Here is a 56,273-nt window from a genome sequence, read left to right as displayed (position 1 = left end):
GGCGGAGACCTCGGGCCGGGTCGCCGGGGTGAGCAGGCTGACCACGATGTAGACCACCAGCGAGGAGGCCAGGCCGTAGTAGATCGGCTCGTTGGCGTAGACGCCGCCGAACTTCTCCTCCGCGCCGATTTCCAGCACGATCATGGTCGTCAGGGTGACGATGGTTCCCGCCGCCATCGACAGTGCGGCCCCCACGCCGTTGCCGCGCTTCCACAGCAGCCCGCCGAGGATGGAGACCAGCAGGCCGCCGACCAGGATGTCGTAGGCGATGGTCAGGGCCGCGATGACGTCGTTGACCACGATCGCCAGCACGATGGCCACCACGCCCAGCCCCAGCACCCAGTAGCGGTTCGCCGCGACGTCGTGCTCGGGGTTGCGCCCCGAGTTGACCTCGATCTTCTTGCCGAACCAGCTCGCCACGAACGGCGTGACGTCGTTGCGGGCGACCGTCGCGGCGGCGATGAGCGCACCGGAAGCCGTGGACATCATCGCGGCGACGGCAGCGGCCAGCACGATGCCGCCGACCACCACGGGCAGCAGGTTCATGGCCACCTCCGCGTAGACGACGTCCTTGCCCAGGTTCTCGATGTCGATGCCGGGCAGTGCGACCCGGGCGGACATGCCGATGACGGCGCCGGCGATGCCGTAGAGGACGCAGTAGATGCCGGCGGTCGACCCGCCCCAGCGGGCGACCGTCGGGGTCTTGGCGGTGAAGACGCGCTGCCAGATGTCCTGGCCGATGAGCAGGCCCAGGGTGTAGACGACGAAGTAGGTGATGATCGTCTGCGCACCGATCCCGTCCCAGCTGAAGAACGCGTCGCGGGCCCGCTCGGGGATCCCTGCGGAGATGCCGCCGAAGCCACCGGCCGCCGAGAGGGCGAAGGGCAGCATCAGGGCGAACACGCCGATGGTCTTGATGACGAACTGGACCTGGTCGGCCAGGGTGATGGACCACATGCCGCCGATGGTCGAGTAGACCAGCACGATGATCCCGCCGACGGCGATGGCCAGCCAGCGTTCCCAGCCGAAGAGGACCACGAAGATCGTGGCGTAGGCGCCGGTCGAGGTGGCGCAGAGCATCAGCGTGTAGGCGAGCATGACGATCGCCGAGGCGTTGGTGGCGTTCTTCGAGCCGTAGCGCAGGGTGAGCATCTGGGAGACGGTGAAGATCTTCAGCCGCTGCAGGCGCGGGGCGAAGAGCAGGCTCAGCAGCAGCACGCCGATGCCGATGGCGATGACCAGCCAGGCGCCCGAGAGGCCGAACTTGTAGCCTAGGCCGACGCCGCCGACGGTGGAGGCGCCGCCGAGCACGACGGCGGCCATGGTCCCGGTGTAGAGGAAGGGGCCGAGGCGCCGCCCGGCGACCAGGTAGTCGCTGCTGTTCCGGGTGCGGGACTTGCCCCACCAGCCGAACGCGAGCATCGCGAGGAGGTACGCGATGACGATCACGATGTTGATGAATTCCATAAGGGGGCCTTATCGATGGGAAGGGAACGGTAGGTGCTTAGAAGTAAACACCTGTTGCACCCTAGGCTAAAGTGAGCTGGCTAACACGTCAATTGGCCTATGCTGTGTGACGGAGTCGTGGCCGGTTGGTTGACCGGCGCGCCACCTCCGCCCACCGCGCAAACCACGACACGGAGTATCCCACCCATGAAGGCGTTGCCCGTCGAGCCCAGCAACATCCCGCTGGCGATCGGTTCGAAGATCCGGGCCGCGCGCCACGCCCAGCGCATGACCATCGAGCAAGTCGCCGAGTCCACGGGCCTGACCAAGGGCTTCCTCTCCCGCGTCGAACGCGACCTCACCTCGCCCTCGGTCGCCTCGCTGGTCACGCTCTGCCAGGTGCTCTCGGTCTCGATCGGCGACTTGTTCGCGCAACCGGAAACGCACGTGGTCCGCCTGGACAGCGCACCGCGGATCTCGCTGGGCGGCCACGGCATCGTCGAGCGGCTGATGACCAGCCGGTCCGAGAAGCGGCTGCAGGTCATCCGGGCCGTCATCGAACCGCGCGGGGAGGGCGAAACCGAGCTGTACTCGGTCGACTGCGAGGTCGAGGTCCTGCACGTGGTCGCCGGGACGTTCATCATCATCTTCGCCAACGAGCGCTTCGAGCTCCGCGCCGGGGATTCGCTGACCTTCCCGGGCCGCGAGCCGCATTCGTGGATCAACCCCACCGACGAGGAGGCCATCGTGCTCTGGACGCTGGTTCCGGCGGCCTCACGCTGATCCGTCTGGCGGCGCCGCACCGGCTCAGCGTCGCAGGGCCGCCGGGCGGGGGAGGCCCAGTGCCTCCAGCAGGTCCCCGAGCAGCCGGTCCAGCTCGTAGCCGGCCTGCGTGGCCTTGTTGAGCCCGTAGCCGGCCAGCTGGGAGCCGGGCTGGTCGAAGGACAGTACGGTGGCCCCCTTCCGGTCGACGTGAAGCTCGATGCGCAGCGGTGCGTGCAGCGCCGTGCCGGGCTCGATGCGGAAGAGCCGGGCCGCCATGGCCAGGTTGCCGATGAGGTACGTGCGGCTGGGGGCGTCGTTGCCGGCCAGGTGCAGCAGGGCCGACGGATCGTGCGTCCAGAAGCGGCAGAGGTCGTAGGCCGCGCCGTATCCGGCCGACCGTTCGAGCTCGCCCCAGGTGGCACCCCGGCTGGCCTGCCGCTCGAGCGCCCCGAGGTCGAGCGCGGGGACCGTGGCCTCGAAATCCCGGCGCAGCGCCTCGAAGGGCCTCGCCGTCGTCACGGTGATCCGGCGCACCGCATGGTCGGTGGTGGTCTCGCTGGCTGGATGCGTCACCCCCTCAGCGTAGGCCAGGGCGGGCGGGCCGCCGTGGCCTCAGCCCACATGGATCCAGGGTCGTCGTTGCACAGTGGGTTCGGCCTCGCGCAGCACCTCCCGCGTCAGGGGTGCGATCTCGCCCTGGCCCAGCAGCAGGAAGGCCGCCAGGTTCCGCACCGGGGACCCCTCGGTCCAGCGGAAATACAGGTGCGGCATGGTGCCGAACTCATCGCGGATCCGCAGGCAGATCGCCGCCAGGGCCGTCGAGATCGACGGGGCGGTGGCCTCCAGGACCAGGTAGCCGTGGCGTGTTGTCCCGCGCACCAGCAGGTCCTGGGCGAAGTCCGAGTAGTCACCGAGCGTGATCTCGATGAACAGCGGCCGTGCCGTCTCGGGCAGGTGGCTGGCGATGCGGGCATGCTCGAGCTTGTGGCGGTAGCGTTCCGCGCTAAACCTGACCGGTTCGTGGGCGATCAGCGAGACCTGGCCGGCCGCGGCAGCCGCGGTGAGCAGGGCGTCGGCCGTGTCGTCGAACTTCACCGTGGTGGCCCGCAGTTCGGTGGAGCGGCGGAAGCGCGAGATGAAGGAGACGAACAGGATCGCGGCGATGAACAGGGCGGCGATGCGCAGGCCGTCGGGCCGCTCGACCACGTTGGCGATCGTTGTGTAGAGGAAGACCAGGACGACGGCGGAGAACGCCACCGTGCGCACGCGTTGGCGTCGGCGCCGGGCGGAGAGGGCGACGGCGACCGCCGCGGAGGTCATCAGCACCAGTACGCCGGTGGCGTAGGCGGCGCCCTGGGCGTCGACGCTGGCCCGGAAGTGCAGCGTCACCAGCACGGCGATCCCGACCAGGACCAGCACCAGCGGCCGGTTGGCGCGCGCCCACTCCGGGGCCATGCCGAACCGGGGCAGGTAGCGCGGGATGAGGTTCAGCAGCCCGGCCAGCGCCGAGGCCCCGGCGAACCAGAGAATGAGGATGGTCGAGAGGTCGTAGACGCTGCCGAATCCCTCGCCGAGCTGCTCGTGCGCCAGGTAGGCCAGGGCCCGCCCATTGGCCGCGCCTCCCGGTTGCAGCTCGGCGGACGGGACCAGCCAGGTGGTGACCACGCAGGAGATGACCAGCAGCACGCTCATGGTGACGGCCGCCGTCGTCAGCAAGCGCTTGGCACCGGCAATCCGCCCGGCCGGATCCGCCTCGGTGTCGGAGGCGCGGCCGCGGATTTGCGGCATGACCGCCACGCCGGTTTCGAACCCGGACAGGCCCAGGGCGAGCTTGGGGAAGACGAGCAGCGCCATGGCCACCATCAGCCAGGGGCTGCCGTGGCTGGTGGTCAACGTGGTCCACCAGTCGCCCACCGGCCCGGGGGCGGCCGCGATGCGCGCCAGGCTGGAGGCCAGCACGACGACGTTCAGGGCCAGGTAGGCTCCGACGATCACGACGGCCAGCGAGATGACCTCGGTGAATCCGCGCAGGAACAGCAGCGTGAGCAGGGCCAGCAGCACCAGGGTGATCGGCACGTTCTTGCCCTCGAACCAGGCCGGGGTGAACGGGTTCTCGATGATGTGGGCGGTGGCGTCGGCGGCGGAGAGCGTCATGGTGATCATGAAGTCCGTGGCCGCGAAACCGAGCAGTACCAGGACCAGGACCTTGCCCTTCCAGTGGGGCAGGAGCCGTTCGAGCATGGTGATCGAGCCCTGCCCGTGCGGGCTTTCGACGGCGACCCTGCGGTAGATCGGCAGCGCGGCGCCCAGGGTGACGATGACCAGGACGAGCGTGGCCAGCGGGGCGAGCACGCCGGCTGCCAGCACGGCGATGGCCGGCTGGTACCCCAGCGTGGAGAAGTAGTCCAGGCCGGAGAGGCACATGACCTTCCACCAGGCCTGTCCGGTGCCGTGGAGCGGAGGGGCCTGTCCCGGGGCGTCGGGACGCGCGATGCCGGCCTCCATGAGCCAGCTGCCCAGGCGGCGCCGGATGGGGTGCTGGTGGCCACGGCCCGGGGCGGGGCGCGGGCCCGCTGTTTTCTTCACGAGGTGGAACACTACGCCGACGGCGCGCGGGCGCAAGAGGACAAGGTCCGTTCCCGGCGTGATCTGCCGCACGCGCGGGCCGGCGGGCGGTCTTGACCCGATGGCGGGGCGGGGCAAGGCTGGGAGCCGCGGACCGCCGTCGTACTGCGCAGTCGTACTACCCGGTCGTACTGCGCCGTGGTCCTGCCGGGCAACACCGCGCTCCTTGACTGTGCCGCGGACCACAAATAGCATGAAGAGCAACAAATGTATCTTATTGGGCAACCGGGGTCGTCGGTCGGCCGGCGCCCGCCGCGAAGGAGAACCATGGAAGAGATCCGCATCGAGGCCAACGGGAACATCGGGCCCATCGATTCCTCCCGCATCCCGCGCTTCGCCGGGGCGGCCACCTACGCCCGGCTGCCGCGGCTGGACCAGGTCACCGGCGCCGGCATCAAGGTGGTCGGCGTGCCGTTCGACGCGGGGGTCTCCTACCGGCCCGGGGCCCGGTTCGGTTCCAACCACGTGCGTGAATCCTCCCGCCTGCTGCGCCCCTACAACCCGGCGATGGACATCTCCCCGTTCGAGAACGTCCAGGTCGCCGACGCCGGGGACATGGCGGTGAACCCGTTCAACATCAACGAGGCCATCGAGACCATCCAGCAGAACGCCCTGGACCTGACCGCCGACGGCTCCTCGCTGATGACCATCGGCGGGGACCACACCATCGCCCTGCCGCTGCTGCGTGCCGCCGCCGAACGCGCCGGCGAGCCGGTGGCCATGCTGCACTTCGATGCCCACCTGGACACCTGGGACACCTACTTCGGCGCCGAATACACCCACGGGACCCCGTTCCGCCGCGCGGTGGAGGAGGGCATCCTCGACACCGAGGCCATCTCCCACGTCGGCACCCGCGGCCCGCTGTATGGCAAGAAGGACCTCGAGGACGACAAGCGCTTCGGGTTCGGCATCGTCACCTCCTCCGACGTCTACTACCAGGGCGTCGCCGAGGTCGTCGCCAAGCTGCGCGACCGCATCGGCAACCGCCCGCTGTACATCTCGGTGGACATCGACGTGCTGGACCCGGCCCACGCACCCGGCACCGGAACCCCCGAGGCCGGCGGCCTCACCAGCCGCGAGCTGCTGGAGATCCTGCGCGGCATGCGCGGCATGAACCTCGTCGGCGCCGACCTGGTCGAGGTCGCCCCGGCCTACGACCACGCCGAGATGACCGGCGTCGCCGGCTCGCACGTCGCCTACGACCTGGTCTCGCTGATGGCCGACCGCCGCACCACGCAGGAGGCCTCCTAGATGTCCACCCCGGCAGAAACCACACCGGCGCCGGTGGCGCCGCGCAACGGCGGCGATCTGGTCATCGAGACCCTCTCCGCCCTCGGGGCGCGCACCGTGTTCGGCATTCCCGGCCAGCACGCCCTGGGCCTGTTCGACGCGCTCTCGCGCTCGGACCTGCACTTCGTCTCCTCCCGGGTGGAGAACAACTCTGCCTTCGCCGCCGACGGCTACTCCCGCGCCACCGGCGAGGTCGGGGTGCTGTTCCTGTCCACCGGCCCCGGGGCGCTGACCTCGCTGGCCGGGCTGCAGGAGGCCTACGCCACCGGCGTGCCGATGGTCGTGATCGCCAGCCAGATCCCGCTCTCCGGGCTGGGGGCCCGGCGCAAGGGCATGCTGCACCAGCTCGATGACCAGAAGGCCTCCGCGGCCAACGTCACCAAGTCCCAGCGCACCGTCCACCACGCCTCCGGCATCCCCTCGGCCATCCAGGACGCCTGGGCCGACGCGATCACCGTGCCGCAGGGCCCGGTCTGGGTCGAGGTGCCCCAGGACATCCTGCTCGCCGAGGTGTTCGTGCCGCCGGTGGTCGACGCCCTGGCAGAGGCGTACGAGCACCCCCCGCGCGTCGAGCTCATCGAGGAGGCCGTGCGCTGGCTGGGCCAGGCCCGCCGCCCGGCGATCGTCGCCGGCGGCGGCGTCCGCCGGGCCGGCGCCGAGGCCGAACTGCTGCGCGTGGCCGAACAACTGCGCGCCCCGGTGATCTGCTCGCCCGGCGGCAACGGCGCCTTCCCGTGGGAACACCCGTTGAGCCTGCAGTCGTGGATCGAGGACCGGCACACCACCGAAGTGCTCGAGGACGCCGACGTGCTGATCGTCATCGGCTCGGCGCTGGGCGAGGTCACCTCCAACTACTTCACGCTCACCCCGCGTGGACGCCTGATCCAGATCGACGCCGAACCCCGGGTCCTCGAATCGAACCAGCCGGCCCTGGGCATCCGCGCCGACGCGCGGGCGGCCCTGGCCTTCCTCTCCGATGCCCTCGAGGCGCACCCGGCCGCAGCCGACGCCGGTGCCCCCGACTGGCACGGGAAGCCACCCGAGCAGGTGGTCACCGAAACGCTGGCGAAGGTCGGCGCACGGCTCGACGCCCAGGACCTGTCCCTGGAGCGGCGGTTCATGGACGACATCCGTGCCGCCGTCCCGGACACGATGCAGACCTACTGGGACATGACGATCGCCGCCTACTGGGGATGGAGCTGCTGGGACGCCCGCGACGGCGAATTCCACTCCGCCCAGGGCGCCGGCGGACTGGGCTACGGCTTCCCGGCGGCCATCGGCGGGGCGGTCGGGCTGGCCGTCGCCGGCAAGACCGGGCCCGCGGGCCGCGTGCTCGCCGTCTCCGGCGACGGGTCCTCGATGTATTCGGTCGCCGAACTGGCCACCGCCAAGCAGCACCAAGCCGCGGTCACCTGGCTGATCGTCGACGACGGCGGCTACGGGATCCTGCGCGAATACATGGAAGGCGCGTTCGGCAAGGCCACGGCCACCGAGCTCGCACGGCCCGACTTCGTGGCGCTGGCCGAATCGTTCGGCATCCCGGCCCGTGCGGTCGCCCCGCAGGACATCACCTCCGCCCTCGAGGAGGCCTTCGCCGCCGAGGGGCCGAACGTGGTGGTCGTGCAGACGCTGTTGAAGATGTTCGCCCCCACCCACCTGGACTGACACTGGCCGTCCCCACTGACCCGGCGTCCCTCCCAGGCAAACCGCCACCGACGCCGGTCCGGGCCGTCCGCGCGCCAGTCCCGCGTGCGCCCTGGAGCATCCGGCCCTCGGCGGGGCGGCGGGCATCTGGGTAGGCCCTGTCCCCGAGCCGCGAGACCAGCCGGAAAACTCCCACGCCGTCGGACGGACAGGTGGTCTGGGATTTGCGGCCGGGTCTCGGGCCTCGACGTACCGGTCGTCGGCCGGCGGGCCGCCCGCGCGGCGCGCTACGGTGTTTCTCCACAGAGTGCGGCCCGTTGGTTCGTCGTGGCGGTCGTCGGTGCGACGATCGGTGGATGCACACCTTGGAGCGGCGCGGAGACGTCGACGATGCGGTCGGACAACTGGTCACCCGGGCCGTACTTGGCCGCCGTGGGATGGGGATGAACGCCATCAACGCCGCGTTGGCCGCCGGAACGCTGGTGCGCGTCAGGAAGGGCATCTACCTGCCCGGCGAGCTCGCCCGCAGCCTGAGCCGCTGGGACAAGGATCTGGTCGCCCTCCACGCGCACGCCAGAGCTGCACGGAACCCGCCCGTATTCGTCGGCGCCTCGGCGGCCCGCTTGTGGAATCTGGACGTCTGGCCCGCCGACCGGTCCATCCACCTGCTGGAACGCGGGACCAACCGGTCCAATACCCACGGCCCGCCGGTCACCTGCCACGACTTGACGATGCGATCCGGCGAGCTCACCGCCCTCCGCGGACTGCGGGTGACGACGCTGGAACGCACGGTCGTCGACTGCATCCGGACCTTCGAGATCGCCTCAGGGGTCATCCTGGCCGATTCAGCCCTTCGGCGCGGGGTCTCGAAGGAGGCCTTGGGCGCCGCGTTGGGCGACAGCACGGGGACCCGGGGGACCGTCCGGGCCGCGCAGGTCTTGGCCCTGGCGGACGGGCGGTCCGAATCGGTTGCGGAGGGGAGGCTGCGTGTGCTCATGCACGTCTGGGGCCTCCCTGCCCCGGTACTGCAATACGAGGTCGCGACGGCTCGTCACCGCTATCGCTTGGACATGGCATGGCCGGACATCGGGCGGGCCGTCGAGGTCCACGGCAACGGCAAGTATTTCCAGTACATGGAGACGTCGGAGAAGCTGCTGCGCGAACGAAAGCGCGAGGCCGAGTTGGCCGAGACCGGCATCACCGTGCTGAACGTCTGGTGGGAACAGCTGCGGCGGCCGGACCTGCGGACACGCCTGCTGAGGCATCTGGCGCCCCTGCTCGAGCAGCCGGGCTGACGGGACGCCCGGCCTAGCGCAGGACGACGGTGCGGTTCTCGAGCAGGAACACGCGGCCCTCGCAATGCCATTTCACCGCATTGGAGAGCGCCTTGCACTCGGTGTCGCGGCCGGCGGCGACCAGGTCGCCGGGGGAGTAGGTGTGGTCGACATCCTGGACCTGCTGCGAGATGATCGGCCCCTCGTCCAACTCGCTGTTGACGTAGTGCGCGGTGGCTCCGACCGTCTTCACGCCGCGGGCGAATGCCTGGTGGTATGGCTTGGCGCCCTTGAAGGAGGGCAGGAACGAGTGGTGGATGTTGATCGTCTTGCCGGTGAGCTTGCGGCTGAGCTCGTCGGAGAGGATCTGCATGTAGCGCGCCAGGACCACCAACTCGACGTCGTAGTCGTCGATGAGCTCCAGCAGCCGGGCCTCGGCGGCCGGCTTGGTGTCCTGGGTGACCGGGACGTGGTGGAAGTCGATGCCGTGCCATTCCACGAGCGACTGGTGGTCGGTGTGGTTGGAAACGACGGCGACGATGTCGATGGGCAGCTCGCCCATCCGGGAGCGGTAGAGCAGGTCGTTGAGGCAGTGGCCGAACTTGGAGACCATGACCAGCACGCGGCGCTTCTCGCTGAGCGGGCGCAGGCTCCAGTGCATCTCGTTCGCCTCGGCCAGCGGGGCGAAGGCCGTGCGCAGGCGCTCCAGCTCGGCGGCGGCGTCCGCGGCGACCTGCGGGAAGTTCTCGCCCGGGCGGCTGACGAAGTGGACGCGCATGAAGAAACGGCCCTCGTGGAAGTCGTCGAATTGGCGCAATTCGTGGATGTCGCCGCCATGGTCGAGCAGGAAACCGGAGACGGCATGGACGATCCCGGGGCGTTCCGGACAATCCAAGCTCAGGACGAATTCGTGCTCGTGGGTTTCGATGGCCGATGCCATGGTGTCCTGCTTTCTGAGGTGGTGACGGAAGCGCTGCACAGCGGGTGCGGTCCGGGGAATCGGATCGCACCCGCCAGGGTCAGCACTCGATAACGTTTACGGCGAGACCGCCGCGTGATGTTTCCTTGTACTTGTCCTGCATGTCGGCACCAGTCTGTCGCATGGTCTCGATGGCCTGGTCCAGTGTGACCCGGTGTTCACCGTCGCCATGGCGGGCGAGGCGCGCAGCATTGATGGCCTTCACCGAGGCGATCGCATTGCGTTCAATGCAGGGGATCTGCACGAGGCCACCCACCGGGTCGCATGTCAAGCCTAGGTTATGCTCGATCCCGATTTCGGCGGCGTTTTCGACCTGTGTCGGAGTGCCGCCCAGAACCGCGCAGATCCCGGCCGCGGCCATCGAACAGGCCGAACCCACTTCGCCCTGGCATCCGACTTCGGCGCCCGAGATCGAGGCGTTCTGCTTGAACAGGATCCCAATGGCCGCGGCCGTGAGCAGGAAGGTGACAATGCCGTCGTCGTCGGCCCCATCGACGAACCGTGCATAGAAGTGCAGGACCGCCGGGATGATGCCCGCGGCCCCGTTGGTGGGCGCCGTGACGATCCGTCCCCCGGAGGCGTTCTCCTCGTTCACGGCCAGCGCGTAGAGGTTCACCCATTCCATCGCCCACAGCGGGTCGGTGGGCTCGGTGCCACCGGCCCGACCCGCTGCTTCCTGTTCGCGCAGCTTCTGGCGCAGCTCCGGAGCTCGACGGCGGACCTTCAGACCGCCGGGCAGCACGGCTTCGGTGCGGGTACAGCCGTTCTCCACGCACTCCTCCATGACGGACCAGATGTGCAACAGCGACGCCCGGGTCTCGGCCTCGGGCCGCCAGGAGTTCTCGTTGGCCATCATGAGTTCGGCAATGGACAAGCCGGTGGTCCGGCAGGCCGCCAGCAGCTCGGATCCGGTGCTGAAGGGATGCGGCAGCGGGGTCTCGTCCGAGACGAGCTTGTCCGCCTCCGCGGTGGCATCGTCGACGACGAAGCCACCGCCCACCGAGTAGTACGTGCGCTCGCGGATGGTCTCGCCGTCGGCCCCGAAGGCATGGAAAACCATGCCGTTGGGGTGCGCCGGCAGTGACTTGCGCCGGTGGAGCACCACATCGCGTTCATCGCTGAAGTCGATCTCCGGCCCCCCGTCCAGCGGCAGCCGCCCCGCGCTGACGCAGGAGGCGACCAGCTCGGCGGCGGTCTCCGTGTCGACGGTTTCGGGGTCCTGCCCGGCCAGGCCGAGAATGACGGCCTGGTCGGAATGGTGTCCGATGCCCGTGGCCCCCAGCGATCCGAAGAGCTCCGCCTTGACCCGGGTGACCGAGCCGAGCAGGGCGTCCGCGGACAGCCCGGCGGTGAACCGCCGGGCCGCCCGCATGGGCCCCACCGTGTGGGATGAGGATGGACCGATCCCCACCGAGAACAGGTCCAGTGCACTCAGTGCCATCAGGCCACCTCGGCCGCCGCGAACTCGGCCATCGCATCGAGCAGCCAATGAGCCGTGTAGTCGGCGAAGGATGCCCGGGGCATGATCCGGTAGGTGTCCTCCGTCGTCTTCCACAGCAGTACCGGCACGGGCCCAAGGGCCGTCGAGACCGCGTGGCCGGGAGTGAACGCCGAGGGATGCAGGTCGTAGTGGCATCCCTTTTCCAGCACGGACCGGGCCGAGGGGCCCGAGAGCTCCAGGGTGGTCCGGTTCGCCGACAGGTCGATGACCGAGCCGGGCAACGCGTCCTCGCCGCGGCCCAGGACCGCGGCCAGTACCGTCGTGTCCACGCTGTCGGGGGGGCCGACGAGCAGGAACTCATCGGGCGACTGCCACAACAGGGACAACTGCTCGTTGCCGCTGACCTGGCCGACGCTGCGGGGCAGCTCGATGCCCAGAGCCGTCTCCAGGGCCCGCGCCGACGCGGAGCCCTGGGCGGCACGCAGTCCGATCTGGGTCAGGAACGGCAGCTCGCGCAGGGCGACGCCCCGTTCCCCGGAGACCGAGCCGGCAGCCATCTTTTCGGCGAGGTGGCCGACCGGGCTGGTGCGCAAAGCGGCGACCTCCTGGTTCACGGCGGGTGCTTGCAGGGTGTTCTCAGCCATCGCGACGGCTCCCTTCAGGGTCGTAGAGGATGGGGGATGTGATTTCGACATCGATGAGCTGGCCGTCCAGGGGTGACTGGACTATTTCGCCGATGCGGTTGCGGCCGTTTTCGACCAGGGCCAGACCGAAGGTCCGTCCCAGTGCCGGGCTGCGGTAGCTGGAGGTCACGTGGCCCTCCATGGGCACGGGGCCCTCCTGCGGGGTGATCGGGGTCCCGCTGTTCACCAGCTGGGCGCCCTCGGGCAGCAGGGTGGTCTTGTCCACCGGGAGGACCCCGACGAGGTGCTTGCGGTCCTCACGGGCCGTGTCGTCACGGGTGAAGGAACGGTTCCCGATGAAGTCCTTGAGCTTGGAAACCACCCAGTCCATGCCGGCGTCCTGCGGGGTCACCGTGCCGTCGGTGTCCTGGCCGACGATGATGAAGCCCTTCTCGGCGCGCAGCACGTGCATGGTCTCGGTGCCGTAGGGGGTGATGTTGAATTCGGCGCCGGCTTCGGCGACGTCTTCCCACACCTTGAGTCCGTACCAGGCGGCCACGTTGATCTCGAAGGCGAGCTCGCCGGAGAACGAGATGCGGCAGATGCGTGCCGGGATCCCGCTGGCCAGGGTGGTCTCGCGGAAGGCCATGAACTTGAACGCGTCGTTGGACAGGTCCAGGTCGGGGGCCAGCTTCTCCAGCACGGCACGGGACTTCGGCCCGACGACGGCGACCGTGGAGTACTGCTCGGTCACCGAAGTGCACACCACGTCCAGGTCCGGCCATTCGGTCTGCAGCCATTCCTCCAACCAGTCCAGGACCTTGGCGGCCCCGCCGGTGGTGGTGGTCATGAAGTAGCGGTCCTCTTCGAGACGCAGGGTCACGCCGTCGTCGTAGATCATCCCGTCCGGGGTGCACATGACGCCGTAGCGGCCCATGCCCGGCTTGAGCTTCTTGAAGCCGTTGGTGTAGACCCGGTTCAGGAATTCGCCGGCATCGCTCCCGCGGATCTCGATCTTGCCCAGCGTGGTGGCGTCCATGAAGCCGACCGAGTCACGGGTGGCCGCGCATTCGCGCTGCACCGCGGTGTCCATGTCCTCGCCTGCCAGCGGGAAGTACCAGGGGCGCTTCCACTGTCCGACGTCCTCGAACTCGGCGCCGTGGGCGACATGCCACGGGTGGATCGAGGTCAGGCGGGCCGGATCGAGCATCTGTCCGCGCTGGCGCCCGGCCAGTGCGGCGAAGGAGACCGGCGTGTAGGGGGCACGGAAGGTGGTCGTGCCGATCTCGCCGAGTTCGTCGACGCCGAGGATGGCGGCGATGACCCCGATGGCGGCGACGCCGCTGGTCTTGCCCTGGTCGTTGGCGGTGCTGATCGAGGTGTAGCGCTTGATGTGTTCCACCGAGCGCATGCCGGCGCCGGTGGAGCGGACGATGTCCGCCACTGTCTGGTCGCGCTGCAGGTCCACGAAATGGCTATGCCATTCGCCCTCGGCCTGCTCGGTGGCCCGCACCAGCCACAGCGGGCGGGGAGCGGAAAGCGGGGCCGTCGTCGCGCTCGGCGCGGAGACAGCGGCGGGGGAGCCGGTGGCTGCCACGGCGTCCGCGCCCGCGGAGTCGCCCTCGGCCAGGCAGGAGGCCAGGTCGTAGGAGCCGTTCAGGGCCCCTGCGGTGAGCAGGTTCCTCACCGGCTTGCCCGGGACGAAGGCCGCGAGCTCGCGGTTCCAGGCCACCTTGCCCTGGCGCTGGCTGAACAGGTGCACCACGGGGCTCCAGCCGTTGGACACGGCCAGCAGGTCGGCCTCGAGGGTTTCGACGTCGCCGGTCGCGTGGCCGTCGTCGTCGAGGGCCGAGATGTCCACGGCGCTGACCCGGCCGCTGCTGTCGGCTGCGGTGTCCACCACGGCGGAGCCGAGGATCGAGCGGACGCCCGTGTCGGCGAGGACCTTGCTTGCGGTCTCGGAGGCCTCGGTGCGGGAGTCGACGATGGCGGCGACTTCGATACCGGCCGCCGTCAGGTCCGCGACCGTCGCGTAGGCGGAGTCGTTGGTGGTCGCGACCACCACGCGTGAGCCTGCGGCGACGCCGTAGCGGTTCAGGTAGCTGCGCACTGCGGAGGCGAGCATGACCCCGGGGCGGTCGTTGTTGGCGAAGACCAGCGGACGCTCGTGGGCTCCGGTGGCGAGCACGACCTGCTTGGCGCGGATGTGCCAGATCCGTTCGCGCGATACCCCGGCGCCCGGATCGGTGTCGAGGTGGTCGGTGCGGCGCTGCACGGCGATGAGGTAGTTCTCGTCGTAGGCACCGAATGCGGTGGTGCGCGGCAGGTAGGTGAATTCCTGGGACTGCTCCAGTTCAGCGGCGGTCTCGGCTGCCCACTGCGCGGCGGCGGTGCCGTTGACCTGCTCCGTGCTGGAGGAGAGCAGGGAGCCGCCGGGGGCGGGCTGCTCGTCGATGAGGATGGTGCGGACACCGGAGGCTGCTGCTTGGCGTGCGGCGGCCAAGCCGGCGGGACCGGCGCCGACGACGACGACGTCGGCGTGGACGTACTTGCGGTCGTAGTACGCCTCATCGCGGCGCGGGTCCAACACGCCCAGGCCACTGAGGTAGTTCGCGGTCATGCCGTCGGTGACCTGCGTGGCTGTGGCCGGGAGCATCGACTCGTCGACCTGGCCCGGGAAGCGGGAGGCGACGGTGACCAGCGCATTGGGCTCCTCGACGCCTGCAGCCAGAATGCCGCGCGGGCGGTCCAGGTACAGCGAGTTCCCGCACGCGATGTGGCCGGCGGCCAGGGCGGCAGAGGCGATGGTGTCGCCGGGGTGGGCGGCGAGCTGCTGCCCGTCCAGGGTGAGGCTGATGTCCCGGGACCGGTCGATGCCGTGGCCGGGGACCCGGGCGGCGTCCAGGCGGCCGGCCAGCTGTGCGTCGGGCTGAGCGGTGCTCATCGTGCTCCTCCTTCGGGAGTGTTCTGCTGTGCCTGGACCAGTTCGGGAGAGGCGACGTCCGGTCGCGGCTCGTCCAGCTGGTAGATGGCTTCGATTTCGTAGGTGGCGGTGTCCCGCAGTGCGTTGAACCACTTGCGGCAGCCGGCTGCGTGGTTCCAGCGTTCGGCGAAGATGCCCTTGGGGTTCTGGCGGTAGAAGAGGTAGCGCGACCACTCGCTGTCGGTCAGGGTCGAGGGGTCCTCGGGGTAGGCGATGTGCGCCTGGCCGCCATAGTGGTATTCGGTTTCATCGCGTGGCCCGCAGTTGGGGCATTCAATGAGCAGCATGGGAAGTCCTTCTTAGATGGGTGCTTAGTGGGCGACGGCAGCTGCGCCGTGCTCGTCGATCAGCTTTCCGGTTTCGAAGCGGTCCAGAGCGAACGGGGCGTTCAGCGGGTGCGCCTCTCCGGTGGCGATGGTGTGGGCGAAGGTGTATCCGGCGCCCGGGGTGCCCTTGAAGCCGCCGGTGCCCCAACCGCAGTTCACGAACATCCCCTCGATGGGGGTCGGGGAGACGATCGGGGAGGCGTCCATGGTGACATCGACGATGCCGCCCCAGGTCCGCAGCAGGTGGGCCCGGGAGAAGATCGGGAACAGCTCGACGGCGGCCGACATCTGTTCCTCGATGACGTGGAAGGCGCCGCGCTGGCCGTAGCCGTTGTAGGCGTCGACACCGGCGCCCATGACCAGTTCGCCCTTGTGCGCCTGCGAGACGTAGACATGGACGTGGTTGGACATGACGACCGTGGGGTGCACGGGCTCGAAGAGCTCGGAGACCAGGGCCTGCAACGGGTGGGACTGGATGGGCAGGTCGAAGCCGGCCATCTCGGCCAGCACCGAGGAGTGCCCGGCGCCGCACAGGCCCACCTTGTCGGTGAGGATGCGGCCCTGGCTGGTCTCGACGCCGACGACGCGGTTCCCGTCCTTGACGAAGCCGGTGACTTCGCAGTTCTGGATGATGTCCACGCCCATCTCGTCGCATTTGCGGGCGAAGGCCCAGGCGACGTGGTCGTGCTTGGCGATGCCGGCGCGCGGCTGGTAGGTGGCGCCCATGACCGGGTAGCGGATGTCGTCCCCGGTGTTGATGATCGGGCACAGTTCCTTGACCTGGCTCGGTTCCAGCCACTCGGCGTCCACGCCGTTCAGGACGTTGGCGTTGACCCGCCGCTTGGATTCGCGCACGTCCTGCAGGGTGTGCGCCAGGTTCATCACGCCGCGCTGGGAGAACAGGAAGTCGTAGTCGAGTTCCTCGGGCAGCTGCTCCCAGAGTTTCAGGGAGTGCTCGTACATCCCGGCGCTCTCGTCCCAGAGGTAGTTCGAGCGGATGATGGTGGTGTTGCGTGCCATGTTGCCGCCGGCCAGCCAGCCGCGTTCCAGGATGGCGATGTTCGTCATGCCGTGGTTCTTGGCCAGGTAGTAGGCCGTGGCGAGGCCGTGGCCGCCGCCGCCGACGATGACGGCGTCATAGGAGGGCTTCGGCTCGGCATTGCGCCACAGGAAGTCCGGGTGCTCGGGCAGGAGATCGGCCATGATCAGGCTCCAATCGTTGATGAGAGGTGGGGAAGTTCCGGGTAGAGGGGGTGTGCTGTGGCCAGGGCGGAGACGCGGGATGCGAGGTCGGCCAGGACGGCTTCGTCGGGCCCGCCTTCGGTGGTCCCGGCGATCAGGGCCTGCGCGATGATCTCCGCGACCTCGGTGAACGCGGCCTCGGAGAAGCCGCGCGTTGCCAACGCCGGGGTCCCGATCCGCAACCCGGAGGTCACCATCGGCGGGCGCGGGTCGAACGGGACCGCGTTGCGGTTCACCGTGATCCCCACCCGGGCCAGCAGGTCCTCGCCCTGCTGGCCGTCCAGCACCGAGTTGCGCAGGTCGACCAGCACCAGGTGCACGTCGGTGCCCCCGGTCAGCACGCTGATCCCGCGCGCGGCGACATCGCCGGCGGTGAGGCGTTCGGCCAGGATCCGTGCCCCGGCCAGGGTGCGGGCCTGGCGCTCGGTGAACTCCTGTGAGGCGGCGATCTTGAACGCCACCGCCTTGCCCGCGATCACGTGCTCCAGCGGCCCGCCCTGCTGGCCCGGGAACACCGCCGAGTTGACCTTCTTGGCGACCTCGGCGTCGTTGGTCAGGATGATCCCCCCGCGCGGGCCGGCCAGCGTCTTGTGCGTGGTGGAGGTCACCACATGGGCGTGCGGGACCGGGGAGGGGTGCAGCCCGGCGGCGACCAGGCCCGCGAAGTGGGCCATGTCCACGAACAGGTACGCACCGACCTCGTCGGCGATCTCCCGGAACCGGGCGAAGTCCAGCTGGCGCGGGTACGCCGACCAGCCGGCGACGATCATCTTGGGGCGGTGCTCGCGGGCCAGGGCCTGGACCTGGTCCATGTCGACCTCGTACGAGGCCTCATCGACCCCGTAGGGGACGATGTTGTAGAGCCGGCCGGAGAAGTTGATCTTCATCCCGTGCGTCAGGTGCCCGCCGTGGGCCAGGTTCAACCCCATGACCGTGTCCCCGGGACGGATCAACGCGTGCATCACCGACGCGTTCGCCTGGGCACCGGAGTGCGGCTGCACGTTCGCGAACGCGGCTCCGAAGAGGTCCTTGACCCGTTCGATCGCCAGCGACTCGATCACGTCCACATGCTCGCACCCGCCGTAGTAGCGCCGGCCCGGGTACCCCTCGGCGTACTTGTTCGTCAGCACCGAGCCCTGCGCGGCCATCACGGCCTGCGCCGTGTGGTTCTCCGAGGCGATCATCTCCAGGCCCTCCTGCTGGCGGGCCAACTCCGCATCGATCCGCGAGGCAACCTCGGGATCCAACTCCGCCAACGACGCCGTCAACGACATGGAGGACACGGCCTCCAGCGTGGGGTTCATCATGGGAATCCTCAATTTCTATTGTCGATAACTGATATATCAATGTGGGAATTATCGTATGATGGTGATCACACCCCGTCAATGGGTGGAACTGAAATAATCGGCGGCTTCCAGAACGGGCGCTTGCCGGGGAGGATCGAGCATGACGATGACCAGCGTGGCCGCAGGACAGGAGTCCCTGGCCGAACGCGCCTACCTGCAATTGCGGGACCGCCTGATCATGTTGGAGATTTCTCCCGGAGAGCCGATCAACGAAGCGCAGCTGGCCGCCGAACTGGGGATCGGCAGGACCCCGATCCGGGAAGCACTCAAGCGGCTGGAAACCGACCACCTCGTCGTCTCCTACGCGCGGAGGGGCACGTTTGCCACGATCGTGGACATCACCGAACTGGCCGCCATTTCCGAGATGCGCCAACTGCTCGAACCGCTGGCAGCCCGCAAGGCGGCGACGCATGCCTCGCCGGAAGTGCGTCGACAGCTGGCCGGGATCGCCGTCGAGATCGACGACCTTGAAGCGGACCGGGACCGCAAGACGCTGATGGAGTACGACCTTGAGGTCCACCGCTCGATCTACCGGGCCACCGAGAACCACCATCTGCAGGAGACGCTGGTTCGATTGGACAACCTCGCGACGCGGATCTGGTGCCTGGTTCTGGACCGGGTCCCGGGGGTGGTCGAGCATATCCGCGAACACGCCGCGCTGCTGCACGCGATCGTCGACGGAGACGCCGACCGTGCGGAGCACCTCGCCTCGGACCACGTGGCCCATTTCGAGGCCTCCGTCCGCGCCATCCTTTGACCGGCGGCCGGGCAGGGGGCCCGACGGCCCCGGATCGCCTGGTTCCCCGGTGGACCGAAGGCGGCCGGCCCGGCCGGAGCCGGCAGATGACGGCGCGGCCTCCTGCGCCCCGCCCGTCGTCGGCCGAAGGCCCTACCCGGCCAGGTACCGGGCGGCCAGGTGCAAGGCGAAGACGCGTCCGGTGCGGCGCGGGTCCCCACCCAGCAGGTCGAAGATCTTGACCAGGCGCTTGTGCATCGTCTGCCGCTCGATATGCAGCTGCCGCGCGGACTCGGTGGTGCTGCAACCGGTCTCGAACCATGCCAACAAGGTGGCGGCCAACTCCGAACCGTGGTGGTGGTCCCAGTGGACGATGCTGCCCATGAGCGCCTGGCCGTAGGTCTCCAGGACCGAGAGGTCCTCCATCGCGGTCATGGCCCGCACGTCGAAGAGGTCAAGGGCATCGCGAATGGCCCCGGGCCGCGGCGGGTGCAGCCGCAGGATGGCCTCGGCCTCGGCGAACGAGGTGTGCGCGTCCGTTGCCTGCCAGACCATGGGCCCGGCAACGCCGAACAAGTCCGACCCGGCAGCCGCACGGCCCGCCGCGGCCAGGATGTGGTCGCGGTCCGCCACCGGGTCGCCCTGCAGGGGGACTACGACGACCAGCGTGCCTTCGCGCTGCTGGGCCATGACGCGCGGTTCCTGCACCCGCAGGGTGCGTACCAGGCGCAGGGCGTCCGAGCCGCGGTCCGCCCCCGAAACGACGACGACCAGGACCGGCCCGTCGGGCGCGAGCCCGTTTTGCCGCCACAGGCGCTCCATGGTCCGGGCCTCGCGACCCTCGACGACGGACGTGACCAGGTGGCTCTGTGCCAGCTGTTCGAGGCCGGGGCGATGGTGCTGGGCCAGGGCAAGGGCCAGGATGCCGCGGAGCCTCTCCGCGGCCACCACCAGGTGCTCGCGCCGGACCCTGTCCGAAAAGAGGATGAGCTCGGCCGCCGGCTGGCCATCGAGCACCACGTCCGCGCTGACGCGCGAATAGTCCACGACCGCGGTCTCGGCCCCCGAGGCGGCTGCTTCCCCTGGTCCCGCCAGGGCCCCCGTGGTGTCGGCCAGGACCGTGCCGTCGGCGGACAGGAGGCGCACGTTGGCCACCAGCTCCCGGGAGATCAGGTGCACGATGCGGGTCATGTCCGGTCCAGACTCGGTGATGTGCTGGGCGATGAGCTGGGACAGCCGGTCGATGTCCTGGTGGAGCCGGGCCTGCGAGTCGACGATGAGCCGGTTGGCCTCCTCGGTCACGTCCACGAAGCGGACCACGCGCCCGAGCTCGAAGACCGGGACGCCGGCCTCTTCGGCAGCGGCCCTCGCGGTGGCGGCCAGGCGGCGCCCGTTGGGCAGCGTCTCGATGCACACCGCGCAAACGCCCCGTTCGCCGAGCCGCTGCATGAATTCCACCTGCGTGGCGGCCGGTTGCCGCAAGAGCTCGGAACCGCCCGTCAACAGGAGTTCACCGCCGTGCAGCAGCGAGGCGATTTCCAGCACCTCGCTGGAATGCACCCAGCGGACCGTGCGCTCGAGGGCGCCGGGGACATCCGTCACCGGGCGGGGAGCGCCTGCGGCCAGGGGCGGGGAGGCGAGGGCCTCGGCGAGGGTGATCACAGGACTCCGATCGTCGGATGACGAAATGTCGCGAAACTTCCAATAGCAGTACCCGAAAAGTATATAGGCTGTGGTGCGGATCACTCGTAGGGTGGAAGCCAAGTCTCCAGCAGGTCCGCCGTTGGCCCTGCCGTAACCCCGGGAATCCCCTCCCGCCCCCATTGCGAAAAGAGTCCATCCATGAGCCAGCAAGCGGCCTCACGCTCAGAAAACGCAACACATGAAGTCGAGGAAATGCTCCAGCCCGTGCCCGAATCGGCGCGGACCACCAAAGTCTCGGGCCAATTCTGGATCTGGGCAGGGGCCAACGTCGCCCCCATCAACTGGATCCTCGGCGCCCTCGGCATCCACCTCGGCCTGGGCCTGCGAGACACCCTGATCGTCCTGATCGGTGGCAACGTCATCGGCATGCTCGGCTTCGGGTTCTTCGTATTGCTCGGCCAGCGCACCGGTGCGACCGGCATGCTGCTGGCCCGCGGCGCCTTTGGACGCCGCGGTGCCTACCTCCCGGCGGCCATCCAGGCGATCATCGCCATCGGATGGTCCGCCATCAACACGTGGGTGATCCTGGATCTGATCATGGCCCTGTTCGGGATGATCGGCTGGGTCGACCCGACCGCCCACAACTACGCCTGGCGCATCGGCACCGCCGCGGTGATCATGGCGATCCAGGTGGCCATCTGCTACCGCGGCTACAAGGCCATCGCCAAGTTCGAACGCATCACGATGCCCCCGACGATCATCGTCCTGGTGGCCATGTCGATCGTGGCCTGGACCCAGCTGGACATCGACTGGGGCTACCAGGGCCCGGCCGGCGAAATCCTCACCGGCATGCCGCGCATCGCCGCGATGTCCTCGATCATGACCGCCATCGGCATCGGCTGGGGCATCGGGTGGTTCACCTACGCCCCCGACTACTCGCGCTTCGTGAGCAAGAAGATCAAACCAGCCAAGCTCTACATCGTCTCGGTGCTCGGGCAGTTCCTGCCGGTCTGCTGGCTGGGCGTCCTCGGCGCGAGCCTGGCAACGAAGAACGGCACGGCCGACCCCGGACAGCTCATCGTCGAGAGCTTCGGCGCGTTCGCCATCCCGGTGATCGCCCTGGTCATCCACGGTCCGATCGCCACGAACATCATCAACATGTACACGTTCGGCGTCGCGACGCAGGCCCTGGACATCAACGTCTCACGCAAGAAGCTCTCGATCTTCGTCGGAGTCCTCTCGATGATCGCCGTCGTCGCCTTCCTCTTCGCCCACGATTTCGCCGAGGTGCTGCATAGCTTCATCGGCACCATCGCGGCCTGGGTCGGTACCTGGGGCGGGATCATGGCGGTCCACTACTACGTGTTCGAACGCAAGCACCGCGACTTCTCCTACCTCTTCCCCTCCCCGGAGCGGACCCGGCTCAAGGCGTTCAACCCCTCGGCGTTCATCGCCTTCGGTGGCGGCATCCTGATGACGTGGATGTGCATGTACGGTTCCACGCCGATCCTGCAGGGCCCGCTGGGCCGTGCGGTCGGGGGAGTGGACTTCTCCTGGCTGGCCGGCAGCATCACCTCCGCCGGACTGTACTTCGCCCTGGGCTACCCGCGCTTCAAGAGCCGCATCGCCGCGGGGGTTCCGCTCGGCCTGGCCAAAACGGAATCCGACGAGGTCTTCGTCGAGGACTTCGGCAGCGCCGAGGTGGCCCTGGACGACCACGAACTCGAATCGGCAGCCCAAGGCACGCCGATCATCGACCGCGACGAGGCCTCGTCACCGACCGCCGAGAGCGGCCGGCAACGGACCGCGATCCCCACGGAACCACCCGCACCGGTTCCCACGGGCGACGTGGAACGCAGCCCCCTGGCCGGCAGCTGAGCCGTCCGGCCCCACCAGACCACAGGCCGCTGGCCTGTATCCGCAACACCTATCAGTTACAACGAAGGAGCAACATCATGAGTGTTTCAGCCAGCACGAGCAGCGTCGCCGAACTCGAGCGCCTCAAGACCCTGCACATCGGGCAGAAGCAGCCGCTGACGTTCTCAGATGCAGAATTCGAGCGCCGCCTGGGCGGGCTGCGCCGGATCATGGGCGAACAGGGCCTGGACGCGGTCATCCTGACCAGCTACCACGGCATCAAGTACTACTCGGACTTCCTCTACACGACGTTCGGGCGCAACTATGCCTTGGTGGTCACGGCCAACAACTCCACCACTGTCACCGCGAACATCGATGCCGGGATGCCGTGGCGGACCAGCTACGGGGAGAACATCGTCTACACCGACTGGCGGCGTGACAACTTCTTCTACGGGCTGCAGGAAGCGCTGAAGCGCGACGGCGTGAAGGCCTCCCGGATCGGCGTCGAGGACGACTTCCTTCCGGGCCTGACCCGCCAGCGCATCCAGGACACCTTTGCCGACGCCGCACTGGTGGATGTCTCGCAGGATGCCATGCGCCAGCGGATGATCAAGTCCGCCGAGGAGATCGAGGTCATCAAGCACGGTGCACGCATCGGGGACCTGGGTGGCGAGGCCATCAAGGCCGCCATCCGCGAGGGCATCTCCGAATACGAGGTCGCCCTGATCGGCACCGAGGCCATGGTCCACGAGATCGCCCGGACCTTCCCCCACCGCGAGGTCCGCGATACCTGGGTGTGGTTCCAGTCGGGCATCAACACCGACGGCGCCCACAACTGGGCCACCACCCGCAAGCTGCAGCGCGGGGACATCCTCTCGCTGAACTGCTTCCCGATGACCTCCGGCTACTACACGGCCCTGGAGCGCACCCTGTTCCTCGGCCAGCCGGACGAGGAGAGCCTGCGCCTGTGGAACATCAACGTCGAGGTCCACCGCCGCGGCCTGGAACTCATCAAGCCCGGCGCGGTCTGCAAGGACATCGCGGCGGAGCTCAATGAGATCTACATCGGCCACGGCCTGCTGCCGAACCGGACCTTCGGCTACGGACACTCCTTCGGCGTCCTGTCGCACTACTACGGCCGCGAAGCGGGCCTGGAACTGCGCGAGGACATCGACACGGTGCTCGAGCCGGGGATGGTCGTCTCCATGGAGCCGATGATCACCGTCGCCGACGGCCTGCCGGGTGCCGGCGGATACCGTGAGCACGACATCCTCGTCGTCGGCGAGGACAGCGTGGAGAACATCACCAAGTTCGGCTTCGGCCCGGAGAACAACATCATCGACGCCTAGGCGTCCACCCCGGCGGGGCGGCACCAAACGGTGCCGCCCCGCCCCGGAACCGTCCCCGCCCGGAACGAACGGCCGGTCGGGGACCCCCCCCATCAGCTTCCCTGGAGGAACCCTTGCGCACGAGCGTATACATGGAAGAGCTGGACGCATTCAGCTACCGCGAAGCCATCTCCTCGGGGCGGCGTCCGGTGATCATCCCCGTCGGTTCGATCGAGCAGCACGGGCCCCACATGCCGCTGAACGTCGACGTCCTGCTCTCCCGGGCGGTCGCCGGCGAGGTCGCCAGGTCCATCGAGGGCATCGTCGCCCCGCCGATCACCTATGGCTACAAATCGCAACAGCGATCCGGCGGGGGCAACCACCTGGCCGGCACGACCAGCCTGGACGGCGGCACCCTGGTGGAGATCGCCCGCACGCTCGTCCACGAGTTCGCCCGGCACGGCGTGCGGAAGCTGGTGGTGCTCAACGGCCACTTCGAGAACTACCAGTTCCTCTACGAGGGGGTGGACCTGGCCCTCCGCGACCTCGAGCGTGCCGGGGTCGACGCCCCCACGGTCATGCTCCTCTCCTACTGGGACTTCGTGGACCAGGAAACCATCGAGACGATCTACCCGCACGGTTTCCCCGGCTGGGATGTCGAGCACGGGGGAGTGCTGGAGACCTCGCTGATGCTCCACCTGCACCCGCACCTGGTCGACATGGCCTCCGTCTCCGCGGACCCCGCGGCGGTCCTGCCGCCCTACGACGTGCTACCCGTCAGGGCAGACCGCACCCCGGCGTCGGGTTGCCTGTCCCCGGCCGTCGACGCCACGGCCGAGAAGGGGCGCATCCTGCTCGACGCCGTCGCCACCGCCATGGCCCCGGCCATTGCCGCCGAGCTCGAACTGCCCCTGGCCGCCACGATCCCGGCAGGTGCCTGATGGCCGGGCAAGGCACGACGACGACGGATCCGCACTATGCCGCGGCCCTGGCGGTGGCCGAGGAATCGCTGGCCGCAGGTGGGGTGCCCATCGGCTCCGCCCTGGTCGTCGACGGGAACCTGGTCGCCACGGGATCCAACCGCCGCGTCCAGGACGGGGACCCCACCGCGCACGCCGAGATCACCTGCCTGCGCCAGGCCGGACGCCTCACCGACTACCGCGGCGCCACGCTCTACACGACGTTGGCCCCCTGCGACTTGTGCACCGGGGCGGTCCTGCTCTTCGGCATCCCGCGCGTGGTCGTGGGCGAGGCCGTGAACTTCCCCGGAGCCGTGGAGCTGCTGCGCGCCCGGGGGGTGGAGGTCACGATCCTGGACGACCCGCGGGCCGCCGACCTCATGGCAGGCTTCATCGCCGAACGGCCCGACCTGTGGAACGAGGACATCGGCATCCCCGACTCCGCCTGACGCCCGAACGGCACGCCCCGGCACCCACTTCGTACCCGAGACACCCACTCCAGAATCGGTGGTCCCCATGAACAAGCAAACCAGCCATGGCGGCAGCCCCGCCGCCAGCCCGTCGATCCCCGAGACGCCACGGACCAGTTTCAGCGGCGGGCCCGGACCCGACACCCCGGAATCCATCCGCAAGACCCGGAACAAGGTCGTTGCCGCCAGCTTCATCGGCAACTTCGTCGAATGGTTCGACTACGCGGTCTACGGCTACCTGGCCGTCACCATCACCGCCGTCTTCTTCCCCGAGGCCGACCCGCAGACCGGCCTGCTGCTGACCTTCGGGCTTTTCGCCGTCTCGTTCTTCGTCCGCCCGCTGGGCGGCTTCGTCTGGGGCCACCTGGGCGACAAGATCGGCCGGCGCACCGCGCTGTCCTGGTCCATCCTCATCATGTCGGCGGCCACCTTCTGCATCGCGCTGATCCCCGGCTACGCCACCATCGGCATCGGGGCACCGATCCTGCTGCTTCTCATCCGCGTCATCCAGGGCTTCTCCGCCTCGGGCGAATACGCCGGCGCCGCGGCCTTCCTCGTCGAATACGCCCCGCCGAAACGCCGCGGCCTCTACGCCGCGGTGGTCCCGGCCAGCACGGCCAGCGGCCTGCTGCTCGGTTCGCTGCTCGCGGCCCTGCTGACCGGACTGCTGGACACCGGGCAGATGCACGATTGGGGCTGGCGCCTGCCGTTCCTGCTGGCAGCCCCCATGGGCCTGATCGGCCGCTACATCCGCACCCGGCTGGAGGACTCCCCGGCCTTCCGCGCGCTGGAGGCCGAGGACACCACCGAGGCCACACCGATCAAGGACCTCTTCCGCGATCATTGGCGCCAGCTCATCCAGGCCATTGGAGCGGTGCTGCTCAACGCCGTCGGCTTCTACATCCTGCTCAGCTACATGCCCACCTACCTATCCACCGAACTGCAGCTGGAGGAGTCGGCGGCCTACCTGGCCACCACCGTGGCCCTGCTGACCTACATCGGGTTCATCTTCCTCACCGGCATGCTCTCGGACCGGCTGGGACGCAAGACGGTGCTGCTGACCGCCTCCATCCTCTTCGTGGTGCTCACGGTCCCCGCGTTCATGCTGCTGGACACCGGGAACTTCCTGGTCATCGTCCTGGTGCAGATCCTGCTCGGGGCCATGCTCACCCTCAACGACGGCACGCTGCCCAGCTTCCTGGCCGAGATGTTCCCCACCCGCGTGCGCTACACCGGCTTCGCGGTCAGCTTCAACCTCTCCAATGCGCTCTTCGGCGGCACGGCACCCTTCGTGGCGACGTTCCTCATCGCCACCTCGGGCTCGCCGCTGGCCCCGGGCTGGTATCTGATGGGAGCCGCGGTCATCGCCCTGGTCGCCGTGCTGTTCGCCCGGGAGACCAGCAAGGCGGCACTGGCCTGAGCCGCAACGACACCGGGCGGGACCCACCGGCCCACGACAGGACGGGAGATCCGATGCTGGAACGCGCCGGCCACGCCACCTTCGACTACACCCTGCACGACGGCGCTGCCCCCGTGCGCATCCAACACCACTTCGTCGACGAGCTGGGCATGGCGGTGAACATCCAGACCTGGGAGCTGCCCGTCGGCGGCTCCGAGGGCATGCACCGCCACGACGGCGGACAACCGCTGCAGGAGTTCTACCAGGTCATCAGCGGCCGGGCCCTCATGCACCTGCAGGAGCAGCAATTCCGGTTGGGCCCCGGTGATTCCCTGCTGGCCCCTGCCGGGGTGGAGCACGACGTGGTCAACGACGGGGACGAACCACTGCGCTTGATCACCGTCTGGGGTCCGCCAGGCTTCATGGACACCACCGGGTTCGGCAGCGTCGACCGGGCGCGGGCCATGCGCAGGATGGACGGGTAGCCGGCCCGGAGTGCGGGCAGGGCCGGCTGTCCAGCCTGCCCTGACCCAGGCCATATTAAGCCGGAGGAAGGTGGCAGGTAGGCCCGGCCCCATCGCTGCCGTGCCCCCGGGCCGCGTCCCGGCTACGCTGGCGGCATGGGAGACCAGCGCGACCAACAATTCGATGTCATCGTCGTCGGGGCCGGGCTGGCCGGGCTCGTGGCGGCCACCGAAGCCACCGACGCCGGTCGCCGCGTCCTGCTGCTCGACCAGGAACCGCAAGCCAACCTCGGGGCGCAGGCCTGGTGGAGCTTTGGGGGGCTGTTCCTGGTGGGCAGCCCCGAACAGCGGCGCATGCGCGTGCGCGACTCGGTGGACCTGGCCCTGCGCGACTGGTTCGACACCGCGGGGTTCGACCGCCCGGAGGACCATTGGCCGCGCCGATGGGCCGAGGCCTACGTGCACTGGGCGGGCGGGGAAAAGCGGTCCTGGCTGCACGGGCTCGGTGTCCGGTTCTTCCCGGTGGTCGGCTGGGCCGAGCGTGGCGGCTACGGGGCCAGCGGCCCGGGCAACTCCGTGCCGCGCTTCCACATCACCTGGGGCACCGGACCGGGGCTGGTCGAACCCTTCGCGAACAAGGCGCTGGCCGCCGTGGCGGCCGGCCGGCTCACCGTGAAATGGCGGCATCGGCTCGATGAACTGCTGCTCGATGGCGGCTCCGTCACCGGGGTGCGCGGGAGGGTGCTGGCCGCCTCCGGGGCCGCCCGCGGGGCACCCAGCAACCGCGAGGAGGTGGGGCAGTTCGAGTACCGGGCTGCCGCCGTCGTGCTGTGCACCGGGGGCATCGGCGGCAACGCGGAGAAGGTGCGTGCCGCCTGGCCGGCCCGGCTGGGGACGCCGCCGGACCGGATGGTCGCCGGGGTGCCGGCCCACGTGGACGGGCGCGGGCTGGACATCGGCGCGGCCGCCGGTGGGCATCTGGTCAACGGCGACCGGATGTGGCACTACACCGAGGGCATCATCAACCACGGTCCCGTATGGCAGGACCACGGGATCCGGATCCTGCCCGGACCCAGCTCCCTCTGGCTCGATGCGCTTGGCCGGCGCCTGCCGGCGCCGCTGTGGCCGGGTTTCGACACGCTGGGCACGCTGGAGCACCTGCGCGGCACCGGACACGACCACTCGTGGTTCATCCTCAACCGGCGCATCATCGGCAAGGAGTTCGCGCTCTCCGGCTCCGAGCAGAACCCCGACCTGACCGGCAAGGACCTGCGTGCCGTGCTGCGCCGGGCCGTGACTACGGTGCCGGGCCCGGTCCAGGCGTTCCTGGACCGCGGCGAGGACTTCGTGCAGGCCGATACGGTCGCCGGGTTGGTGGAGCAGATGAACCGGCTGGAGGGTTCGGACCTGCTCGAGGTGGCGGCGGTGGAACGCGAGGTCGCCGCACGCGATGCCGAGGCGGCCAACGGGTTCAGCAAGGACCCGCAGCAGATGGCCATCCAATCGGCGCGCAGCTACCTGGGCGACAAGCTCATCCGCACGGTGGCCCCGCACCGTCTCACCGACCCGCAAGCCGGCCCGCTGGTCGCCGTGCGGCTGCACGTGCTCACGCGCAAATCGCTCGGCGGGCTGGAAACCGACCTCGACTCGCGCGTCCTGGCTCCCGGGGGTGCCGTGGTGCCGGGGCTGTTCGCCGCGGGGGAAGCCGCCGGGTTCGGCGGCGGAGGGGTCCATGGCTACCGGGCGCTGGAGGGAACGTTCCTGGGCGGCTGCCTGTTCAGCGGCCGGGCGGCCGGGCGGGCAGCCGGCCGGGCCACAGGGGGATAGGGGCCGGTCGCCGGGTGGCGGCCGGGCCGGGAGGGTGGCGGCGTCAGTGCCGCGCCCAGTAGGTCGTGCCCATCGCTACCCCGACCAGTCCGAAGAAGACCCCGATGTACAGGGGGTTGAACGGCTGGCCGGAGAGGATCGATTGCAGGACGGCGAACGCCCCGAACAGCAGCATGATGCCGATGCCCGCGACGATGTACTCCACGCCCTGGTGATGGTGGTGGGCGTGGGCGACACCTCGTTGTTTCATTGCAGTACCCATGCCTTGAATGTACGCCCGGGGGCGGGGAAGGTCCATGGGCAAACCCCGCCCACACCGATGGATAGACTGGATCCGGCCCCGCCCGCCGCGGGCCCGACCCCACTCACCGCACCGATCCCGAGGGACCCATGAGCGACCAGTACCCGAACACCCCCTACAACGGCCAGCCCGCACAGGGTGGTCCCGTGCCGCCGGCAGGACAGCCGGGCTACCCCTATCCCGGGCAGCCGGGCTGGAACCAGCAGCCTCCGGTGGCCAGCGGCATGACCAAGGCCTCGATGATCGTGGGCATCATCGCCGTCGTGCTCTCGTTCATCCCCGTCGTCGGGTTCATCTCCTTCATCCTGGGTCCCATCGCCCTGGTGCTGGGGATCATCGCGCTGGTGAAGAAGCTGCCGCGCAAGGGCTTCGCCCTCACCGGCGTCATCACCGGGGCCGTGGCGCTGGTGGTCTGCGTGGTCTACGTCTTCGTCGCCATCGCCGTGGCCGGCGCGCTGCAGGACACCGCGGAGGAGACCGCGAGCTACACCTACGAGGTGACCGGCGAGGGCGACTTCACCGTCAACTACCTCACCGACAGCATCGACGACATGAAGGTCCAGGACGTCACCGGCGGAAAGTTCACCAAGGACGTGGAAGCCAGCAGGTTGTTTGGCATGGTCGGGGCCACCAACGCCAAGGGCAACACCGGATCGCTGACTTGCACGGTCACCGGTGCTGACGGCTCCGTGGTCGTGACCAACACCTCGTCCGGTTCCGCAGCCCAGGTCAGCTGCCCGGTGGCCGCGGGCATCGGGAAGTAGCCGGCCCCTACTTGCGGTGGCCGGTGGACCTCCGGGCCGCGAGCCGCTCCTCGACGATGCCGGTGACGGTCCCGGCGCTGCCGCCGGGGCCGACCGCGATGTAGACGGGCGCCTCGTGCGCCGGCCGTGCCTCGTCGTCGTACCGGTAAGGCCGGTAGGTGCCGCCGGACCGGCGCACCAGCAGGGCCCCGGCGGCGACGTCCCAGGAGTTGGTGTCGAAGCCGAACGTGACATCCGTCCAGCCGGCGGCCACATGAGCGAGGGCCAGCGCGCCGCTGACGGTGCGCCGGACGGTGGCGTAGCGGGTGACGAGGATGCCAAAGGCCTCGACCGCGGCCGGGCCGTCCACCTCGATGGCCTCGGCCGAGGGGTAGTCGGTCATCAGGCTGGCGCGTCGCTCCTCCGGCTGGGCGCGGGGGCGCAGCGGCTCGCCGTTGAGCCAGGCGCCCTCGGCGTTGGCGGAGAACAGCAGCCCGGCCATCGGATCGTAGACGACGCCGGCGAGCAACTCGCCGTCGATCGCGGCGGCGATGGAGACGCAGAAGAAGGCGACGCCGTGGGCGAAGTTGCTGGTCCCGTCGATGGGGTCCACGATCCACTCGATGCGCCCGGAGCCCTGGTGGCCGCCCTCCTCGCCGAGGATCCTGCTGTCCGGGCAGGCCGCGAACAGGTGGGCGGCGATGGCCGACTCGCTGGCCCGGTCGAAGGCGGTGACCAGGTCGTGCGCGTTGGCCTTCTCCGTGGCCTCGGCACCGGCGCGGAAGGCCTCGCGGAGCATCGGCCCGACGCCGAGCGCGGCCTCCTCGGCGATCGCCCGGAGGTCTTCGGCGAGCTGGACGGCGTGTTCTGCGGCGTCCCCTGGGGTGTTTTCTGCTGTGTTCTGCGCGGTATCCACCCTGCCAGCCTAGCGGCGGTCAGTGCTCGTCGAGCTGCTCCGGCTGCCGACCCAGGGCGAAGTGACGCCCGGAGACCGAGGCCGGGGTGATCTCCACCCAGGCGTCCTTGAGCGTCTGCACCCAGGGGTCGACGCCGGAGGCCCGGGCTGCCTCGATCTCCGCCTCCGTCTCCAGCACGCGCGCCGTTCCCTGCACGACGACGGACCAGGCCTCGTCGCTGAGGATGCCATCCGACTCGAAGGCCACCGACGGGTTCACCGTCAGGGCGGCCAGCTTGTTGCCGGGGGCGGTGCGCAGGTAGATCCTGCCGGAGGCGATGCCGTGGTTGACCGGGGTGATCTCCGGCTGGCCGTCGAAGGCGGTGGCGATCCGGCCATGCCGGCTTCGTCCCAACAGGGTCCAGCATTGGTCCTCGTCGAGGACCAGGACCGGTTCGTTGTCTGCGTGGTCATACATCATGGCCCAAGTATTCTACGAGTTGTAGAGAACGTCTAGGGGTGGCCGGTCGCGGCCCGTTGGCGGGCCGTGAAAGACTGGCGGCATGTCATCTCGCGAACCATCAACGTTGCGGCAGCACCTGGGGGTCCGGCTCGAGGACGCCTGGCATGCCTTCCGCGAAGCGAACGGCCGCGGCCGCGGCATGGTGCCCACGGTGCTGCCGTTCCGCGGGTATGGGCTCTCCGGGCCGGAGGCCCAGGGCTGGGTCCGGGTCCTGGCGCGGATCGTCGTCGCCCCGCCGCGGACCTTCCGCCACGGCGTCCCGCGCTCGAAGGTGGTCGCCGACAGCGTGCGCGGCTGGCGGAACTTCATCTCCCCGCCCATCGCCTTCGCCGAGGTCACCGTCACCGTCGCCGGCCGGGAGCACGTGGTGCGTGCCGACCGCGGCGGCGTCCTGGACGCCCGGATCGAGACGCCGCTGGGTCCGGGCTGGCACACCGTCACCCTCTCCACCGAGAACTCCGCGGAGGTCACCGCCCGGGTGTTCGTGGTGGACTCGTCCAGCGAATTCGGGTTGATCTCCGACGTGGACGACACCGTGGTGGTCACCGCGCTGCCGCGGCCCCTGCTGGCGGCCTGGAACTCCTTCGTCCTCGACGAGCACGCTCGCGTGGCCACCCCCGGCATGGCGGTGATGATGGAGCGCGTGCTGCGCGGCCGCCCGTGGGCCCCGGTGCTCTACCTCTCCACCGGGGCCTGGAACGTGGCCCCGACGCTGAGCCGCTTCCTGGCCCGCAACCTCTACCCGGAGGGCCCGCTGCTGCTCACCGACTGGGGCCCCATCGAGACCGGCGCCTCCTCCGGGCGCTGGTTCCGCTCCGGAGCCCAGCACAAGGTCGACCAGCTGCGCCGGCTGGCCGCCGAGTTCCCGCGGGTCAAGTGGCTGCTGGTGGGCGATGACGGCCAGCACGACCCGGAGATCTACGCCGGCTTCGCCCAGCGGTACCCGCAGAACGTCAGGGCGATCGTCATCCGGCAGCTGACCCCCTCCGAGGCGGTCCTGGCCGGTGGACGGTCGCAGCGCACCGTGAACTCCACCCCCGGGGTGGAATGGATCTACGCGCCCGACGGGGCGCTCATCCTCTCCGAACTGCAGCGCCTGGGCATCGTCTCCGACGAGGACCAGCACGTCGACCACCAGGAACGCCGGCGCACCCGGCAGCAATGGCCCGAGGGCCAGCCGCGCAACGAGCTCGAGGCGGGGACACCATGAGCGGACGCAGCCTGCGCGTGCAGGTCCCGATGCGCTGGGGAGACATGGACGCCTACGGGCACATCAACAACGTGAACCTGGTGCGCATGATGGAGGAAGCGCGCATCGCCGGCTTCGGCGTCCCCGGGGGGACGGGCAAGCCCGGCAACGAGCCGATGGTGGACCTCTTTTCCGCGGTGCCGGAGAACACGCAGGTCCTCGTCGTCGAGCACCGGGTGCGCTACGTCGCCCCGCTGGACTACCGCAACGTCCCCGCCGAGGTGGACCTCTGGCTGGCCAACGTCAAGGCCGCCAGCGTCGACGTCTGCTACGAATTCCACGACCCCGTCGACGGGGGCCTGCGCGTGCGCGCCGCCACGACGCTGGCGTTCTTCTCCGTGGGGGACCAGCGGCTGCTGCGCTTCCCGCCGGCCGAACGCGCCAAGCTCGAGGAGTTCATCGGCGAACCGGTGTTCCGGTAACCGCGGCGAACGCGGCCGCCAGGGCCCGGTCGTGTTCCAGCGGGCACGGATCCAGCGGCGCGGCGGGCAGTTCCACGTAGGCCCTCCCGGCGCTCACGCGCGGGTCGGCCGGCAGGCCCAGGACGCGGGAGCCCGGATGCCAGTGGCACGGGGCCGAGGCCAGCAGCGGCACCGGGGTGCCGCCGTCGTGCTGTGCCGTGCGGGGCGGCGCGGAGGACAGGGCGCCGGGCAGGACGCAGCCCAGACGCGCGCAGAGCCCGGCGACCGCATGGTGGTAGCCGATCCAGCGGGCCCCGGACGGGCAGGCCAGCACCAGCGCCTGGGCCGGCGGGTCGACGAACACCGTCACCGGGACCCATCCGGCCGCATCGGCGAGCAGGTGCGCGCCGGCCCCGGCCGGAGGGGCATGGCCGGGGGCGCCGGAACGGCAGGCGGAATCGATGCCGGTGGAGGGGAGGGGGCCCATGGGATGCCTTTCGGGTGCTCTTGCCCGGCACGTGCGCGCCGGGCCGCTTCGTCATCCGAACCACCCGTGATGCATGGGGTTGGTGTGCGGCCGGGTCGGAGCCCGTGCGTGGCCGCAGCTCGTGAAGCTGGACCCAGCCTAGCCGATGACGGGCACGGGTCATCTCTTCGCCCTCGGCGAAGCCGGTTTGCGTTGGCCGTCCGCGTGGGATTGGCTGGGGGAAAGACTGTAGCCGGGCTGTGCCCGGCGCCCGAAGGAGTGATCCGCGAATGACCGTCCCCGCAGCTGCCCGGCCGCCCCGACCGCTGGTGGTGCTGGAGGTGGTGTCCCGGCGCAAGATCGGCAAGCACATGGTCCGCCTGACCCTGGGCGGCGAGGGTTTCGCCGCCTTCCGGAACAAGGATGCCACCGACAAGTACGTCAAGCTGCTCTTCGCCGACCCGGCCCTGGGCCTGACCCCGCCCTACGACCTGGACGAGCTGCGCAGCGTGCTGCCGCCCGAGCGCATGCCAGTGCGCCGGACCTACACCGTGCGCAGCGTCAACGAGGCGAACCAGACCCTGCAGATCGACTTCGTCGTGCACGGCGAGGATGGCATCGCCGGGCCGTGGGCGAACCACGCCAAGCCCGGGGACCTGGTCTGCTTCTCCGGCCCCGGGGGGATGTACCGCCCGTCGAAAGACGCCGGCTGGCACCTGCTCGCCGGGGACGAATCCGCGCTGCCGGCCATTGCCGCGGCGCTGGAGGCGATGGACCGCTCCGCTGTCGGGGAGGTCTACGTCGAGGTCGCCGAGGAGAAGGACGAGATCAAGTTCAAGGCCCCCAAGGGCATGAACGTGCACTGGCTGCACCGCGGCGGCCCCTTCACCCCGGAGAGCACCAAGCTCGCCGCCGCCGTGATGGCCGGGCCATGGCACGACGGCGACGTGCAGGTCTTCGCCCACGGGGAGCGCGAGATGGTCAAGGCGCTGCGCCGGTACCTGGCTGACGAGAAGGGCGTGGACCGCAAGGCGCTCTCGCTCTCCGCCTACTGGGCGTTCGGCCGGGCCGAGGAGACGTTCCAGGCCGAGAAGCGCGAACCGATCGGGCAGATCTTCCCGGAGGAACCCACGGTGTCCACCGGCACCCGCTGACCGGGGCCCGCTGACCGGAGCCCGCTGGCCGAGGCCACTGGCCGGGCACGACGGCGGTCCTACCTGTCGTAGGCTTCCGCGGTCCACAGGTGGAACAGTGCGTGCGCCCGGTAGGGGCGCCACGCCTCGGCGCGGGCCTCGGCCTCCCGGGCGCCGATCCGGCCGAGGGCACGGCGCAGCACCAGGTCCCCGGGCGCGAACGCATCGGGGTCCAACCGGGCCCGCACCTCCAGGTAGTCCGCACTCCAGGGCCCGATGCCAGGCAGGGCCAGCAGTTCCGCGCGCGTGAGCGGTACCGTGCCGGCAGGTCCGGCGTCTGCCGCGGTATCCCCGCCGGCGGGAATCCCGCCATCCCCGTCTGCGCCCGGTGCGTTGTCGAAGGCCGCGGCGACGGCCCGCAGGGTCCGCGTCCGCGCGCCCGTGAGGCCAATGGCCGCCTGCAGCTCGTCCTCCGGGACCCCGGCGATGGCCGCGGGCCGGGGGAAGGGGCGCAACCCGTTCACCGCAGGACCGCCCCACCGGGCGACCAGCCGTCCGGCGAAGGTGCGCATGGCCGCCACCGACACCTGCTGGCCAAGTACTGTCGTCGCCGCCGCTTCGAAAGCATCGGGGTAGCCAACCCGCCGCAGCGCGGGGCGCCGGGCCACCAGCGGCGCCAGCAGCGGATCCTCCGCCAGCAGGGCGTTCACCGGGCCCAGGTCCAGGTCGAGGTCGAACCACCGCCGGATCAGTGCCACCACGTCGGCCTCGTCCCGGGGCGCCAGCGGCCCGGCTACCGGGCGGACGAGGACCGCCTCCTCGGTGAAGCGCAGGCCGAGCACCCGAGGCCGCCCGGCGACCAGGATCGGCCGGCGGTGCTCGGCGCCCACCCGTTCGTCGACGTCGGGAATCGCATGGGCGGCCAGGATGGACAAAGCCAGCTGCGGGTCGAGCCGGCCGTTCGCGGGGATGCGCAACGCCGGTGACGCGTCCGGTTCGGGGGATGTCATGGACAGCGAGTCTGGTCCTGCTCCCGGAGGGGGCGGGTCCGCGGCCGCGGCGTTATTTCACGACCTCGCCGCTGCGGGCGTCGACCTGGACGTCGGATCCGCCCTGGCCGTGGTCGACATCCAACTCGATCTCCCATGTCACCATGTCGCCTTCGCCCTCGAGCGTGGCCTCGTCGACATTCTTGTGGGGGACCGCCTCCTGCGCGGTCTTCAAGGCGTCGGCCAGCGGGACGGTGACCTGTTGGATGCGCTTGAGGTCGGGGGCCTCGAAGTCCGTCTTCGTCCGTGGCTGCGGATTCTTGCCCGTCGTATCGACGTCCACCTCGTAGATCATGTCCCCGTCGAGGACCTCGACGTGGTAGCCCTCTTCCCCCTCATCGACGCGGTCGATGCCCACCACCTGGCCGCCCTCCTGCTCCACGGTGGAAATGGCCGTGTAGGCCGGGCCCTGGCCCCCGGGGCTGGCACTGGCGGAGGAGGCGGCATCGCTGGGGCCGTTGCCGCTTCCGTCGTCGGCGGAATCGGTGTTGCAGCCGCTGAGCAGCGTCGCCGCCACGGTGCCCAGGTTCGCGAACTTCAGGGTCTTCGAGGCATTGGTCGTCATGCACCCTGCCTACCACGGTGCCGCAGCCTGCAAAAGGGCCGGCGTCGGTGGGGTCGCAGGGGCTGGCCGGGACGCCGGGTCGCGACTATGATCGGCATATGACGATGATAGCGAAGGTCACCGAACCCGAGGCGGCGCTCCTCGGCCCTGCCGCCGCGCTGTTCCACGGACTGGCCGATCCGACGCGTCTGCTCATCCTGCGCCACCTGCGTTCGGGCGAGCACAAGGTCAGGGAGCTGACCGACCACCTGGGGCTGGCCCAGAGCACCGTCAGCGCCCACCTGTCCTGCCTGCGCGACTGCGGGCTCGTCGTCTCCCGTCCCGTGGGGAGGGCCAGCATGTTCTCGCTGGCCGAGGTCGACGGTCTGGAGGCGATCCTGGTCGCCGCCGAATCCCTGCTCGCGTCCACCGGCCGCGAGGTCGCCCTCGGCGCCCACCACTGGCACGAATCCCACGGCAACTCGGTGGGAACGTCATGAGCCACGGACACTCCCACGACCACAGTGGCGGGGCGCTCGCCCACCGGCCCCGGCTGGCCATCGCCTTCGCGATCACCGCGGCGATCCTCATCGCCGAGGTCGTCGGCGCCGTCATCACCGGCAGCCTGGCCCTGCTGGTCGACGCCGCCCACATGCTCACCGACGCAGCCGGGCTGCTCATGGCCCTGACGGCGGCCACCCTCATGGGCCGGCCCGCCACGGACCGGCGCACCTGGGGATTCCGCCGTGCCGAGGTCCTCTCGGCGACCGCCCAATCCACCCTGCTGCTCGCCGTCGGGCTCTACGCGATGATCGACGGCGTCCGCCGCCTCTTCGCCCCGCCGGAGGTGGCCGCCACCGGCCTGCTGGTCTTCGGCATCATCGGCCTGCTGGGCAACGTCGTCGCCATCGCGGTGCTCAGCTCGGGCCGCGGAGCCAACCTGAACATGCGCGCCGCGTTCCTCGAGGTCGTCAACGACGCGCTCGGCTCGGTTGCGGTGATCGTCGGGGCGATCGTCATCGCCACCACCGGGTGGATGCGCGCCGACGCGCTGGCGGCGATGTTCATCAGCGCGCTCATCCTGCCGCGCGCCTTCCGGCTGCTCCGCGAGACCACGTCGATCCTGCTCGAATCGACTCCGCACGGACTGGACCTGGAGGAGGTCCGCGGGCATCTGCTCTCCCACGAGCTGGTGCTTTCCGTGCACGACCTGCACGCCTCCCAGATCGCCACCGGGCTGCCGGTGCTCACGGCCCACGTCGTGGTCCGCGACGAGGCCTTCCATGACGGGCGGGCCTCCCGGGTCCTGGACTCCCTGCAGGCGTGCGTGGCCGGTCATTTCGAGGTGAGCATCGAGCACTCGACCTTCCAGATCGAGGCCGAGAGCCACTCGGACCACGAACAGCACTTCCACCCGTAGCCCCCGGGGGCGGGCACTGCCTCAGCGCAGGATGAAGTCCGTCGCCACGGCGGGGGAGAGGCCGGTCTCCACGAAGCCCGAGACGTTCGATCCCGGGTGCTTGATGATGTCCGTGACCGATCCCAGGTGCTGGGCGAGGTCGATCTTGTCCTCCGGTGCGGCCAGCAGCAGCTGGAAACCAAATTCCTGCAAGGCGTTGATGCCGGCAGCAGCGTAGTCCGAGTTCGCCTGGATGAACGCCTCGTCGATCATCACGGTGCCGTAGGTGGTGAATCCCTGCAGGGCGAAGCCCAGCTGGTAGGCCAGCGCGGCGCCCATGATGAACGAGGTGAAGCGCTGGCCCTCGCCACCGGACAGCGTACCGGGTTCGAGGCCGTTCTCGACCTCGCCACCGGGTTTGTGTTCGTTGCAGCTGATCTGCACATGCTGGCGGACATCCAACACGGTGTCCCGCCAGGCGGCACGAGAGGGATCGTCCAGATCGTCGACCAGTTTCTCCAGGGCCTTGTAGTTCGCGCTGAGCTCGTCGGCGCCCCGGGACCCGTAGGCGTTGCCCAGCGCGTCCTTGAGGGCATTGCGGAACTCCCGCGCCTCGTCGGGAATGGTCGTCCTGACCTCCAGGCGCAGACGCGAGCCGTGCTCGAACGGGACGTCGGCGAGGATCTGGTTCAGCGGCAGGATGCGCTCGCCGATGCCGCGGCGTTCCTCCTCGAGCAGCTGCAGCAGGTCGGAGAACCGCTCGTAGGACCGGTTGGAGAAGTATTCGCGGAACTCCTCCTGGCGTTGCGGCAACCCCTCGTCGACGATGGCCCGGTGCAGGGCCACGTAGTGCGGGGCGCTGGCGATGCCGGTGCCGAACGAGGCCGAGGTGGAGACGCCGAAGTCGCGGGTGAATTGCCGGAACGTCTCAGTCAGGGACGCTTCGGTGGCGAACACCAGCTCGCGCAGCTCCGTGATCCGCTCGCCCAGGGCCAGCGACGTCGCCGAGACCGCGGCGTCGAGCTCGCCGAGCTCGACCGGTTCCCCGGCGTCCAGGCGGCGCATGGCCTCGGCCAGCAACTCCTCCTGCGCCAGTTCGGCCTTGGCCGCCTCCTCGGGGGCACCGGCGGCACTGGAGCGCTGTGCGGCATCGAGCTGGCTGTTCGCCTGGGTCGCACGCTGCTCCAGGGAGCGGGTCTCGCTGCGCAACACGGCCAAGTGCCCGACGGCGGACTCGAGCTCGGCCCTCGCCTCACCCAACGCGGTGCGCAGCCCGGCCAGATCCGTGCTCGAATCCATGGCATCGGCCATGCGCGTCTCGAGCTCGGCCACGGCGGCCGATTGCACTGCGGAATCCAAGGCGGAGAAGGGCCGCTCGTCGGTGGCCAGCTCGCGCAGCAAGGTCAATTTGCGGGCCAGGGAGTCCTTGGAACGGCTGCGTTCGGCGGCCAGCTCCTCGGCCTCCTGCCGGTCCGCTTCCAGACTGGCGACCTGGGCCTCGAGCTCGGCGATCTTCTCCTCGTTCGTGAAGCCCAGCAGGTAGTCCGAGGCGGCGATCTCGCGGGTGTCGCGCTCGAAGGCCCCGCGGCCGGACTTGATCGTCCCGGCCCGGGAGATGGCCCGCTTCTCGGCGTGCAGGGCGGCATCGGTATCGACGCAGGTGAAGTCATGGTCGGCGGCGATCTTGCGCTGCAGCCACAGTCCCGCGTCGGACTGCTTGAACTCCAGCTTGGACACCAGGGCCCGGGGGCCGGCGGCGGCCACCGGGTCGGAGTCCCCGCCCGGGGTGTGGGCGGACAGGTCGATCCAGCGCAGCCGGCCGTAGCCCTCCAGCCGGTCCGCCGCCGCGGTGACCTTCTCGAGGTCGGACCCGCGCACCAGCAGGGTCGTGGCCAGCGAGCGCAGCGCCTTTTCTGCGGCCGGACGCCAGGCGCCGGCGCCGGGTGCCATGTCCACCAGCTCGCCGGCGAAGGGCAGGTCGTGGGCCGCCACACCGGTTTCGGAGCAGATGCGGCGGCGGGCCGCGGCGGAGAGGCCGTCGATGTTGGACCCGCGCCGGGCGTAGGAGTCGATGTCCTGGCGCAGCTTCTGGGCCTTCTCGCGGGCCTCCATGGAGGCGGCCATCGCCTCGTACTCCATGGTGCGGGCATCCTTGGCCACGCCCTGCAGGGTCTCGGCGGTCACGGCTGCCTGGCGGCGTGCCGCCTGCAGCCCGGATGCGGAGAACACCAGCTGCACCCCGGCGTCGTCCATCTGGGCCTTCAGCGTCGAGGCGAGGGACTCGCGCTCGGCCCGGCGTGCCCGGGCGGCCTCGAGTTCGCGTTCGAGGGCCTGGACGGCCTGCCCGCCATGGGAGTCGTGCTGTTCGGTCAGCGAGCGGACGCGTTCCTCCAGCGCGGTCTTGGCCTCGGCGGCGGCGTCGATGGCCGATCGGTTGCCGGAGAGTTCGGCGGTGATGCGCCGGGAGTGGCTGCCGAGCAGGTCGGCCGCGAGGTGTTCGCGCAGCAGGGGCAGCTGCACCCGGGCCAGGTCGGTGGTGCGGAGCAGTTGCGCGGTGAGTTCCTGGTGGCGCTTGTGCTGTTCCGGGACGAGCTCGAGGGCGTCGCGCTGGGCCCGGGCCTCCTCGAGCTGGCGGTGGATCCCGCGCAGGTGGGAGAAGTCCTCGATCGCGCCGGCGGCTGCCTTCAGGGTGGACGGGACCTCGAGGACCTCGTAGCGGAAGAACTGGTTGACGCCGCGGTCCAGGCCCTTGCCGTTCTGCAGGGTGCGCAACAGCGAGAATGCCTTGTCGTTGTCGATCCCCAGACGGCGACGGAAGCGTTCGGCGAAGGTGCGGTGGACGTCGAACGCCTCGAACCCGGGCAGCGCCTTCACCAGCGAGGAGGGGGAGAAGCGCCGGGATCCGTGGTCCTCCAGGGCGGCGGTGTCCAGGGTCCCTTCGCCGATGACGTAGTGCTTGCCGACCTGGCCCTCCAGGCCCTGGGATGGCAGGTCGAACAGGGCGCCGATGCAGGTTTTCGTGCCCAGCCCGTCCTCGAAGGTCAGCGCGATGGCGCTCCAGGTGGCACCGGGGCGCTGGTACAGCGTGCCGGCCTCGGTCTTGAACCGGCGTCCGCGCATGTAGGAGTAGGTGGTGCGCCGGTCCTTGCGCGTCGAGGCCTCATGGGCCGATTCATTCAGGCGGGGTGCTGCATGGAAGATGTGCCCGATCCCGTCGAACAGGGTCGACTTGCCCACGCCCGGGTGGCCGGTGAGCAGGGTGCCGTTGCGATCCACATAGAGTTCGTGCCGGCCGTGGAAGGTGCCCCAGTTGATGACCTGGATCGAACACAGGCGCTGCTGTCCCGGGTTGACCGCGTCCCCGAAGGGCAGTGTCTGGGAGATGCTCACCGGGAGGCTCCTTCGGTGTCGGTGGTGGCCGCGGCAGCGGAATCGGCGACCTCGGCGTCGGTGTTCTCGGCGTCGGTGTCCCCGTCGGCGTCCCCGTCGCCGTCGGCGTCCGGGGGCAGATCCAGTTCCAGCGCCGCTTCCGGGGCCCCGTCGGCCGAACGGTCCAGGGAGTCCAGATAGGCGGGGATCTGGTCGATCGAATCGAACGGCAGGGCCAGGGCCAGGGCGCCGGAGACCCGGTATTCGTCGGCGAGCTCAGTGGGCAGGATGAGCTTGAGGCTGGCCAGGCGGGCCAGCGAGGAATCGGTGAGCTCCTCGAGGCGCTTGTCGTCGACCGCGCCGGGGTGGCGGTGTTCCTCGAGGATCTCGCGGGCGCCGGAGCGGGAGATCACCGGGTCGGTGCCAGTGCCGGCATGGCGGTCCAGCAGCAGGCGCAGCCGCAGGGCCAGCAGGGTCTCCTCGCGGCGCAGCGGCTTGCGCGGCACGATCGCGGTGGTGTGCACCGTTTCCGTGGGAACCGGCACGAGCAGCGCGATCTTGCGCTCGGTGTCCAGCTGCAGCTTCAGGAAGAGCTCGGAGACGAAGGCGGAGATCTCCGTCCGGCGGTCCAGGACCAGCTGCCAGAGGCGGGCGTCGGCCGTGCCGTCCAGGTAGGGCCCGCGCAGCAACCGGATGAGCGCCTGGCGCAGGGGCAGGGGGAACCGGCCGGTGTCGCCGTCGAAGAGCTGCTCCTCGGCCCGGCGCCCCGCGGGCGCCGGGGAAGCACCGTCGTCGTACCCGGTTTCGGGGGCATCGTCCCGGTCCATCTGGGTGGGCTCGGTGTCTGGTTCGGTGTGGCTCATGCGGGGTCCTTCGCGAAGGTGATCACGGGCAGGTAGGCGGTGCGGGCGGAGCCGTCGACTTGGGTGAATTCCAATGACTCGAAGCGCGTGGTGTCCACGTCCTGGCCGGACGTGCGGGCGGTTTCAACCAGGTAGCGGATCGAGTTCACGTGGAGGTGGCCGGGCTCGAGCCCGGCGAAGACGTCGCCCAGGGTCGCCCGGCCGCCAGCGGCGTGGCGGGCTGCGGCGATCGCGGCGTCGAGCCGGCCGGCGTCGGCCTTCGGGGTGGCCGGGGTGCGGCGGATATCCGCGCTGGAGACCGCCGGCGGGGCAGCGAGCTTGGGCGGGGCGAGGTGTTCCTGCGGGTCGAAGATCCCCAGCCCGGACAGGGTGGAGAAGGCCGGGGCGTAGAGCCTGACCGGGGCCACCTGCGTCCGGGCCGCCAGGGCGGGGGAGCCGGCCACTGCGAGTTCGGCGGTCCGCACCGCCTTGCGCAACAGGACCGAGTCGCGGAACTCGTCCGATTGCACGTACGCGTGCAGGGATTCGGAGAGCTTGCCGTAGCTGGAGTGCACCTCGCCGGCCTGGCGGCGTAGCTCGCGCAGCAGGTTGGCCAGCGTGTGGCGTTCCTGCGCGTTGAGGCCGTCCACGAAATCGCGTTCGAGGACCTCGTTGATGGCGTGGCGGAAGCGGCGCTGCCGGGCGGGGTCATTGAGGAATTCGGTGAAGCCGCGGAACGTCTCGCCCTCGGCGGTGCTGCGCAGCTGCCGGTCGCCTTCGAGCACGCGGCCCACGGCCACGCCCTTGGCCACGGAGGCCTCCATGATCTCGCGGCGGACCTGGTGGAGCATCTGGCGGACGCCATCGCGCATGCGCTTGAAGTCGGCGGGCAGGTTGGCCGCCAGGTCCAGGACGCTGCGGGCCGCGGCCACGGCGCCCTCCGCGGGCAGGACCGCTGGGCTGGTCCCGGCCTGCAGGGCCTCGATGCGCTCGCGGCGTTCGGCGATCTCCGCCTCGAGCTGGCGGATGCGCGCCTCGGGGTCCGGGTCGGTCTCGTGGGCGAGCGATTCGATGCTGGTCAGCAGGGTGTTCAGCCGCGAGGAGTTCAGGTTGGTGCCGGAGCCGGAGAACCCCTCGAGGAAGGTCAGCACGCGGGAGGTGTGGGCGGTGGGTTCGTAGACGAACGCCCCGTCGATGAGCGGGCGGGCCAGGTAGCCGGCGCGCACCCAGGCATCGGCATAGTGCTGGGCCTGCCACGTATCGTTCAGCGGCGTCCCGGCTGCACGCAGATGCCGCAGGAAGGAGTGCAGCGAGGCGTGGAAGGCCTCCAACGTGATGCGGGGCCGGGCCTGCGTGAATTCGGCGCGCAGGAACGCCACCGTCCACGGTGCGGCCGAGAGGAGCTTCCAGGCCGGGGAGGACCTGAATTCCTGCTGGTCGGCCCACGTCGCGGCGGCGGGTTCGGTGGGGTGCACTGGCTGCTCTCGGTTGAAGGCGGGTCACGGTCGGGCGGGCTCGGGCGGTGACGTCACGCCGGGGACCCCGGCCTTCGATTCTAGGCCACGCGCGGAATCGGCGGCAGCGGCCGGAAGCGCGGAAAGCGGTAATGCGCCGGTAACGGCCCGGTAATGCGGGCCGGGGCAGGATGGGCGGATCGCTGGCTGTGCCCAACGGCACTTCGGGAGAAGGAACACCGATGACACTCCTGTCCGTGGCCGCCCCGGAAGGGGCCACCGGCTCCCCGCGGGCCGTTCCCCCCACCGCCGACGCCCTGCAGGCGCTGCGCCCCCATCTGGTCAACCTCTCCGACGGCAGGTTCTCCTCTGGTGGGCAGCTCACCACCGGACCGCAGGACGTGGACCGGATTTTCGACGCCTACCTGCCGGCCTTCGTGAAGGCCCAGGGCGGCCGCGACGTCCCGGTCGTCGTCTACGCACACGGCGGCCTGGTGTCCGAGTCGGCCGGCCTGGCCGGGGCCGTCCGATTGTGCCCGTGGTGGCTGGACAACGGGGTCTATCCGCTGTTCTTCATCTGGGAGACCGGGCTCTGGGATGCACTGCGCTCCCTGCTGGGCGGCGGTCCGCGGGACCTGCCGATCCAACGGGGCTGGCTCGAGGACGGCGCCAACCGGATCATCGAAGTGGCCACGCGGCCGCTGGGCGAGAAGATCTGGGGGCAGATGAAGATCGGAGCCGCTCACGCGGTGGCCTCCGACGGCGGCGCACGGTACGTGGCGGAGCGCCTGGGCCGCTACACCCGGGAGAACCCCGGGGCCATCGCCGTGCACGCGGTCGGGCACTCGGCAGGGTCGATCTTCCACTCCCGCTTTCTGCCGGCCTACCTCGACGCCGGGGCACAGGAGATCGAGTCGCTGCACCTGCTCGCCCCCGCGGTCACCACTGCCGAGTTCAGCGAGCGGTTGCTGCCCCGGATCGGGGAGGGCCAGGGCATCGGTTCGTTCTCGTTGTTCGCGATGACGCGGCAGGCGGAGGAAGCCGACAACGTGGTGAACGTCTACCGGCGCTCGTTGCTGTGCCTGGTGCGGGCCGGGTTCGAGGCCGAGCCGGACACCCCGCTGCTGGGCCTGCAGGAATCCGTGCAGGCCGATCCGGACCTGTCGGCCCTGCTGGCCGGCCCGGCCGCGGCATCCATCTGGTCACCGACGAGCGGCGCCGCCGCCGACGCCTCGGGCCAGGCGACCGCGCACGGTGCCTTCGACAACGATCCGACGACCCTGGGCTCGGTCATGCGGCGGATCACCGGGCGCAACACGATCGTCGAGTACCGTCCCGAGCGGCCCCTGCCGGCCACGCCGGGCCCCGACGGTCCCGCGGGGCAGCTGCCGGTACCGGCCTCGGGCCCCGGAGTGCCCACCGGCACCGCGCCGGCTCCCGTCGTTCCACCGGGTGAGGGGGCCCGCACCCCCGGACGGCTGGCGTTGTGCGTGGGGTTGAACGAATTCGCGAACCTGCCCCGGTCCAACTGGCTCAATGGCTGTGTCAACGACGCCTTTGAATTCGGCGCGCTGCTGGCCGGTGGCTACGGCTTCGCCGATCCGGAGATCACGGTGCTCACCGATGCCCAGGCCACCCGGGCCGAGGTCATGGGCCGCCTGGGGGACGCGATGGCACGCCTGCGCGCTGGCGAGCTGGGACAGCTCGTGTTCACCTTCTCCAGCCACGGGACCCAGGTGCCGGACGCGGACGTGGACGAGCAGGACCAGATGGACGAGGCCTTCGTCACCTTCGACATGGCCCGGCGGGGGGACCAGTGGGACCCCTCGACGCTCATCGTCGACGACGACCTGCACCGCCTCTTCGACGACCCGCCCGCACCGGCGCGCATCGACGTCGTCCTGGACACCTGCCACAGCGGAACCGGCCTGCGCGTGATGGACCTGCTGCCCGGGCGGACGCCCCGGTTCGTGCCGCCGCCCACCGTGCCCGGACTCGAGGCAGCCGCCGCGGCCCGCTCGCGCACCGCCCGCGACTTGTTCAGGACCTCCCCGGCGGTCCGCCGCCCGGTGCTCTTCGCCGCCTGCCGCCCCGACCAGACAGCTGCCGATGCCCACATCAACGGACGCTACAACGGGGCCTTTAGCCGCTATCTCATCGACGGGCTCACCACCGGCGGCCCGCGCAGCCGCTTGGAACTGCTCACTGCCGTGCGCGCCGACCTGCAGGCCGGCAGGTTCGACCAGGAGGCCCAACTCGAGGGGCAGGACACCGCGAAGGACTCCGCCTGGGGCGCGGCGTACTGACTGCGTCTCCGGGCCGTGGGATGAGGGGAGCGGTTCACATGGGTGCCAGCCGGCGGCCAGAGCACACCGGCAGCGAGCAGCAGGACGTCACGATCGTGGCCGAGGGCCCGGCCACCCCCGGCGTGGACGGGCTGCCACTGACCACCCAGGCGAGGATCCCGGTCGAACGCACGCTGCCGGGGCCTGTCGGCGCCCGGCTGGAGGTCGTCGTCCGCGACGCCGCCGGGCAGCGGCTGGCCGCCGACCTGACCGGAGGCACCGGGTGGGGTGTGTGGGACCGCACCCCGCGGGATACGGCAGCCACGGTGCTCGAGGATCCCGCGTTCCTGGCCCAGCACGTGTATGCCGTGGCCAGCGAGACGCTCTCCACGTTCGAACGGACCCTCGGACGCAGGATCAGCTGGTCCGGTGGACGCCGGTTGTGCATCGACGCCGCCGCCGACATCCCCGCCGGGCAGACCGGCTACCAGAACGACGAGTGCAGGATCAATCTCGGCCAGCAGGACGGCATCCCGTTGGCCCTGTACCGGGACCTGCTGGTCCATGAGGTGACCCACGCCGTGCTGGCCGGGTACCGCCCGCGCTGGTCCGACCGCTGGGCGATGCTTGACCAGTTTTCCCTCCACGAGGCCCTGGCCGACCTGATGGCGCTGCTGTCCGTGTTCACCTCGGAGGAGGTCGTCCAGCGACTGGTCGACGCCGCGCTGCTGCGCGGGGGCAGCGAAGCAGCAGCCGGAGGAGATCGACTCGACACGGCCATCCTGCGCTCCGGGCTGTTTGGGCTGGCCGACCACCTGTTCGGCCGCGGGGACGTGCTGCGCTCGCCGATGGCGGCGGCACCACCGGCCGGGTGGCGGTCCTCGCCCGAGCCCCACTGGCGGGCCGCGGGCATCGTCCATGCGGTGATGGAGACCGTCCTGCGGCTGTGGAACGAGCGGCTAGCCGCCCCCGGTGGCCGCTCCAACGTCTACCTGGTCGCCGGTGCCGGCGCCGAGGTCGGCACCCATGTGCGCCGCATGCTGGTGCGCGGGCTGGCGTACATGCCCCCGGTGGATGCGGGGCCGGAGGACCTGCTGCGCGGCATGCTCGCCGCCGACGAGACAGTCGTCCCCGACGATCCCCGGGGCTACCGCACGACCCTGGCCGGTTGCTTTGCCGACGTCGGGGTCACCACTGGCGACGCTGCCTCCCGGACCGGGACCGACGGGCTGGACCGGCTCGAGTACGCCTTCGGCAACGGGATGCTCGACGCCGGTCCGGAGGAAATCGTGCGCTTCGTGTGGAACAACTCTGTGCTCATGGCAGCCCTGGGCCTGGACCCGTCCCGCGGACTGGCGGTCGACGGCGTGCGCACCAGCACCCGCATCAGCCCCAGCGGATTCGCGGTCACCGAAACCGGGGCCTCGCTGGTCCAGGAGTTCGTCGCCGGCACCGCTGAGGCCCGCGCACTGGGACTGGCCACCGACGCGCCGGTGGCCCTGCGAGGCGGGGCGCTGCTGCGCTTCGACGACGGGGGTCGGCTGGTCTTCGCCGCCATTAAACCCGTGCTGGACACCGCGCGCCAGCAGGCCAAGCTCGATGAGCTGCACCGCGAACGCCCGGTGGCCGCGGAGGACCTGGACTCCAGCGGGTTCCGCGAGCGGATGCTGGCCCTCCACGCCCGGCGCTGGGGTGAGGTCCACCGGTGACGGTAGGCAGCGCCCTCTGCCGCCCCCTGCCGCAGCGTGCCGGCGACCGCCGCGGCAACCCGGCATTGACGCGCCCCGGCCGGGCGAGGAACATGGGCGGCACACGGATGGATGCCATGCCACCAGCGGAACGGGGGTGCAGGCCATGCTGCGGGACGCGGACGGCTGGCCCCCGCACGGCTATCGGCTGCAGGTCCTGGGTGGGTGGCATCTGGTCCGCGACGGGGAGCCGCTCCGCGTGCCGCAGCGCTCCCAACGCCTCATCGCCTACCTGGCGGTGGCCGGACCGTCCCCGCGCGTGGTGCTGTGCGGGCACCTCTGGCCAGCCAGCACCGAACACCGCGCCCTGGACAGCCTGCGCGTGGCCATCCACCACGTCGGACGCGACCTGCCCGGCCTGCTGTCCCGCCACGACACAATGCTTGCCCTGGCCCCCGCCGTGGCGGTGGACCTGGACCGGGAACGTGCAGAACTGACCGGCACGCTCGAACCCGACACGGCCTGCGGGGGCGGGAACAACACGGCGGGCGGCTGGTTCGGGCGGGAGCCGGACCTGCTGCCCGGGTGGTACGAGGATTGGGTCCTGGAGGAGCAGGATCGGCTCCGCGCCCAGCGGATCCGCCATCATGCCAGCACGGCACAGCGCCTCCTCGACTCCGGGGACCTGCGCGCGGCCATCGACGCGGCGGGGCGCGCACGGGGGTTGGATCCGCTGGATGAATGGTCACTCGAGGTGCTCGTTCGGGCCCAGGTGGGCGTGGGCGCAGTCTGCGCGGCACGCCGGGTGCTGCTGGCCTTCCGACATGACCTCCACCAGGAATTCGGCCAGTTCTCCTCGCCGGTGTTGGATGAACTGGACCGGCTGGTGACGAGCGCGGCTGCCGATATGCCGGGAACACCGAGCGTGGAGTCCACCCATTTCACGCAGGCGACGGGTCCCCGCCTCGCCTGGGGCTGACCCAGGCGCCGGGATACCTCCGCCCCCGGCAGCCGCGGCGTCTGCCGCCGGGGCCGTCCCTCGCCCGTCCGCCACGCCGGCCACCCAGGCGTGTCGCCCCGGGGCAGCGGGGTCCGGAGGGCTAGCGTGGAGCCATCGGTGGCCCAGCCCCAGAAACCGACGGCCGCCGCCCGCCGACGTATCAAGGGGGTGCGGAACATGTTCCCACACGGCACGGCCCGGTCCACGAGGACGGCCTTCACGGCTGCGGCCTTGGCGGTCCTGGTGGCTCTGTCCGGATGTTCGGCCGGACCGGAGTCCGGCGGCTCCTCGACCGCTCCGGGCGGCGGCTCCTGGGCAGGACAGGGCCCTGCCTCCTCGCCGGAACCGTCGGGGCCCTCGGCAGCGGAACGCCAGGGCGCCCTCAATGCAGCCACCACGGCGGCAGCCCAGTACGACTACGCCGCCGCGTTGAAGGAACTGAAGCCGTACGACGGCCCCGAGGTGGCGGAGCTGGCCGAGAAGATCACCCGGCAGCAGCACCGGGCCGTCGAATGGAAGGACAACTCGCAGATCTCCCACCTGTTCTTCCACTCGCTGATCGTCGACCCGAAACGCGCCTTCGACCCGGGACCCAGCGCGCAGGGCTACGCGGACTACATGGTCACCGTCAAGGAGTTCAAGGCCATCCTCGCCTCGCTGTACCGGAAGGGCTACGTGCTGGTGAACCCGCACGACATCGCCCGCAAGAACAAGCAGGGCGAGATGGAGTACCGGCCGATCAAGCTGCCGAAGGGCAAGAAGCCGCTGGTGCTCTCGGAGGACGATGTCAGCTACTACGAGTACATGGACGGCGACGGGTTCGCCACCAACCTGACAGTGGACGACGACGGGAAGGTCACCAACACCTACCGGGACGCGAAGGGAAAGACGCTCCACGGCTCCTACGACCTGCCCACCATCGTGGACGACTTCGTCGCGGAGCACCCGGACTTCTCCTACCGCGGGTCCAAGGGCATCATCGCCCTGACCGGCTACAACGGCGTGCTGGGCTACCGCACCAGCGACCTCGAATACGGCGACGACCAGCACATCGACCTGCCCGCGCAGAGGAAGCAGGCGAAGAAGGTCGCCGCGGCGCTGAAGGACGAGGGCTGGGTCTTCGCCTCCCACACCTGGGGCCACGCCAACCTGACCGACTCCTCGCTGGGGCGCATCAAGCGCGACACCCGGAAGTGGGACGATGAGGTCCGCCCCCTCATCGGCGACACCGACCTGCTGATTTTCCCCTTCGGCGCCGACCTGGCCGGCATCGGGCACTATTCGGGCGCGAAGTACCGGCTGCTGGAGAAGGACGGCTTCGACTTCTTCTTCGGCATCGACGCCTCCACCCCCGCCTGGATGCAGCTGACCGACGACTACCTGCGCCAGGCCCGCATCAACGTCGACGGGCTGAGCATGGCGGCCGCACTGAAGGGCAAGCACCACGTGCTCGGGAAGTTCTTCGACGTCAAGAAGGTCATCGACCCGGCCCGGAGGAAGTACGGGAAATAGCCCCGGTTCTCAAGGGTCATTCGAGGTCCTTGGGCTTCGTGGCCACGATCGAGCGGCTGCTGGTCGTGACCAGCCGCGTCACGCCGGCCTCGATCGGGGCCGGGGCAGCATGCGCCGGATCGCACTCGACCCGACGGCACAGCTCACCGCGTCTTGGTCGCACACGCCCTCATCGTGGACTCCGGGACCCATGGCGTCGCGACCAACCGCCTAGTCGACGACGTGGAGCCCGGTTCGGCCTGCTGCGCCGATGACGAGGACCCTCAGCTCCCCGGTCCTTCCACCTGAGCCGCCCCAGGGTCCGGCGTGGCATTCACCGTTGCGCTCTCGTGCTGATGCTTGGCGCCGCGGGCGGCGAGCCAGATCATCAGTCGGTTCTTCTTGGTGTTTTGGAAGGCCTCGCAGAGCCACGATCCGTCGGGCTGTCTGCGAAAAAGGAAGCTCTGAACCTTGTTCAACGGAATCCGCTTGCCCTTGCCGACGCCTCCTTCGGTCAACACGTAGGCGGTGTCATCGTCCAGGTAGCGGATCTGGGTGATCGACATCCGCATCCGGCTGCCCTTTTGAAACGTGGCCAGCACGGGCTCATGGTCGCGGCGGATCGCGTCCCGGCCGTAGCTAACGGCGCCGGCGAAGATCACGTAGGCGGCATCCGGGGTGAAGTGCCGTGCGTAGGCGGTCGCGTCGCCAGCATCCCATGCCTGAATGATTTGAGCGAGGGTACCCTGTATACTTTCCTGCATGAGGACAATAGTTGCATGAAGGCAGACGATTACTCAAATCCACGTGTCGACCGCGGCGACTACCGTCGGTACCTGGCGGCGGTGACGCTGTTCCACCAGGCCGCGGCCGATGCCGTCGGGCTGTCCGGTACCGACTACCAGGCGAGCAACCTGCTCGACCTCGACGGACCGATGACCAGCGGGGACCTTGCCGGGCGGCTCGGCCTGTCGACCGGCGCCACCACCCGCCTGGTCGACCGGCTCATCGCTATCGGCGTCGCAATCAGGACCGAAGATCCCGCTGACCGTCGGCGCAACCTGATCGCCCACTCCGGACACCTGCCCGCCGCCCTGGACGGCGTACTCCGACGAGTGCGTCTCCCCATCCAAGACGCGCTCGCCGAACTCACCGCAGACCAACGAAACGGCGTCAGCGCCTACCTCACCGCCGCCACCCAGGCATACACGGTTGCCGCGCGGACCCTCAGAACGCCGGGCAATTCGTGACGCCGTGGCAGGTGTACAGCACGTCCGCGTGCGACGCTGACCAGCAAACCGGGGGAGGGCATGGGCCCGCACTTCCGACGAGGGTAGGGCCAGACCCGGACGGGCTGCTTCAAAGGGACAGGCGGGAACCGGGACCACACTGGCCGTGGATGCGATCGCACTGACGGACAGCGCCTCCCGATGCTCTGGAGGCACCGCCGTCGTACCGGGCAGCCTGGGGGTCAGCGGGTGGCCGCGAACTCCTCGGTGTCGATTGTGCGCTGCTGGCCGGCGTTGTAGCGGGCACCGTGGATGGTGTCGGCGTTGATGAGGGCGCCGACCTCGGCCAGGGTCGCCTCGTCCAGGACCACCGGTTCGGCCCCCAGGTTCTCGTCCAGGTGCTCGATGCTGGTGGTGCCCGGGATGGCATGCACGTGCTCGCCTTGGGCCAGCACCCAGGCCAAGGCCAGCTGGGCGCAGGTGATGCCCAGACGCTGCGCGATGACCTGGAGCTGGTCGACCAACTTCAGGTTGGCCGGGTAGTTCTCCGCTGAGAAGCGCGGCATGGCATGGCGCATGTCGTTCGCCGGCAGCGACGCCGGGTCGCGCAGCGTGCCGGTGAGGAAGGCGCGGCTCAGCGGGCTGAAGGCGACGAAGGCGGTACCCAGCTCGCGGCAGGCCTCCAGCAGGCCCAGCTCCGAGTTCCGGGTGGCCAGGGAGTATTCGTTCTGCACGGCGGCGATCGGGTGCTCGGCCCAGGCGCGGCGCAGCGTCGCCGCGGAGACCTCCGAGAGGCCGATGGCCCCGATGGCGCCTTCGGCGACCAGGTCTGCCAAGGCGCCGACGCTCTCCTCCACCGGGACGGAGGGGTCGAGCCGGTGCAGGTAGTACAGGTCGATGTAGCTGGTGCCCAGCCGGTTCAGGGAGGCCTCGGCCTGTGCCCGGAGGGTCTCCGGGCGGCCGTCGATGTGGCCACGCTCACCCGGGGCCAGGATCTCCAGCCCGCATTTGCTGGCCAGGAAGAACTCGTCGCGGCGCTTGCCCAAGGCGGCACCGAGGAGCTCCTCGTTGCAGCCTCTGCCGTAGAGCGTCGCGGTGTCGAAGTGGTCGACCCCGGCGTCGAGGGCGTGGCGCAGCAGGGTCGCGCCGTCCGCGTAACTGGGGAATTTCGAATACCCATGGCTGAGGTTCATGCACCCCAAACCGAGCGGACGCACCATGGTGCCCGCCAAATTGCGCATTTCCATGCCCCCTTGTCTAGCACGAGTGGCGCTGGACTTCGAACCCTGGAACGCCGGGTGGGCATCGACGAGATCCGGGCCACGGCCGCGGGTGGGTCCGGACGGGCGCCGCGCGTCCTACAGCGGGTCCGACAGCGTGCCGATCAGGCGGGCGAGGTCGCGCTGGCTGCTGCCGGGGATGGGCAGCAACGGACGACGCGGTTCCCCCGAATCTATTCCGGCGGCGCGGGCCAAGGCATAGAGGTTGCTCAGCTTGCGCAGCCCGGTGAATTCGTGCATCAGCGGGGCGAGTTCGGCGCGCAGCCTGTCGGTTTCGGCGCTGTCGCCGGCGGCCAGCGCGGCGCGCAGGGCGGCATGGTGGGCCGGGAGCACCGAGGCCGGCCCGGAGTGCCAGGCGTCGGCGGCGAACCCGGCCTCGGCGATGAGCGCGTCCCCGCTCATGCCGTGGCTGAAGCCGGCCGGGACGCGGGAGGAGAGGGCCTGGTACCGCTCGATGAACGTTGCGGCATCGGGGGCGGATTCCTTCACGGCCACGATCGTCGGTTCTGCGGCGAGCTCGGCGATGAGGTCCAGGGAGAAGGAGAAGTTCGTGGTGCCGGGATTCGAGTAGAGGCAGATGGGGGTCTGTGAGGCGGCGGCGACGAGCCGGCACTGGGTGGCCACCTCGTTGTCGTCGAGCGGGACGTAGGAGACGGTCGAGAGCAGCAGCCCGTCGACGCCGGCGGCCACGGCTGCCTCGACGTGGCGCATCAGTTCCCCCGTGGACACGGCGCTGACGCCGGCATGGACCGGCAGTTCCGGGTTGGCCTCGCGCACCGCGGCGACGGAGGTGGCGATGACGGAGGCCCGTTCGGCAGCGTCCAGGTAGGCGAAGCTGCCCGAGGAGCCCAGCACGGCCACCGCATCCACCCCGGAGACCGCCAGGGAGGCCAGCTGCCGGCGCAGTGCGGCATGGTTGACCGCCCCGGAGTCGTCGAACGGGGTGACGGGGTAGGCAACCAGGCCGTGGAAAACGCTCATGGCCACACGCTAGCAGCCGCCGGCGGGCCGACCGGCCGGCTTCCCTGTCGGCCGCCTTCCCGGCCGGTCAGCTGCAGAGGCCCACGAAGGCACCGAGTTCGGCCAGCCCCTCGGGCCTGCTGGGCAGGAAGTTCGTCAGGTCGGGTGAACGGACCAGGACCGCACGCCATTGTCCCCGGGACACGGCGACGTTGATCCGGTTGCGGTTGAGCAGGAAGTCCATCCCGCGGGGGGCCTCCGTAGCGGCCGAGACGGCCATGCTCACCAGCACGACCGGTGCCTCCTGGCCCTGGAAGCGGTCGACGGTGCCCACCCGCACCCCGGCGAGCCCGGCGGCATCGAGCCGTTCGCGGACCAGGTTGACCTGGGCGTTGTAGGCGGCGACGACCAGGACGTCCTCCTGCCCCAGGGGCCGGACGGGGCTGTGTCCGCCGTCGTCCCACCGCAGGCCCAGGTGGCGGCGGACCTGCGCGATGACCTCGTCGGCCTCCTCGGGGCTGGAGGTCGCGTTGCCGTGGTGCTCCACCAGGATGGTCTCGACACCGGGGGCTGCGCCGTCGAGCCGGCGCAGCGAGGCCGCCGGGGCGGCGGCGAGCCGGCCGGCATAGCTGAGCGTGGAGACCTTCCGGCACAGCTCGGGGTGCATGCGCCAGGAGTCGGCGAGGAAGTAGCCCAGGTCCGTGGGCAGGGTGGCCGAGCCCTCGGAGAGCCAGCCCAGCGCTGATTCGTCGACCGGCTCGGGGTGGGTGCCCTGGGTGACCTGGGGCAGTTGGCGCGGGTCGCCGAGCAGCAGCAGGCGTCCCGCCGCCCGGGAGACCGCCAGCGTGTTGGCCAGCGAGAACTGCCCGGCCTCGTCGATGACCAGCAGGTCCAGTGATCCGGCGGGGACCTGCCGGCCGGTCATCGTCCAGGCGGTCCCGCCGATGAGCGCGCCCTCGGCGGAACCGAGGAGCGCATCGAACTTCTTCTCGTCTGTGACCGTCCAGGCGTGGGGCACCGAGGGGTCCTTGGGCTTCTTGCCGACCCGGTCCGGGTCGAGTCCGGCCTTGGTGATGGTCGCGGTGAGCATGTTCTCCACGACGGCATGGGACTGGCCGACGACGCCGATCTTCCAGCCGCGGGCGACCAGGGCGGCGATGACGTGCGAGCCGACGTGGGTCTTGCCGGTGCCGGGCGGGCCCTGCACGGCCAGGTAGGAGCGGTCCAGGTCGGCCACGGCCTCGGTGATCGCGCTGGTGTAGTCGCCGCGGCCGTCCGTACCGGGCAGCACGGCGGGCAAACCATCCAGGGTGGCCAGGCGCGGTCTCCGGCGGCGCAGGATGTCGATCCCGGGGTGCCGGGGCAGCGTCGGTGCCTGGCGGAGCACCGGTGGGGCACCGCCGTCGTGCGCTGGGGGCGGGGGGACCGCGAGCCCGGACCCGACCTCGCGGGCCAGCTCGGCCAGCGCCTGGCGGATGGAGGCGGTCATGACCGGCTTGCCGGGGGTCAGCGCCATCGGGGTCTGCGGGTAGGGGGCGATGCGGCCGGAGGACTTCTCGACGACCGTGAGCACAGTGGTCTCGCCGCGGGTCTCCACTGCGGTGAGCATGGTATCGAAGATCCCGCCCCGCGCCTGCGGCAGCGGCAGCCCCTCGGGGTCCAGTGCGACGTCGGCGCCCTCGGGGACGGGGGCGTCGTACATGCGGAACCAGGTGCTGCCGGCGCGCAGGTCGGTCCCGTCCGAGGCGGTTCCGGTCAGTTCGAGCACGCGGCGCTGGGTCCTGGCCCGCGGCGGGGTGGCCCAGTCCTCGAGGACCTCGGCCGAGTCCACGAGGAAGACGTTGCGGGTGCCGGACCAGTCGTCGACGGGGGAGTCGAGCCGGTCGAAGTGGCCCCACCAGAACTGCTTGTCCTCGCGGCGGTGGTAGCCGGTGGCCGCGGCGACCATCGCGACCGCGGCGTGGTCGGCCCGGGCGCGTTCCCGGGCGTCGTCGTCCAGTGCCGAGAAGTCCGTGTCGAGCTCCAGATACGCCTGGAGGGCGAGCTCCTCCTCGCTGGGCTGGTAGGCCGCGGTGGGCGGGGCCTCGGTTCCGGGAACGACGGCGGTGGCGGTGCCGGTGGCCGGGCCAGGCGCTGCGGGTCCAGGATTCCCGGTTCCAGACTCCGAGGATCCGGATCCTGGGATGGCGGGACGGTTGGCGGCGAGGCCGAGCAGCCAGTCGCGCAGCCGCAGCGTGGAGAGGCAGTCGTATTCGTTGTAGTCGGCGATGGAGTCTAGGATCCGTTCGGCCTCGCCGGACCGGCCGGTCTCGAGGGCGGCGCAGTAGTGGGCGTAGGCGACCACGGAGGCGCCGGCATCCTTGACGTCGCCGCCGCGCAGGTTCCCACCCATGTAGAGCGGCTCGAGCTTCTTGATCGAATACGAGCGCTCCGAGATGCGCAGCGAATGCCGCACGGTGTCGAACAGGTCCACCAGCAGCCCCTCGCGCAGCCAGGCGTCCACGGTGTACTCGCCGGCGGTGTGGGTGGTCGAGAGGTTGCGCAGCGCCGACTTCTCGTAGGCGGCGTAGTGGTAGACGTGCAGGTCCGGCCAGCGCCGGCGGCGTTCCTCGACGTAGGCCAGGAAGTCCAGGAACGCTCGTTTCTCTCCCGCCCGCGAGTGCGCCCAGAACGGGCGGAACAGCGGGGTCCCGGTGTCGTGCTCGATGACGCCGAAGAGGTACTCGATGCCCCAGCTGCCGGTTTCCGGGTCCTGCCAGAGCGGGTCGCCCTCGAAGTCGAAGAAGATGTCCCCGTCGCTGGCCGGCGGCAGCGAGCCGATGGTGTGGGCCGGCTGGAGGCGGTAGGACACCGGGTGGTCGCCGGCCTCGGCCGACCCGTCGAAGTCCAGCAGCCCGGTTTGCGCGCGGGCCTGCTCGCGCAGCCTGCCCAGGGCCGACTCCGGGTGCTCCCCGGCGGGTGCGGGCTGTTCGGCGAGCTGGTGCATGGTGGTGATCCCGGCGACGATGAGCTTGCGGCGCCGGGCCGTGGTCATGCCGCCGATGAGCAGCAGGTCGTCGTGCGCGGTGACCTGCTCGGCGCAGTAGTCGCACCGGCCGCAGGCGCTGATGTCCTCCCGGGCCCAGCCCACGGGTGCCCCGGAGGCGCGGTGGGTGGCGGTGAGCCGGCGGAAGCGGTCCCGGCGTTCGCGGTAGGCGGGCAGCAGGTCGGGCATCGGGTGCTCGCTGTGCTGGAGGTTGCCCAGCACCAGCGTGGCCACGGGGGAGGGCTCGAAGCCGAGGCGCTCGAGCTGGTCCCCGTAGGC

General features: G+C 70.2%; 48 protein-coding genes and 1 riboswitch (2 of these 49 running past the window's edge). Of the genes, 23 read left to right on the top strand and 25 right to left on the bottom strand.

The window, feature by feature from the left end; translation table 11 throughout:
• Positions 1-1,467, bottom strand: the 5' portion of a protein-coding gene (locus tag AB8M85_RS08900) for a sodium:solute symporter (protein WP_372698420.1). It extends 60 nt beyond the left edge of the window; only the first 1,467 of its 1,527 coding nucleotides appear in the window; its start codon is at positions 1,465-1,467; its stop codon lies beyond the left edge, outside the window.
• A gap of 186 nt (positions 1,468-1,653) precedes the next feature.
• Between AB8M85_RS08900 and AB8M85_RS08895 the strand changes: the two genes are divergently transcribed.
• Positions 1,654-2,229: a helix-turn-helix domain-containing protein gene (locus tag AB8M85_RS08895; RefSeq protein ID WP_372698419.1), complete on the top strand. Its 576-nt coding sequence runs from the start codon at positions 1,654-1,656 to the stop codon at positions 2,227-2,229.
• Positions 2,230-2,253: 24 nt separating this feature from the next.
• Here AB8M85_RS08895 and AB8M85_RS08890 read toward each other — a convergent pair whose 3' ends face one another.
• A complete protein-coding gene (locus AB8M85_RS08890; RefSeq protein ID WP_372698418.1) occupies positions 2,254-2,784 on the bottom strand; it encodes a hypothetical protein in 531 nt (176 codons plus the stop codon).
• Between the two features lie 39 nt (positions 2,785-2,823).
• A complete protein-coding gene (locus tag AB8M85_RS08885; RefSeq protein ID WP_372698558.1) occupies positions 2,824-4,716 on the bottom strand; it encodes an amino acid transporter in 1,893 nt (630 codons plus the stop codon).
• A 387-nt stretch (positions 4,717-5,103) separates the two neighbouring features.
• Between AB8M85_RS08885 and speB the strand changes: the two genes are divergently transcribed.
• From speB to AB8M85_RS08870, 3 genes are all read left to right on the top strand, one after another.
• Positions 5,104-6,087, top strand: coding sequence for an agmatinase (gene speB, locus AB8M85_RS08880; RefSeq protein ID WP_372698417.1), 984 nt, complete (start codon positions 5,104-5,106; stop codon positions 6,085-6,087).
• Positions 6,088-7,791 (top strand): thiamine pyrophosphate-binding protein, encoded by a 1,704-nt coding sequence (locus AB8M85_RS08875; RefSeq protein WP_372698416.1) that lies wholly within the window; start codon positions 6,088-6,090, stop codon positions 7,789-7,791.
• A 335-nt stretch (positions 7,792-8,126) separates the two neighbouring features.
• On the top strand, positions 8,127-9,065 hold the full coding sequence (locus AB8M85_RS08870) for a hypothetical protein (RefSeq protein WP_372698415.1): 939 nt from the start codon (positions 8,127-8,129) through the stop codon (positions 9,063-9,065).
• 13 nt (positions 9,066-9,078) lie between these two features.
• On the opposite strand, the gene purU is transcribed toward AB8M85_RS08870, so the two are convergent.
• From purU to glyA, 7 genes are all read right to left on the bottom strand, one after another.
• Positions 9,079-9,984, bottom strand: coding sequence for a formyltetrahydrofolate deformylase (gene purU, locus AB8M85_RS08865; protein WP_372698414.1), 906 nt, complete (start codon positions 9,982-9,984; stop codon positions 9,079-9,081).
• Positions 9,985-10,063: 79 nt separating this feature from the next.
• A complete protein-coding gene (locus AB8M85_RS08860; protein ID WP_372698413.1) occupies positions 10,064-11,464 on the bottom strand; it encodes an L-serine ammonia-lyase in 1,401 nt (466 codons plus the stop codon).
• The gene (locus tag AB8M85_RS08855) at positions 11,464-12,108 is read right to left on the bottom strand and encodes a sarcosine oxidase subunit gamma (protein WP_372698412.1); all 645 of its coding nucleotides are present in this window, start codon (positions 12,106-12,108) and stop codon (positions 11,464-11,466) included. The genes AB8M85_RS08860 and AB8M85_RS08855 overlap by 1 nt, the downstream gene beginning before the upstream one ends.
• Positions 12,101-15,031, bottom strand: coding sequence for a sarcosine oxidase subunit alpha family protein (locus tag AB8M85_RS08850; protein ID WP_372698411.1), 2,931 nt, complete (start codon positions 15,029-15,031; stop codon positions 12,101-12,103). The genes AB8M85_RS08855 and AB8M85_RS08850 overlap by 8 nt, the downstream gene beginning before the upstream one ends.
• A complete protein-coding gene (locus AB8M85_RS08845; protein ID WP_372698410.1) occupies positions 15,028-15,357 on the bottom strand; it encodes a sarcosine oxidase subunit delta in 330 nt (109 codons plus the stop codon). The genes AB8M85_RS08850 and AB8M85_RS08845 overlap by 4 nt, the downstream gene beginning before the upstream one ends.
• A 24-nt stretch (positions 15,358-15,381) precedes the next feature.
• On the bottom strand, positions 15,382-16,599 hold the full coding sequence (locus AB8M85_RS08840) for a sarcosine oxidase subunit beta family protein (protein WP_372698409.1): 1,218 nt from the start codon (positions 16,597-16,599) through the stop codon (positions 15,382-15,384).
• A 2-nt stretch (positions 16,600-16,601) separates the two neighbouring features.
• Positions 16,602-17,945 (bottom strand): serine hydroxymethyltransferase, encoded by a 1,344-nt coding sequence (glyA, locus tag AB8M85_RS08835; protein ID WP_372698408.1) that lies wholly within the window; start codon positions 17,943-17,945, stop codon positions 16,602-16,604.
• Between the two features lie 139 nt (positions 17,946-18,084).
• Here glyA and AB8M85_RS08830 point away from each other — a divergent pair, with 139 nt between their 5' ends.
• Positions 18,085-18,741, top strand: a complete 657-nt coding sequence (locus AB8M85_RS08830) for a GntR family transcriptional regulator (RefSeq protein WP_372698407.1) — start codon at positions 18,085-18,087, stop codon at positions 18,739-18,741.
• Positions 18,742-18,873: 132 nt separating this feature from the next.
• On the opposite strand, the gene AB8M85_RS08825 is transcribed toward AB8M85_RS08830, so the two are convergent.
• Positions 18,874-20,382, bottom strand: coding sequence for a PucR family transcriptional regulator (locus AB8M85_RS08825; protein ID WP_372698406.1), 1,509 nt, complete (start codon positions 20,380-20,382; stop codon positions 18,874-18,876).
• 180 nt (positions 20,383-20,562) lie between these two features.
• On the opposite strand from AB8M85_RS08825, the gene AB8M85_RS08820 reads away from it, so the two are divergent.
• From AB8M85_RS08820 to AB8M85_RS08790, 7 genes are all read left to right on the top strand, one after another.
• Positions 20,563-22,242, top strand: a complete 1,680-nt coding sequence (locus AB8M85_RS08820) for a cytosine permease (RefSeq protein WP_372698405.1) — start codon at positions 20,563-20,565, stop codon at positions 22,240-22,242.
• A 77-nt stretch (positions 22,243-22,319) separates the two neighbouring features.
• Positions 22,320-23,570 (top strand): aminopeptidase P family protein, encoded by a 1,251-nt coding sequence (locus AB8M85_RS08815; protein WP_372698404.1) that lies wholly within the window; start codon positions 22,320-22,322, stop codon positions 23,568-23,570.
• A 113-nt stretch (positions 23,571-23,683) separates the two neighbouring features.
• Positions 23,684-24,490 (top strand): creatininase, encoded by an 807-nt coding sequence (locus tag AB8M85_RS08810; RefSeq protein WP_372698403.1) that lies wholly within the window; start codon positions 23,684-23,686, stop codon positions 24,488-24,490.
• Entirely contained in the window at positions 24,490-24,957 is a 468-nt protein-coding gene (locus tag AB8M85_RS08805) for a nucleoside deaminase (RefSeq protein ID WP_372698402.1), read from the top strand. Before AB8M85_RS08810 ends, AB8M85_RS08805 begins: the two co-directional genes overlap by 1 nt.
• 67 nt (positions 24,958-25,024) lie before the next feature.
• Entirely contained in the window at positions 25,025-26,398 is a 1,374-nt protein-coding gene (locus AB8M85_RS08800) for an MFS transporter (protein WP_372698401.1), read from the top strand.
• Between the two features lie 53 nt (positions 26,399-26,451).
• On the top strand, positions 26,452-26,862 hold the full coding sequence (locus tag AB8M85_RS08795) for a cupin domain-containing protein (protein ID WP_372698400.1): 411 nt from the start codon (positions 26,452-26,454) through the stop codon (positions 26,860-26,862).
• Between the two features lie 135 nt (positions 26,863-26,997).
• A complete protein-coding gene (locus AB8M85_RS08790) occupies positions 26,998-28,668 on the top strand; it encodes an FAD-binding dehydrogenase (protein ID WP_372698399.1) in 1,671 nt (556 codons plus the stop codon).
• Positions 28,669-28,711: 43 nt separating this feature from the next.
• On the opposite strand, the gene AB8M85_RS08785 is transcribed toward AB8M85_RS08790, so the two are convergent.
• Entirely contained in the window at positions 28,712-28,930 is a 219-nt protein-coding gene (locus tag AB8M85_RS08785; RefSeq protein WP_372698398.1) for a hypothetical protein, read from the bottom strand.
• 128 nt (positions 28,931-29,058) lie between these two features.
• Between AB8M85_RS08785 and AB8M85_RS08780 the strand changes: the two genes are divergently transcribed.
• Complete coding sequence (locus AB8M85_RS08780; RefSeq protein WP_372698397.1) at positions 29,059-29,733, top strand: hypothetical protein; 675 nt, start codon at positions 29,059-29,061, stop codon at positions 29,731-29,733.
• 7 nt (positions 29,734-29,740) lie between these two features.
• Here AB8M85_RS08780 and AB8M85_RS08775 read toward each other — a convergent pair whose 3' ends face one another.
• Both AB8M85_RS08775 and AB8M85_RS08770 read right to left on the bottom strand, forming a co-directional pair.
• Positions 29,741-30,628, bottom strand: coding sequence for an inositol monophosphatase (locus AB8M85_RS08775; RefSeq protein ID WP_372698396.1), 888 nt, complete (start codon positions 30,626-30,628; stop codon positions 29,741-29,743).
• A 19-nt stretch (positions 30,629-30,647) separates the two neighbouring features.
• Positions 30,648-31,088: a pyridoxamine 5'-phosphate oxidase family protein gene (locus tag AB8M85_RS08770; RefSeq protein ID WP_372698395.1), complete on the bottom strand. Its 441-nt coding sequence runs from the start codon at positions 31,086-31,088 to the stop codon at positions 30,648-30,650.
• A gap of 82 nt (positions 31,089-31,170) precedes the next feature.
• Between AB8M85_RS08770 and AB8M85_RS08765 the strand changes: the two genes are divergently transcribed.
• Both AB8M85_RS08765 and AB8M85_RS08760 read left to right on the top strand, forming a co-directional pair.
• On the top strand, positions 31,171-32,340 hold the full coding sequence (locus AB8M85_RS08765) for an App1 family protein (protein ID WP_372698394.1): 1,170 nt from the start codon (positions 31,171-31,173) through the stop codon (positions 32,338-32,340).
• Positions 32,337-32,801 carry an acyl-CoA thioesterase gene (locus tag AB8M85_RS08760; protein ID WP_372698393.1) on the top strand — a complete coding sequence of 155 codons (465 nt, stop codon included), beginning with the start codon at positions 32,337-32,339 and terminating at the stop codon, positions 32,799-32,801. The genes AB8M85_RS08765 and AB8M85_RS08760 overlap by 4 nt, the downstream gene beginning before the upstream one ends.
• On the opposite strand, the gene AB8M85_RS08755 is transcribed toward AB8M85_RS08760, so the two are convergent.
• Positions 32,776-33,267 (bottom strand): hypothetical protein, encoded by a 492-nt coding sequence (locus AB8M85_RS08755; protein ID WP_372698392.1) that lies wholly within the window; start codon positions 33,265-33,267, stop codon positions 32,776-32,778. The genes AB8M85_RS08760 and AB8M85_RS08755 overlap by 26 nt on opposite strands.
• An 11-nt stretch (positions 33,268-33,278) precedes the next feature.
• Positions 33,279-33,394: riboswitch (SAM riboswitch) on the bottom strand.
• 142 nt (positions 33,395-33,536) lie between these two features.
• On the opposite strand from AB8M85_RS08755, the gene AB8M85_RS08750 reads away from it, so the two are divergent.
• Positions 33,537-34,400: a siderophore-interacting protein gene (locus tag AB8M85_RS08750; RefSeq protein WP_372698391.1), complete on the top strand. Its 864-nt coding sequence runs from the start codon at positions 33,537-33,539 to the stop codon at positions 34,398-34,400.
• A 59-nt stretch (positions 34,401-34,459) separates the two neighbouring features.
• Here AB8M85_RS08750 and AB8M85_RS08745 read toward each other — a convergent pair whose 3' ends face one another.
• Together AB8M85_RS08745 and AB8M85_RS08740 are read right to left on the bottom strand one after the other, a co-directional pair.
• A complete protein-coding gene (locus tag AB8M85_RS08745; RefSeq protein WP_372698390.1) occupies positions 34,460-35,389 on the bottom strand; it encodes a DNA-3-methyladenine glycosylase in 930 nt (309 codons plus the stop codon).
• A 52-nt stretch (positions 35,390-35,441) separates the two neighbouring features.
• Complete coding sequence (locus AB8M85_RS08740; RefSeq protein WP_372698389.1) at positions 35,442-35,993, bottom strand: PepSY domain-containing protein; 552 nt, start codon at positions 35,991-35,993, stop codon at positions 35,442-35,444.
• 98 nt (positions 35,994-36,091) lie between these two features.
• On the opposite strand from AB8M85_RS08740, the gene AB8M85_RS08735 reads away from it, so the two are divergent.
• Both AB8M85_RS08735 and AB8M85_RS08730 read left to right on the top strand, forming a co-directional pair.
• A complete protein-coding gene (locus tag AB8M85_RS08735) occupies positions 36,092-36,472 on the top strand; it encodes an ArsR/SmtB family transcription factor (RefSeq protein ID WP_372698388.1) in 381 nt (126 codons plus the stop codon).
• Positions 36,469-37,392: a cation diffusion facilitator family transporter gene (locus AB8M85_RS08730; RefSeq protein WP_372698387.1), complete on the top strand. Its 924-nt coding sequence runs from the start codon at positions 36,469-36,471 to the stop codon at positions 37,390-37,392. The genes AB8M85_RS08735 and AB8M85_RS08730 overlap by 4 nt, the downstream gene beginning before the upstream one ends.
• Positions 37,393-37,413: 21 nt before the next feature.
• Here AB8M85_RS08730 and AB8M85_RS08725 read toward each other — a convergent pair whose 3' ends face one another.
• From AB8M85_RS08725 to AB8M85_RS08715, 3 genes are read right to left on the bottom strand one after another with little or no spacing between them, the layout of a single operon-like run.
• Positions 37,414-40,761, bottom strand: a complete 3,348-nt coding sequence (locus AB8M85_RS08725; protein WP_372698386.1) for an ATP-binding protein — start codon at positions 40,759-40,761, stop codon at positions 37,414-37,416.
• The gene (locus AB8M85_RS08720) at positions 40,758-41,603 is read right to left on the bottom strand and encodes a DUF4194 domain-containing protein (protein ID WP_372698385.1); all 846 of its coding nucleotides are present in this window, start codon (positions 41,601-41,603) and stop codon (positions 40,758-40,760) included. Before AB8M85_RS08720 ends, AB8M85_RS08725 begins: the two co-directional genes overlap by 4 nt.
• Complete coding sequence (locus AB8M85_RS08715) at positions 41,600-43,057, bottom strand: DUF3375 domain-containing protein (protein WP_372698384.1); 1,458 nt, start codon at positions 43,055-43,057, stop codon at positions 41,600-41,602. The genes AB8M85_RS08720 and AB8M85_RS08715 overlap by 4 nt, the downstream gene beginning before the upstream one ends.
• Before the next feature lie 221 nt (positions 43,058-43,278).
• Between AB8M85_RS08715 and AB8M85_RS08710 the strand changes: the two genes are divergently transcribed.
• From AB8M85_RS08710 to AB8M85_RS08695, 4 genes are all read left to right on the top strand, one after another.
• A complete protein-coding gene (locus tag AB8M85_RS08710; protein ID WP_372698383.1) occupies positions 43,279-45,342 on the top strand; it encodes a caspase family protein in 2,064 nt (687 codons plus the stop codon).
• Positions 45,343-45,380: 38 nt separating this feature from the next.
• Positions 45,381-47,030 (top strand): hypothetical protein, encoded by a 1,650-nt coding sequence (locus AB8M85_RS08705; protein ID WP_372698382.1) that lies wholly within the window; start codon positions 45,381-45,383, stop codon positions 47,028-47,030.
• Positions 47,031-47,175: 145 nt separating this feature from the next.
• Positions 47,176-47,988, top strand: a complete 813-nt coding sequence (locus tag AB8M85_RS08700; RefSeq protein WP_372698381.1) for a BTAD domain-containing putative transcriptional regulator — start codon at positions 47,176-47,178, stop codon at positions 47,986-47,988.
• 198 nt (positions 47,989-48,186) lie between these two features.
• Entirely contained in the window at positions 48,187-49,521 is a 1,335-nt protein-coding gene (locus tag AB8M85_RS08695; protein WP_372698380.1) for a polysaccharide deacetylase, read from the top strand.
• A 16-nt stretch (positions 49,522-49,537) separates the two neighbouring features.
• Here AB8M85_RS08695 and AB8M85_RS08690 read toward each other — a convergent pair whose 3' ends face one another.
• Both AB8M85_RS08690 and AB8M85_RS08685 read right to left on the bottom strand, forming a co-directional pair.
• Complete coding sequence (locus tag AB8M85_RS08690) at positions 49,538-49,684, bottom strand: hypothetical protein (RefSeq protein WP_372698379.1); 147 nt, start codon at positions 49,682-49,684, stop codon at positions 49,538-49,540.
• A gap of 100 nt (positions 49,685-49,784) precedes the next feature.
• Complete coding sequence (locus AB8M85_RS08685; RefSeq protein ID WP_372698378.1) at positions 49,785-50,264, bottom strand: SgcJ/EcaC family oxidoreductase; 480 nt, start codon at positions 50,262-50,264, stop codon at positions 49,785-49,787.
• Between the two features lie 15 nt (positions 50,265-50,279).
• Here AB8M85_RS08685 and AB8M85_RS08680 point away from each other — a divergent pair, with 15 nt between their 5' ends.
• Positions 50,280-50,750 (top strand): MarR family winged helix-turn-helix transcriptional regulator, encoded by a 471-nt coding sequence (locus AB8M85_RS08680; RefSeq protein ID WP_372698377.1) that lies wholly within the window; start codon positions 50,280-50,282, stop codon positions 50,748-50,750.
• Positions 50,751-50,971: 221 nt separating this feature from the next.
• Here AB8M85_RS08680 and AB8M85_RS08675 read toward each other — a convergent pair whose 3' ends face one another.
• The 3 genes from AB8M85_RS08675 to AB8M85_RS08665 form a co-directional block, all read right to left on the bottom strand.
• Entirely contained in the window at positions 50,972-51,976 is a 1,005-nt protein-coding gene (locus AB8M85_RS08675; protein WP_372698376.1) for an aldo/keto reductase, read from the bottom strand.
• Positions 51,977-52,087: 111 nt separating this feature from the next.
• Positions 52,088-52,990, bottom strand: a complete 903-nt coding sequence (locus tag AB8M85_RS08670; protein ID WP_372698375.1) for a dihydrodipicolinate synthase family protein — start codon at positions 52,988-52,990, stop codon at positions 52,088-52,090.
• A gap of 67 nt (positions 52,991-53,057) precedes the next feature.
• Positions 53,058-56,273, bottom strand: the 3' portion of a protein-coding gene (locus tag AB8M85_RS08665; RefSeq protein ID WP_372698374.1) for a TM0106 family RecB-like putative nuclease. It continues 504 nt past the right edge of the window; the window shows 3,216 of its 3,720 coding nt (coding positions 505-3,720); its start codon lies beyond the right edge, outside the window; the stop codon is at positions 53,058-53,060.

This window comes from Arthrobacter sp. JSM 101049 (assembly GCF_041679245.1).
Lineage (GTDB): Bacteria > Actinomycetota > Actinomycetes > Actinomycetales > Micrococcaceae > Arthrobacter_H.
This window is presented reverse-complemented; position numbering and strand designations above follow the sequence as displayed.

What these genes read in the sequence shown, in the direction of transcription:
- AB8M85_RS08895 (WP_372698419.1), top strand. Translation starts at nt 1,654, where the DNA reads ATGAAGGCGTTGCCCGTCGAGCCCAGCAACATCCCGCTGGCGATCGGT.
- AB8M85_RS08885 (WP_372698558.1), bottom strand. Translation starts at nt 4,716, where the DNA reads ATGGAGGCCGGCATCGCGCGTCCCGACGCCCCGGGACAGGCCCCTCCG.
- speB (WP_372698417.1), top strand. Translation starts at nt 5,104, where the DNA reads ATGGAAGAGATCCGCATCGAGGCCAACGGGAACATCGGGCCCATCGAT.
- AB8M85_RS08875 (WP_372698416.1), top strand. Translation starts at nt 6,088, where the DNA reads ATGTCCACCCCGGCAGAAACCACACCGGCGCCGGTGGCGCCGCGCAAC.
- AB8M85_RS08870 (WP_372698415.1), top strand. Translation starts at nt 8,127, where the DNA reads ATGCACACCTTGGAGCGGCGCGGAGACGTCGACGATGCGGTCGGACAA.
- purU (WP_372698414.1), bottom strand. Translation starts at nt 9,984, where the DNA reads ATGGCATCGGCCATCGAAACCCACGAGCACGAATTCGTCCTGAGCTTG.
- AB8M85_RS08860 (WP_372698413.1), bottom strand. Translation starts at nt 11,464, where the DNA reads ATGGCACTGAGTGCACTGGACCTGTTCTCGGTGGGGATCGGTCCATCC.
- AB8M85_RS08855 (WP_372698412.1), bottom strand. Translation starts at nt 12,108, where the DNA reads ATGGCTGAGAACACCCTGCAAGCACCCGCCGTGAACCAGGAGGTCGCC.
- AB8M85_RS08850 (WP_372698411.1), bottom strand. Translation starts at nt 15,031, where the DNA reads ATGAGCACCGCTCAGCCCGACGCACAGCTGGCCGGCCGCCTGGACGCC.
- AB8M85_RS08845 (WP_372698410.1), bottom strand. Translation starts at nt 15,357, where the DNA reads ATGCTGCTCATTGAATGCCCCAACTGCGGGCCACGCGATGAAACCGAA.
- AB8M85_RS08840 (WP_372698409.1), bottom strand. Translation starts at nt 16,599, where the DNA reads ATGGCCGATCTCCTGCCCGAGCACCCGGACTTCCTGTGGCGCAATGCC.
- glyA (WP_372698408.1), bottom strand. Translation starts at nt 17,945, where the DNA reads ATGATGAACCCCACGCTGGAGGCCGTGTCCTCCATGTCGTTGACGGCG.
- AB8M85_RS08830 (WP_372698407.1), top strand. Translation starts at nt 18,085, where the DNA reads ATGACGATGACCAGCGTGGCCGCAGGACAGGAGTCCCTGGCCGAACGC.
- AB8M85_RS08820 (WP_372698405.1), top strand. Translation starts at nt 20,563, where the DNA reads ATGAGCCAGCAAGCGGCCTCACGCTCAGAAAACGCAACACATGAAGTC.
- AB8M85_RS08815 (WP_372698404.1), top strand. Translation starts at nt 22,320, where the DNA reads ATGAGTGTTTCAGCCAGCACGAGCAGCGTCGCCGAACTCGAGCGCCTC.
- AB8M85_RS08805 (WP_372698402.1), top strand. Translation starts at nt 24,490, where the DNA reads ATGGCCGGGCAAGGCACGACGACGACGGATCCGCACTATGCCGCGGCC.
- AB8M85_RS08800 (WP_372698401.1), top strand. Translation starts at nt 25,025, where the DNA reads ATGAACAAGCAAACCAGCCATGGCGGCAGCCCCGCCGCCAGCCCGTCG.
- AB8M85_RS08795 (WP_372698400.1), top strand. Translation starts at nt 26,452, where the DNA reads ATGCTGGAACGCGCCGGCCACGCCACCTTCGACTACACCCTGCACGAC.
- AB8M85_RS08790 (WP_372698399.1), top strand. Translation starts at nt 26,998, where the DNA reads ATGGGAGACCAGCGCGACCAACAATTCGATGTCATCGTCGTCGGGGCC.
- AB8M85_RS08785 (WP_372698398.1), bottom strand. Translation starts at nt 28,930, where the DNA reads ATGGGTACTGCAATGAAACAACGAGGTGTCGCCCACGCCCACCACCAT.
- AB8M85_RS08780 (WP_372698397.1), top strand. Translation starts at nt 29,059, where the DNA reads ATGAGCGACCAGTACCCGAACACCCCCTACAACGGCCAGCCCGCACAG.
- AB8M85_RS08770 (WP_372698395.1), bottom strand. Translation starts at nt 31,088, where the DNA reads ATGATGTATGACCACGCAGACAACGAACCGGTCCTGGTCCTCGACGAG.
- AB8M85_RS08765 (WP_372698394.1), top strand. Translation starts at nt 31,171, where the DNA reads ATGTCATCTCGCGAACCATCAACGTTGCGGCAGCACCTGGGGGTCCGG.
- AB8M85_RS08760 (WP_372698393.1), top strand. Translation starts at nt 32,337, where the DNA reads ATGAGCGGACGCAGCCTGCGCGTGCAGGTCCCGATGCGCTGGGGAGAC.
- AB8M85_RS08755 (WP_372698392.1), bottom strand. Translation starts at nt 33,267, where the DNA reads ATGGGCCCCCTCCCCTCCACCGGCATCGATTCCGCCTGCCGTTCCGGC.
- AB8M85_RS08750 (WP_372698391.1), top strand. Translation starts at nt 33,537, where the DNA reads ATGACCGTCCCCGCAGCTGCCCGGCCGCCCCGACCGCTGGTGGTGCTG.
- AB8M85_RS08745 (WP_372698390.1), bottom strand. Translation starts at nt 35,389, where the DNA reads ATGACATCCCCCGAACCGGACGCGTCACCGGCGTTGCGCATCCCCGCG.
- AB8M85_RS08740 (WP_372698389.1), bottom strand. Translation starts at nt 35,993, where the DNA reads ATGACGACCAATGCCTCGAAGACCCTGAAGTTCGCGAACCTGGGCACC.
- AB8M85_RS08735 (WP_372698388.1), top strand. Translation starts at nt 36,092, where the DNA reads ATGACGATGATAGCGAAGGTCACCGAACCCGAGGCGGCGCTCCTCGGC.
- AB8M85_RS08730 (WP_372698387.1), top strand. Translation starts at nt 36,469, where the DNA reads ATGAGCCACGGACACTCCCACGACCACAGTGGCGGGGCGCTCGCCCAC.
- AB8M85_RS08720 (WP_372698385.1), bottom strand. Translation starts at nt 41,603, where the DNA reads ATGAGCCACACCGAACCAGACACCGAGCCCACCCAGATGGACCGGGAC.
- AB8M85_RS08710 (WP_372698383.1), top strand. Translation starts at nt 43,279, where the DNA reads ATGACACTCCTGTCCGTGGCCGCCCCGGAAGGGGCCACCGGCTCCCCG.
- AB8M85_RS08705 (WP_372698382.1), top strand. Translation starts at nt 45,381, where the DNA reads ATGGGTGCCAGCCGGCGGCCAGAGCACACCGGCAGCGAGCAGCAGGAC.
- AB8M85_RS08700 (WP_372698381.1), top strand. Translation starts at nt 47,176, where the DNA reads ATGCTGCGGGACGCGGACGGCTGGCCCCCGCACGGCTATCGGCTGCAG.
- AB8M85_RS08695 (WP_372698380.1), top strand. Translation starts at nt 48,187, where the DNA reads ATGTTCCCACACGGCACGGCCCGGTCCACGAGGACGGCCTTCACGGCT.
- AB8M85_RS08685 (WP_372698378.1), bottom strand. Translation starts at nt 50,264, where the DNA reads ATGCAGGAAAGTATACAGGGTACCCTCGCTCAAATCATTCAGGCATGG.
- AB8M85_RS08680 (WP_372698377.1), top strand. Translation starts at nt 50,280, where the DNA reads ATGAAGGCAGACGATTACTCAAATCCACGTGTCGACCGCGGCGACTAC.
- AB8M85_RS08675 (WP_372698376.1), bottom strand. Translation starts at nt 51,976, where the DNA reads ATGGAAATGCGCAATTTGGCGGGCACCATGGTGCGTCCGCTCGGTTTG.
- AB8M85_RS08670 (WP_372698375.1), bottom strand. Translation starts at nt 52,990, where the DNA reads ATGAGCGTTTTCCACGGCCTGGTTGCCTACCCCGTCACCCCGTTCGAC.